The sequence below is a fragment of the Blastomonas natatoria genome (assembly GCF_003201955.1).
Classification (GTDB): domain Bacteria; phylum Pseudomonadota; class Alphaproteobacteria; order Sphingomonadales; family Sphingomonadaceae; genus Blastomonas; species Blastomonas natatoria.
On record NZ_QJJM01000002.1, the window covers coordinates 284,353 to 334,972 of the forward strand.

Annotated in this window: 43 protein-coding genes and 1 tRNA gene (1 of these 44 cut by a window edge); 13 read left to right on the top strand and 31 right to left on the bottom strand. The window is 62.8% G+C overall.

The window, feature by feature from the left end:
- The 4 genes in view from ruvA to ruvB are tightly spaced (at most 29 nt apart) and all read left to right on the top strand, a layout consistent with a single transcriptional unit that may run on beyond the window.
- On the top strand, nt 1-259 hold the final stretch of the coding sequence (ruvA, locus tag C7451_RS03980; protein WP_110297658.1) for a Holliday junction branch migration protein RuvA. Its footprint begins 341 nt before the window's first position; 259 of the gene's 600 nt are visible here — the last part of the coding sequence; its start codon lies beyond the left edge, outside the window; its stop codon occupies nt 257-259.
- Nucleotides 260-288: 29 nt separating this feature from the next.
- A complete protein-coding gene (locus tag C7451_RS03985) occupies nt 289-495 on the top strand; it encodes a type II toxin-antitoxin system HicB family antitoxin (RefSeq protein WP_110297659.1) in 207 nt (68 codons plus the stop codon).
- On the top strand, nt 488-706 hold the full coding sequence (locus C7451_RS03990; RefSeq protein WP_110297660.1) for a type II toxin-antitoxin system HicA family toxin: 219 nt from the start codon (nt 488-490) through the stop codon (nt 704-706). Before C7451_RS03985 ends, C7451_RS03990 begins: the two co-directional genes overlap by 8 nt.
- On the top strand, nt 703-1,725 hold the full coding sequence (gene ruvB, locus C7451_RS03995) for a Holliday junction branch migration DNA helicase RuvB (protein WP_110297661.1): 1,023 nt from the start codon (nt 703-705) through the stop codon (nt 1,723-1,725). The genes C7451_RS03990 and ruvB overlap by 4 nt, the downstream gene beginning before the upstream one ends.
- A gap of 3 nt (nt 1,726-1,728) precedes the next feature.
- On the opposite strand, the gene C7451_RS04000 is transcribed toward ruvB, so the two are convergent.
- The 6 genes from C7451_RS04000 to C7451_RS04025 form a co-directional block, all read right to left on the bottom strand.
- A complete protein-coding gene (locus C7451_RS04000; RefSeq protein WP_110297662.1) occupies nt 1,729-2,817 on the bottom strand; it encodes a PepSY-associated TM helix domain-containing protein in 1,089 nt (362 codons plus the stop codon).
- Nucleotides 2,817-4,997 carry a TonB-dependent receptor gene (locus C7451_RS04005; RefSeq protein ID WP_110297663.1) on the bottom strand — a complete coding sequence of 727 codons (2,181 nt, stop codon included), beginning with the start codon at nt 4,995-4,997 and terminating at the stop codon, nt 2,817-2,819. Before C7451_RS04005 ends, C7451_RS04000 begins: the two co-directional genes overlap by 1 nt.
- 86 nt (nt 4,998-5,083) lie before the next feature.
- Nucleotides 5,084-5,443: a hypothetical protein gene (locus tag C7451_RS04010; protein ID WP_146215278.1), complete on the bottom strand. Its 360-nt coding sequence runs from the start codon at nt 5,441-5,443 to the stop codon at nt 5,084-5,086.
- A 25-nt stretch (nt 5,444-5,468) separates the two neighbouring features.
- The gene (locus C7451_RS04015) at nt 5,469-6,749 is read right to left on the bottom strand and encodes an aspartyl/asparaginyl beta-hydroxylase domain-containing protein (RefSeq protein WP_110297665.1); all 1,281 of its coding nucleotides are present in this window, start codon (nt 6,747-6,749) and stop codon (nt 5,469-5,471) included.
- 114 nt (nt 6,750-6,863) lie between these two features.
- The gene (locus C7451_RS04020) at nt 6,864-8,429 is read right to left on the bottom strand and encodes a tetratricopeptide repeat-containing sulfotransferase family protein (RefSeq protein ID WP_110297666.1); all 1,566 of its coding nucleotides are present in this window, start codon (nt 8,427-8,429) and stop codon (nt 6,864-6,866) included.
- A 39-nt stretch (nt 8,430-8,468) separates the two neighbouring features.
- Entirely contained in the window at nt 8,469-11,450 is a 2,982-nt protein-coding gene (locus C7451_RS04025; RefSeq protein WP_110297667.1) for a TonB-dependent receptor domain-containing protein, read from the bottom strand.
- Between the two features lie 269 nt (nt 11,451-11,719).
- Between C7451_RS04025 and C7451_RS04030 the strand changes: the two genes are divergently transcribed.
- On the top strand, nt 11,720-12,301 hold the full coding sequence (locus tag C7451_RS04030; protein ID WP_110297668.1) for a hypothetical protein: 582 nt from the start codon (nt 11,720-11,722) through the stop codon (nt 12,299-12,301).
- A gap of 121 nt (nt 12,302-12,422) precedes the next feature.
- Here C7451_RS04030 and C7451_RS04035 read toward each other — a convergent pair whose 3' ends face one another.
- From C7451_RS04035 to xseA, 5 genes are all read right to left on the bottom strand, one after another.
- Nucleotides 12,423-13,367 carry a 2OG-Fe(II) oxygenase gene (locus C7451_RS04035; RefSeq protein WP_110297669.1) on the bottom strand — a complete coding sequence of 315 codons (945 nt, stop codon included), beginning with the start codon at nt 13,365-13,367 and terminating at the stop codon, nt 12,423-12,425.
- Nucleotides 13,368-13,447: 80 nt separating this feature from the next.
- Nucleotides 13,448-16,618, bottom strand: a complete 3,171-nt coding sequence (locus tag C7451_RS04040; RefSeq protein ID WP_244181564.1) for a TonB-dependent receptor domain-containing protein — start codon at nt 16,616-16,618, stop codon at nt 13,448-13,450.
- Between the two features lie 226 nt (nt 16,619-16,844).
- Nucleotides 16,845-17,759, bottom strand: a complete 915-nt coding sequence (locus tag C7451_RS04045; RefSeq protein ID WP_110297670.1) for a M23 family metallopeptidase — start codon at nt 17,757-17,759, stop codon at nt 16,845-16,847.
- 4 nt (nt 17,760-17,763) lie between these two features.
- Nucleotides 17,764-17,967, bottom strand: a complete 204-nt coding sequence (locus tag C7451_RS04050; protein WP_023837193.1) for a DUF2093 domain-containing protein — start codon at nt 17,965-17,967, stop codon at nt 17,764-17,766.
- Nucleotides 17,968-18,063: 96 nt separating this feature from the next.
- Nucleotides 18,064-19,536 (bottom strand): exodeoxyribonuclease VII large subunit, encoded by a 1,473-nt coding sequence (gene xseA, locus C7451_RS04055; RefSeq protein ID WP_110297671.1) that lies wholly within the window; start codon nt 19,534-19,536, stop codon nt 18,064-18,066.
- Here xseA and purD point away from each other — a divergent pair.
- Nucleotides 19,535-20,809 (top strand): phosphoribosylamine--glycine ligase, encoded by a 1,275-nt coding sequence (gene purD, locus C7451_RS04060; protein WP_110297672.1) that lies wholly within the window; start codon nt 19,535-19,537, stop codon nt 20,807-20,809. The two genes, xseA and purD, sit on opposite strands and share 2 nt — an antisense overlap.
- Here the strand turns inward: purD and leuB are convergent.
- The 13 genes from leuB to C7451_RS04125 all read right to left on the bottom strand — a co-directional run bounded on the left by leuB (nt 20,806) and on the right by C7451_RS04125 (nt 31,980).
- A complete protein-coding gene (gene leuB, locus C7451_RS04065; RefSeq protein WP_110297673.1) occupies nt 20,806-21,867 on the bottom strand; it encodes a 3-isopropylmalate dehydrogenase in 1,062 nt (353 codons plus the stop codon). The two genes, purD and leuB, sit on opposite strands and share 4 nt — an antisense overlap.
- Nucleotides 21,868-21,936: 69 nt before the next feature.
- Nucleotides 21,937-22,671, bottom strand: a complete 735-nt coding sequence (recO, locus tag C7451_RS04070) for a DNA repair protein RecO (protein WP_110297674.1) — start codon at nt 22,669-22,671, stop codon at nt 21,937-21,939.
- Nucleotides 22,672-22,691: 20 nt separating this feature from the next.
- Nucleotides 22,692-22,949, bottom strand: coding sequence for a type II toxin-antitoxin system BrnA family antitoxin (gene brnA, locus C7451_RS04075; RefSeq protein ID WP_208625133.1), 258 nt, complete (start codon nt 22,947-22,949; stop codon nt 22,692-22,694).
- Nucleotides 22,930-23,199, bottom strand: coding sequence for a BrnT family toxin (locus C7451_RS04080; protein WP_110297675.1), 270 nt, complete (start codon nt 23,197-23,199; stop codon nt 22,930-22,932). The genes brnA and C7451_RS04080 overlap by 20 nt, the downstream gene beginning before the upstream one ends.
- A gap of 36 nt (nt 23,200-23,235) precedes the next feature.
- The gene (uvrC, locus tag C7451_RS04085) at nt 23,236-25,179 is read right to left on the bottom strand and encodes an excinuclease ABC subunit UvrC (RefSeq protein WP_110297676.1); all 1,944 of its coding nucleotides are present in this window, start codon (nt 25,177-25,179) and stop codon (nt 23,236-23,238) included.
- 229 nt (nt 25,180-25,408) lie between these two features.
- Nucleotides 25,409-25,960 (bottom strand): F0F1 ATP synthase subunit B family protein, encoded by a 552-nt coding sequence (locus C7451_RS04090; protein WP_110297677.1) that lies wholly within the window; start codon nt 25,958-25,960, stop codon nt 25,409-25,411.
- Complete coding sequence (locus C7451_RS04095; RefSeq protein WP_110297678.1) at nt 25,953-26,447, bottom strand: F0F1 ATP synthase subunit B family protein; 495 nt, start codon at nt 26,445-26,447, stop codon at nt 25,953-25,955. The genes C7451_RS04090 and C7451_RS04095 overlap by 8 nt, the downstream gene beginning before the upstream one ends.
- A 75-nt stretch (nt 26,448-26,522) precedes the next feature.
- Nucleotides 26,523-26,750, bottom strand: a complete 228-nt coding sequence (locus C7451_RS04100) for a F0F1 ATP synthase subunit C (RefSeq protein WP_023839593.1) — start codon at nt 26,748-26,750, stop codon at nt 26,523-26,525.
- A 57-nt stretch (nt 26,751-26,807) separates the two neighbouring features.
- Nucleotides 26,808-27,593, bottom strand: coding sequence for a F0F1 ATP synthase subunit A (locus C7451_RS04105; RefSeq protein ID WP_110297679.1), 786 nt, complete (start codon nt 27,591-27,593; stop codon nt 26,808-26,810).
- Nucleotides 27,594-27,596: 3 nt separating this feature from the next.
- The gene (locus C7451_RS04110; protein ID WP_110297680.1) at nt 27,597-27,968 is read right to left on the bottom strand and encodes an AtpZ/AtpI family protein; all 372 of its coding nucleotides are present in this window, start codon (nt 27,966-27,968) and stop codon (nt 27,597-27,599) included.
- 204 nt (nt 27,969-28,172) lie between these two features.
- Nucleotides 28,173-28,553 carry a YdbL family probable chaperone protein gene (locus C7451_RS04115; RefSeq protein WP_110297681.1) on the bottom strand — a complete coding sequence of 127 codons (381 nt, stop codon included), beginning with the start codon at nt 28,551-28,553 and terminating at the stop codon, nt 28,173-28,175.
- Complete coding sequence (locus C7451_RS04120; protein ID WP_244181566.1) at nt 28,553-28,768, bottom strand: YnbE family lipoprotein; 216 nt, start codon at nt 28,766-28,768, stop codon at nt 28,553-28,555. The genes C7451_RS04115 and C7451_RS04120 overlap by 1 nt, the downstream gene beginning before the upstream one ends.
- On the bottom strand, nt 28,765-31,980 hold the full coding sequence (locus C7451_RS04125; RefSeq protein WP_110297682.1) for an intermembrane phospholipid transport protein YdbH family protein: 3,216 nt from the start codon (nt 31,978-31,980) through the stop codon (nt 28,765-28,767). The genes C7451_RS04120 and C7451_RS04125 overlap by 4 nt, the downstream gene beginning before the upstream one ends.
- Before the next feature lie 104 nt (nt 31,981-32,084).
- On the opposite strand from C7451_RS04125, the gene radC reads away from it, so the two are divergent.
- The 4 genes from radC (at nt 32,085) to C7451_RS04145 (ending at nt 36,210) form a co-directional block, all read left to right on the top strand.
- A complete protein-coding gene (gene radC, locus C7451_RS04130) occupies nt 32,085-32,813 on the top strand; it encodes a RadC family protein (RefSeq protein WP_110297683.1) in 729 nt (242 codons plus the stop codon).
- Between the two features lie 184 nt (nt 32,814-32,997).
- The gene (locus C7451_RS04135) at nt 32,998-34,179 is read left to right on the top strand and encodes a BaiN/RdsA family NAD(P)/FAD-dependent oxidoreductase (RefSeq protein ID WP_110297684.1); all 1,182 of its coding nucleotides are present in this window, start codon (nt 32,998-33,000) and stop codon (nt 34,177-34,179) included.
- Nucleotides 34,180-34,448: 269 nt separating this feature from the next.
- Nucleotides 34,449-34,670 (top strand): hypothetical protein, encoded by a 222-nt coding sequence (locus tag C7451_RS04140; RefSeq protein ID WP_146215279.1) that lies wholly within the window; start codon nt 34,449-34,451, stop codon nt 34,668-34,670.
- 7 nt (nt 34,671-34,677) lie between these two features.
- Nucleotides 34,678-36,210, top strand: a complete 1,533-nt coding sequence (locus tag C7451_RS04145; protein WP_110297686.1) for a methyl-accepting chemotaxis protein — start codon at nt 34,678-34,680, stop codon at nt 36,208-36,210.
- A 50-nt stretch (nt 36,211-36,260) separates the two neighbouring features.
- Here the strand turns inward: C7451_RS04145 and C7451_RS04150 are convergent, their stop codons facing one another.
- Complete coding sequence (locus tag C7451_RS04150) at nt 36,261-36,647, bottom strand: tudor domain-containing protein (RefSeq protein ID WP_146215280.1); 387 nt, start codon at nt 36,645-36,647, stop codon at nt 36,261-36,263.
- 249 nt (nt 36,648-36,896) lie between these two features.
- Here C7451_RS04150 and C7451_RS04155 point away from each other — a divergent pair, with 249 nt between their 5' ends.
- A complete protein-coding gene (locus C7451_RS04155) occupies nt 36,897-38,921 on the top strand; it encodes a DEAD/DEAH box helicase (RefSeq protein WP_110297688.1) in 2,025 nt (674 codons plus the stop codon).
- A gap of 104 nt (nt 38,922-39,025) precedes the next feature.
- Here C7451_RS04155 and C7451_RS04160 read toward each other — a convergent pair whose 3' ends face one another.
- The 4 genes from C7451_RS04160 to C7451_RS04175 form a co-directional block, all read right to left on the bottom strand.
- Nucleotides 39,026-40,471 (bottom strand): efflux transporter outer membrane subunit, encoded by a 1,446-nt coding sequence (locus C7451_RS04160; protein ID WP_110297689.1) that lies wholly within the window; start codon nt 40,469-40,471, stop codon nt 39,026-39,028.
- Complete coding sequence (locus C7451_RS04165) at nt 40,468-43,659, bottom strand: multidrug efflux RND transporter permease subunit (protein ID WP_110297690.1); 3,192 nt, start codon at nt 43,657-43,659, stop codon at nt 40,468-40,470. The genes C7451_RS04160 and C7451_RS04165 overlap by 4 nt, the downstream gene beginning before the upstream one ends.
- Before the next feature lie 9 nt (nt 43,660-43,668).
- On the bottom strand, nt 43,669-44,835 hold the full coding sequence (locus tag C7451_RS04170) for an efflux RND transporter periplasmic adaptor subunit (protein ID WP_482758280.1): 1,167 nt from the start codon (nt 44,833-44,835) through the stop codon (nt 43,669-43,671).
- A gap of 149 nt (nt 44,836-44,984) precedes the next feature.
- On the bottom strand, nt 44,985-46,220 hold the full coding sequence (locus C7451_RS04175; protein ID WP_110297732.1) for an NAD(P)/FAD-dependent oxidoreductase: 1,236 nt from the start codon (nt 46,218-46,220) through the stop codon (nt 44,985-44,987).
- A gap of 196 nt (nt 46,221-46,416) precedes the next feature.
- On the opposite strand from C7451_RS04175, the gene C7451_RS04180 reads away from it, so the two are divergent.
- Both C7451_RS04180 and C7451_RS04185 read left to right on the top strand, forming a co-directional pair.
- Nucleotides 46,417-46,493 (top strand) — tRNA-Met (locus tag C7451_RS04180).
- Between the two features lie 223 nt (nt 46,494-46,716).
- Nucleotides 46,717-47,160, top strand: coding sequence for a GNAT family N-acetyltransferase (locus tag C7451_RS04185; protein ID WP_208625134.1), 444 nt, complete (start codon nt 46,717-46,719; stop codon nt 47,158-47,160).
- A 323-nt stretch (nt 47,161-47,483) separates the two neighbouring features.
- On the opposite strand, the gene C7451_RS04190 is transcribed toward C7451_RS04185, so the two are convergent.
- Nucleotides 47,484-47,870, bottom strand: coding sequence for a hypothetical protein (locus tag C7451_RS04190; protein WP_110297692.1), 387 nt, complete (start codon nt 47,868-47,870; stop codon nt 47,484-47,486).
- 96 nt (nt 47,871-47,966) lie between these two features.
- A complete protein-coding gene (locus tag C7451_RS04195; RefSeq protein WP_208625135.1) occupies nt 47,967-50,480 on the bottom strand; it encodes a S8 family peptidase in 2,514 nt (837 codons plus the stop codon).
- Nucleotides 50,481-50,620 lie beyond the last annotated feature (140 nt).

Consider the following 50,620-nt stretch of genomic DNA (forward strand, 5'->3'; position numbering starts at 1 on the left):
GGGTGTGGGCCCCAAGCTGGCGGTGCGCATCTGCAACGAGCTCAAGGACAAGATGGGTGTGATCGCGCTCGGCCCTGGTGGGCTCGGCACGGTCACCCCGGTCGGCAACCACGCCGCCGATGCCGTCTCCGCGCTCCAGAATCTCGGCTTCAAACCCGCCGAAGCGGCCCGCGCCGTGGCCGAAGCGGAGGGCGAGATCGGCGATAGCGCGAGCCTCGACGCACTGGTGCGTATGGCGCTGAAGAAGGCGGCGCGCTAAGAGGACGGAAACGCCAAAAGGAAAACGCCATGCAGGTCACCGCTGTTCTCACCCGCGCCGAGGAAGGTGGGTTCGTCGCGCTGAACCCGGAAACGGGTACAACCAGCCAAGGAGACACGCTGGACGAGGCGATCGCGAACCTACGTGAAGCCGTCGAGCTATATCTGGAGGAATTCCCGATGAAGCTGAGCGGTGCCCCCATTGTCACGACGTTCGCCGTGCAGGAAAATGCCTAAACTTCCTGTCCTTTCAGGGCAGGAGGTTATCAAGGCCTTGGAGAGGCTCGGTTTCATGCAAGTACGACAGCGCGGGAGCCATGTGGTCATGCGGCGCGGATCGCAGGGAACCGTGGTTCCGTTGCACAAGCCGGTGAAAACCGGAACATTGGCCGGGATCATCCGTCAGGCTGAGGTCTCGCAGGACGAATTTTTCAAGGCAATTAAGTGACCACAGACCGCCTCCTCACCCCCGACCGCATCCCGGAAGACCAAGACGCGGCGCTGCGCCCGAAGACGCTGGCCGAGTTCATCGGCCAGGCGGCGGCGCGCGACAATCTGCGCGTGTTCATCGAGGCGGCGCGGGGGCGGTCCGAGGCGCTCGACCATGTGCTGCTGTTCGGCCCGCCGGGGCTGGGCAAGACCACGCTCGCGCAGATCATCGCGCGCGAAATGGGCGTCGGCTTTCGCGCGACCTCCGGCCCGGTCATCGCCAAGTCGGGCGATCTTGCCGCGTTGCTGACCAACCTCGAAGAAGGCGATGTGCTGTTCATCGACGAGATCCACCGGCTCAATCCGGTGGTCGAGGAGGTGCTCTACCCGGCGATGGAGGACCGCGCGCTCGATCTGATCATCGGCGAAGGTCCCTCCGCGCGCAGCGTGCGGATCGACCTGCCCGCCTTCACGCTGATCGGTGCGACAACGCGCCAGGGCCTACTCACCACCCCCCTGCGCGACCGCTTCGGCATTCCGGTGCGGCTGAATTTCTACACGGTGGAAGAGCTGGAACTTGTCGTCAGCCGCGCGGCACGGTTGCTGGGTCTTGCGATCGCGAAGGACGGCGCGACCGAGATCGCACGGCGCGCGCGCGGCACCCCGCGTGTCGCTGGAAGGCTGCTGCGCCGGGTGCGCGATTTTGCCAATGTCGCAGGGCACGCCACGGTCAACGCCGCCGCTGCCGATGCCGCGCTCACCCGGCTGGAGGTCGACAGCCTGGGCCTCGATGCGATGGACCGGCGCTATCTGATGATGATCGCGGACATATATCGCGGCGGCCCGGTTGGGGTAGAAACGCTGGCAGCGGGCCTTTCCGAACCGCGCGACACGATAGAGGACGTGATCGAACCCTATCTGATCCAGCTCGGCCTGATCGCGCGAACGGCACGCGGGCGCTGCCTCAATGCGCGCGGGTGGAAGCATCTGGGCCTCAACCCGCCCGAGGGTGCGCAGGAAGGCCTGTTCGAACTGTAGGGATTACTCGGCAGGGACCGTTACCTTGACCGGCACCGGACGCCGCGGGGGCTTGCGGCGGAACCAGAAGGTCCAGACCGTCAGCGATCCCAACAGGCTGAGCGCCAGCCCGACCAGGGTCATCACCAACCGATAGGGCAAGCCGCCCACCTTGGCGGCATGCAAGGGATAGAAGGTGTTGAACGCCTGCGCTGCGCCAGGCAGCTTAAGCGCATCGCGCGCTTCGATCAGTTGCCCCGTATCGGGCGCGAACCACAGGGTGGTGCGGCCATTGGGCAGCCATTCCTCAGGCTGCTTCATCCGCAGGGTGATGGGCTTGCCGGGCTCGCGTGGCAGGCTGAGGATGCGGATCTCGGCATCGGGAAAGCGTTGCCACGCCGTGCCGATCATGGCCGCCCAATCGGGATTTTTGGCGAGCGGGCCATAGGTCGCTTCAGGCGGCTTGAACGATGCCTCGATCGTTGCAGGGGCCGAAAGACCCAGCACCAGCGCCGTTACCGGGCGAAAGATCATCGTGGTTCCGGTGAACATCACGAGCAGAAGTAAAGGCGCAAACACGATGCCCAGATCACGGTGATGCCACAGGATCGCGGGACGACTGAACCGCGTCGGGAACAGCCGGAAGCGGAATGTCCGGCGTGTGCGCCACCACAATATCGAACCGCTGATCACGAAGAACAGGCCGCAAAGGCCCGCAATGCCGATCAAGGTCTCACCCGTCTCGCCGGAAAGAAGGTGGTGGTGCAGATCGAACAGGAATAGCTCAGGCCGCTGCCAGCCGTCACTCCATTGGGTGATGATGTTGCCCGTCTGGTCGGCATAGGCGCCCGCCTCCTTGCCTAAGGACAGCCGGTTAAGCCCCAGACTGTCACTGGCAAAGACAATGCTGCCCGGTCGGTTCGCGGGATCGGCCATCAACCGTTCGGTCGCGGCGATCAGGCGTGCCGTCTCCTGCACCTGCTCATCACTGGCATGCGGCAGCGAGATCCACGCATCGCGGTGCAGCAGCAGCGTTCCGCTCAACCCCAGCACCGCCAGCACCAGGCCGATCAGCCCTCCGGTCCAGCGATGCAGAAGATCGAGCGTCTTCATCAGAAACGCATGTCCCAGGCGAGCGTCATCGTGCGACCGCGTCCGGCGAAGAAAGACAGGTTGTCCGTCGGCAGCCGCACATCGCTGTTATAGTCGATATACTGGCGGTTGAAGATGTTCTGCGCGCTCAGGATCACCCGGCCCGGACCGACATCATAGCCGATATAGGCATCGGTCAGCGTGTAGCCGCCAAAATCGTTGCGCGGGTCGCGGACCAGACCGTTGAAGGTTCGAGAGAAATAGATCTGGGTCTGCACCCGTGCCGAAAGCTTGCCCCGGTCGAAACTGGCGGCGAGATTAAGACGGTCGGGCGAGATGTTGGTGCCGTCAAGATCGGTATCGACACGGTCGTCGCCATTGGTGTCGGTGCGCCCCAGGATATGGGCATAGCCGGCCGAAACGCGCAGTCCGTCGATCGGCAACTGCACGCCCAGATTGAGCTCGAGCCCCTCAATCTCGATCCGCTGTCGCTGGACGTCGAAAATGCCGTCGGGTCGCGCGACGAGCAGCTGGCCGCGCGTGCTCGACGACCAGAAATAAGTCACGCTGGCATCGATCGGTCCGCGTTTTACCTCGGCGCCGATTTCGCGGTTGTTCGATACGATCGGGCTGATGTCGAGGAAATTGTCCAAGTCGACCCCCCGAGTTCCGATAGCGCGCGTAATGCGCCCCACATCCGGGACCGTGAAGCCCTCAGCATAGCTGGCATATAGCCGGATGCCCTGCGCAGGTTCGATGATGACACCGCCGTTGAACAGCACATCGTCGAACTTGGGGCTACCACCGCTCACCAATACCCCACCGCGCGGCGTCGTGGTGGTGGCAATAGTCGTATAGTCGTCGATCTTGATCTCGACACTTTCCCAGCGCGCGCCACCGGCAAGGCGCACCACACCATCGAACAGCTTGAGGTTCGCCTGGGCAAAGGGTGCGAGGCTGCGGAAATCGGTCGGCGGTACCCAGATTCGGTCCGTTGCGATCAGCCGCTGCTCGGTCTTGTCGAACAGGGCGTCGAAACCGACAATGGCAGTGAGGTCCTCGAAGCCGGGCATCGCGCGTTCATAGCTGACCTTGCCACCGAGCTTGCGCGAGCGATTCTGCGACTGGTCGAACAATGCACCGACCGGAGCAATACGCTCGTCTTGAAAGGTCGCGATCGGACCTAGTTCGCCGCCGAACGTGTCCCGGGTGCGATTGAAGAAAATCTGGCTGACGAAATTACCCCCGGCAAGATCGGTATCGGTGATCGTCAGCGCAACACTTTCGGTCCGGTTCGCAGCGGGTTCGCCGGGAGGCGTGCCCCTGACAGCGCTGGTCGGCCGACCGGTCAGGCGATTGCCCGCCACCGCTACATATTCCCCGTCGCCCTTCAGCTCATAGCGGCTGGCCATCAGGTCGATCCGCGCGGTCGAAGACAAGGCATAGCCGAACCGCCCGAACAGCGAGAGCGTGTTTGACGTTTGCGTCTCGCCCTGGGTCAGGTTGATGCCAACGGCCCGGCCGTGCGCATCGTAGAACACGCCGCGCCGCTCATAGGAAGCCCCCACCGTCGCATCGAACCGGTCCGCCTTGTACTGGACGAGACCGGCGACCTTCGCGCCGAAACCGTCCGACCGGAAGTCATTGTCGGCGGTGCCCTGTAGCAGCACACGGCCCGACAGGCCTTCCTGCTTCGGCGCGCCGACGGTGACCTGATTGACGATGCCACCGGTACCGCCAATGCCCTGCAGCGCATTGGAGCCGTAAATCAGCTCGACATGCTCAACGAAGAAGCCGTCGATGGTGAAACCGTCGCGGCTGCCATCGCGCAGCGGCGTCGACTGGGGGATGCCGTTGATCGCATAAAGTGGCGACCGCCCACGCAGCGTCTCCCCCGCACCGGACAGCTTACCGCGTGTCGGCGAAAATGAGGGCGTCAATGTCGCAACGGCATCGGTGACCGAGCCGGACAGGATGATCTGCTGGTCGAGAGCCTGCTTGTTAATGATATCGATTGTCAAAGGCAGCGCATTGGGTGGCAGGATCGTACGTGCAGCGGTGACAACGATGTCGGCATCCTTACCAACCGTATCGGTTTCCTCCTGGCCCGGCTCTCTCGCGCCTGAGCCGGCGGTATGAGCAAGCGCGGGAGCAGCGGCGCTCGCCATCAGAACGGCCGACAAGATCATGATATGACGCATGGAGAATCCCTTTCGGGAAGGCCCCTAGCGCTCCATATCATCTATTGCAAGGCATTCGCATTATTAACCGCAAATGCGCCGCTTCCTCAGCTGCCTCCACACACCGTCTGGTCAGGGCAGATCTGGTTGTTTTCCAGGATCGCGCGCGCGGCACGATTTCCCTGCTCGTTGATCTGGCGCCACTCGGCAAGGGTCTTGCAAACCTTGGTGCTGCGGACGAGCGAGCCGGTCTGCTGGATTTCCCGACAGCGGATCTTGCTGTCATCCGCATTCGCCGTCTTGGCGGACTGCTTTTTTTCCGGGGTCTTGGCTTGCGCCATCACGGGCGCGCTGCCCAGCAGGATGGCAAGACTGGCAACAGCAAAGATTTGCTTCATTTCAAACCCCTTTTTCCCTAGGTCGCGGCCATCCTTATAGCCTGTTCTTACGATCGAAACCACCCGCACCGTTGCTGCTGACGTAGCTAACCGGTTACCGCGCATCGCTCATGCCGGGATTGAAGCCCGAACTGTCTGCGGCCTTGCACATCGCCTGAAGCAGCGAGCGCTCGTGCGCTTCGATATACGGGTTCCAGACGTCGAGAATCAGGACGGCACGGAGTTCATCACTGTCGTTCCACGCTTCATGCTCGATCGTGTCATCAAAGGCGAACGCCTCTCCTTCCACCCAGGCACGCGTTTCACCGCCCACGCGGAACCGGCAACCTTCAGGCACGATCAGTGGAAGGTGGACGATGGTCCGCGCATTGGTCACCCCGGTATGGGGTGGGATGTGCTTTTTCGGCTTGAGGATCGAGAAAAAGGCGGTCGGTGCCCTGCTGGGCAATTCGATGCGCGGCACTAGTTCCAGGGCCGCAGCAGTTGTCGGACATTTCTCGCAGGCCTGATCGATCCGCCTACCGTAATTCCATAGAAAATAGGCGCTCCAATCGAGCGAATGGTTGAGCGACGACCAGATGTTCTCCGGCGTGCCAGGCTCCTGCTGCACATAGGGCTCAAGCCCCTCTTCACCAGACTGAAGCAATGCCAACAGTTCCTGCCGAATGGCAGGCGAGTGCGCCTCAAATTCCGCCATCCAAGGAAACAGCGCGCGATCGAAGAACTCATAGGCAGGAAGAAACGGGTAGTGGATACCTTCGCACTGGTTAGTATAAATCTTGCGGCGGCCGAGCATGGTTTCGATACAGGCGTCAAAACGCGCGAGCTGCTGCTTGCCATAGTTCGCCCGCACGTCAACCAACGCGCTGTCCAGCGCTGCTGAAAAGCGCGACGTTTGCTCGGCGAGCCACGCCCCGCCCCTTGCCAACGTATCGGCCAAACCCGTCGGTAACGGTGTTATATGCTTGGATAGTGCCAAAGCCGCGCTCCAAGCCTTGACACCGTCCGCCACATTGTTTTGCCGAACATGCAATTCTGCCTTGCGCAACCAGGCGGTAAAGTTACGCTGATCGATCGCAATGGCGTTATCCAGCGCCGCCTGTTCACGCTCGTCATCGCCGGCCCGACGCGCAGCCGCCGCCAGATTGAGGCGCAATGCCGGCTCCGTTGGGTCGCCAGCAATCGCGCGTTCGAATGCAGCCACTGCACCCTTCGGATCATCTTCCGCCAACGCCATCATGCCCAGCATGTTATGCGCTCTCGGCTCGGCTGGCGCGACGCCATGCAGTTCCGCCAGAATCTGGCGCGCGCGAGCAAAGTTACCTTCGCGTTGCGCTGCCGTTGCCGCTGTCAGCAGCCTTTCCACCTGGTTCATTCTTCCCCCTTGAACCCACTACCAATCCTCACAAGTTTATGTGAACCGGTACCCGACACAGTGCAATAGCATGGAAAGACGCGACCTAGTTTACGCGTGTAAAGCAGGAGCACATTACAGGCCTTCGGCATCCAGCAGGCCAGCCTTCATGCAGAAGTCGATCTGAGGCCCGAGGTGGCGTGCATAATTCCGCCAACGGCCGACCGACCGCTGATAGACGGGCTTGCGAATATCGATCGAACTGGGCGTTCTGGTGGCGGGCAATGCTGTTGCCGGGTCGAGACATGCGGCCTCCCAAGGCAGGGACAAGCTGTTCAGAACCGGGGCCAGGCACGCTCTAGGTTCGGCCACCAGCGCCTCATACTGAACAGTGTAGACATCGTTCGGCCATCGCGCATGCCAAGTCTGTGCCAGTTCGCGAGATTTGACCATCCAATGGCAGATATGATCTAGATCGACAGCATAGGGCACTTGCACATCGAAATTGAGCAAGAAGCAGCTGATGAGATTGTCGAGTGGATGCCGTGCAGTTATCAATATCCGCGCCTGTCCGAACATGGCCTTGGCAACTGACAGGTGCTGAATATTGTCCGGGCGCTTATCGGTAAACCAAGGAGTCGCGATCGCCAGATGCTTAAGCGACTGGCGGTATTGGCGACGCATATTGACCAATGCGTCAAGCTTGGCCTGCGGTGCCGGGGGCGATGAGCGATAAGAGCCGATCAGGCGCGGCAAGGCCTCGCGTTCTCCACATGGGGTAATCGCGCTGTGGCGACCTAACAGCGATTCAACGAGGGTCGATCCGGAACGGAACATGCCGCAGATATAGATCGGCATAGGCCCTTCGCATTCAGGTTCGAGGTTGGGCACCTGTTCAATCTGCAGCGCGGCAACCAATCGATCCGTCTGGTCCGGGTCGTAACGATGAGGCGCCGGTATCAAGCTTGCAGCGAAGCGCTTCGCCTGCACTGCCGCCTGGAAGGCTTCATCATAATCGCCCGACTTATCGAGCAGATAAGCAAGGCTCGACCATAGATCGCCGGCAAGATCGACATCGAAATTGCGGCGTTGAAGCGCGGTGCGGACGAGATCTATTCCGGCATCAGGGTCAAGCAATCGAGCAAGCCGCGCAACCGCCATCGGATGATGCTGATGACAGTCCAGCAATGATCGATAGGCTTGTCGGGCCGCCGCGACATCGCCCGCATCCTCTGCCAGCAGGGCCAGGTTGAGCCAGGCCGCATCAAAGTCGGGAGCGATGGCCAAGGCGTGGCGCAGTTCGCAGTGCGCAGCTTCCGGATTATCGAGAAATTCCGAAAAGATGACCGAGCGGTTGAGATGGACATCCTGCGCTCCACGAATTCCCCGCCGGATCGCCTTGTCATAACTCTGCAGCGCAAGTTCGAACATGCCATGAATGCGCTGGACAAAGGCGAGATTGTACCAGTTATCTGCAACATGATCTTCGGCCGCCGCCAGCGCGGCCACCGCCTCGACTGCGACTGGCTGGTAGGGATTCCGCAAGGCAGAATGCGCCCTCTGCCTGAGCTGCGAGATGTTCCGGCTATCCATGCATCGCCTTTTCACTTCCGCCGTAAGGTCCTGCCATGCCTGTGCATGCTCCAGCCAGGCAGGCACCTGATTTATGCCAAGCCCCAGATATGAAAAAGGGGGCAGCATTGCTGCTGCCCCCCGTTTTCTTGAACCAGAGGTCTGAAATCAGAACTTCAGCTTGGCCGACACAGCAAAGGTACGACCCAGAGCGTCATAGGTCGACGGATAGGTGTTACCGCTGTTGAATGCGGTTGCACCAGCCGTGTTGCCGACGAGCGGTGCCTTCTGGTTGGTCAGGTTGAGCACCGTCATGGTCAGACCAAGATTGTCGGTGATCGAGAACCGCGTCGACAGATCGAAGTAATGATATGCGCGGATACGGTTGAAATCGACCTGGCGACCGACCATCGGACCTGCGCCGGTGACGGTGCCACGGAACAGGTTGCGGTTGGCATTGGTGAAGCCGCGACCGGTAAGCGCATCAGGAGCCTGGCCTTCATACTGCACCGAGTCGATATAGCGCCACAGCAGCGAGACATCGACATCGCCGAAGCCCAGCGTGGTACGCTGGCTGAACGAGAACTCCGGCTGGATCGACTGGCAGTTCACGCTGTAATAGCCAACGCAGTCACGGTTGAATGCAGTCGGCGAAGCACGGAACTTCGACGTGTTGGTCCAGTTACCGTTGAACGCCCAGCCCAGGGTGGCGAAGCCGAGATCTGTGCGATAGTTGATCGAAAGATCGATACCATCAGTGGACAGGCGGCCCAGGTTGGTCAGCGGTTGCGGCAGACCGAAGGTGTTGGCCGTGCTTCCGCTCAGCGCACCAGTGGTCGGGTTACGACGGATGCCGGTGCATGCCGGGCTGGTCGCGCTGGCCGCGGTCAGCGAACCGAAGCAACCCTGGATGATGTCACCCGGCGTCGCGTTCGTGATCGCGTTGTCCACGACGATGTTGTAATAGTCCATGGAGACAGTCAGACCGCTGAGGAACGTGGTCGGCTGGAACACGAAACCAAGCGCATACGTTTCGGCCTTTTCGGGACCGATCAGCGGGTTGCCGCCGCCGGTCACGTTGGCCTGGCCTGCTGCCGGCTGCGGAATGGTGCCAGCAGCCACACGGCCCGCCGGCGCACCCTGAGCGATACACACTGCAGAAAGCAGAGCGTTGCCGATGACGCCGGTGCCGGCGCAGGGGTCAACCGAAAGGTTGTCCAGACCGGTTACGACCGGAGCGAACAGTTCACCGATGTTCGGCGCACGAACCGCACGCTGGAAGCTGCCGCGGAAGCGGAGGGCCTCGACGGGCGCCCAGCTACCACCAATCTTGTAGGTGGTCGCGCTGAAGCTCGGCGAACCGGCGGTGTCGACTTCGTACTTGGAATAGCGAACACCCGCTTCGAGCGAGAGGTCGTGGAAGAACGGCTGATCCGATGCGATCGGAACGTTCAGTTCGCCGAACGCGTCATACACGTTGTAGCCACCGTCCAGCGGCAGGATCGCACCACCGGCCCCACCAAGTTCACCCGGCACGGCTGCCAGGTTATCCGGCTCGCGAGCGGCGGTGTATTCACGATACTCGCCACCGATTGCAAACGAGATCGGCTGCGATGCCGACGGAATGCTGAAACCGAAATCACCAGCCAGCAATGCGCGGGCCTGAGCGAGCGACGCCTTGTTGGTGACGGTGCTCGAACCGCGGATAAACGCCGCCTGTGCAGGCGTGATCGATCCGGCAGCACCGAACAGGTTGAGCGGAACGCATCCGCCTGCCGGGTTGGCGCAAGCGGTTCCCGCAGCATTCAGCGTGAGAGCCTGCTGCAGACGCGAACGAAGCACATAGTTCTGACGCGTTTCGCGGTTTTCGCTTTCACCGTAGGAACCCGACACGTCGAGCTTGATGGTGTCGGTAACACCAACCTTCACGCCAAGGCGATAATCGAACACCTGCGTGACATATTCGGAGATACGCGGACCGACTTCGACCGTACGACGATACACGCCGGGGATGGTCACGGTTGCGGTCGAGGTCGGGGTGCAGGCTGCCGCTGCGATGCCACCTTCGATGCAGAGCGTCGAACGAATCGACGGCGTCAGGAAGGGGTTGTTCAGACCGACGGTCAGAGTTTCACCGAACACGCCCGACGGCGCGATGATAGCGCTGACGGTGTTCTTCGAGAACAGGCCACGGGTATAGACTTCGACCGAGTCCGAAATCTCGTAATGCGCCTGACCGAACATGTTGAAACGTTCGAACGGGGTCTGGAAGATGTTGAACGGGTTGAAGTTGAAGCCCGCATAGAAAGGAACGATCGCATCGCCAGCGGGATTGGTCTGGGTCAGACCGAACACGGGGTCAACCGGGATGGCCGCGTTGTCGAACGCGAACGAGGTCGGAATAGACGTTGGCGAGTTACCCGAAGCCACACCGCTGGTCGAAGATACCTGGAACAGCGAAATCGGACGCGCACCCTGATAGACAGGATCAACTTCCTGATAGCCGATCGACAGCACGGCATTACCGCGACCATCGTCGAAGTTCGCACCAACGGTCAGGTCGGCGCGCAGAGCGTTGCCATCACCTTCTTCGGTGATGCGGTTCGAAGCCGACATCTCCACGCCGGCAAAGTCACGCTTGGTTACAAAGTTGACAACGCCCGAGATAGCGTCCGCGCCATAGGTGGTCGAAGCGCCACCGGTCAGCACGTCGACGCGCTCGATCAGCGCCAGCGGAATGTTGTTGAGGTCGACCGAACCGCCGAAGTTTGCAGGCACCAGACGGTTGCCGTCGAGCAGCACCAGGTTGCGGTTCGCACCGAGACCGCGCAGGTTGACGGTGTTGGTACCATTGGCACCGTTGTTCACGGCCGAACCCAGCGCCGGGACGACGCCCGGAATTTCGCGAAGAATTTCTTCAGCGACGTTGGCCTGCAACAGCTCGATTTCTTCCGCCGTGGTCACGTTGACCGGGCTGGAGGCCACGACATTGGGGTTCGAGATCAGCGAACCGGTGACTACGATGGTCGCATCGTTCGACGGCGCGCCGGTGTCCTGCTCCTGGTCCTGAGCAAAGGCAGGCGTTGCCAGCGATGCAGCACCAATAAGAAGCGTGGTGCCAAGCAGGCTCAGCTTAAATTGCGTTTTCATGTGGTATTTCCCCTTGATCGCCGCGCCGCGGAGGCATGGCTAAACCCAGTTCTGGAAGGTCTTTTTAGCCCACCATGCTGGCTGTGTAGGCCAAACTGCGAAACGCACGCAACGGGGAATGGCAGAAATTCAACGCTTTTCCCGATCGTGTCACAAATAGGCAACACACATCACCATCCGGCCTCACCACTGCCTCCAGGGCTGCCGGCTTGCAGCGGGACCGGGGGGTCACCGCCAAAAGCATTTCCGGTTTTTACGGCTGATGGTTTATGGAGACCGAATTCCAAGCCAACGAGAAGGTAGAACAGATGAAGAAGGGTATGAGGGCATGGGTCCATGGTGCAGCCTTGATCGCCTTTGCGACGACCCCGGCCATGGCGAAGGATCGCAAGAACCCAGCCCCGCCCGCAAGCCCGGAACTGTTCGAGGCTCTGCAAGGTTGCCGCGCCATCACCGACAATGGCCAGCGCCTGGCATGCTTTGATGCGGCTTCAGCCAAGCTTTACGCTGCAGTAGAAGCAAAGCAGATTGTCGTGATCGAGGACAAGGAGGTCAAAAAGGCCAAGCGGACGCTTTTCGGGTTCCGTCTTCCGGATCTTTCCATCTTTGGTGGCGACGGCAATGACACCGAAGAGGACAAGACGCTGACGACAACAGTCGCCACCGTCCGCCGCGCCGAAGGTGGACGCTGGAATATTGGCATCCCGGAAGGCGCCGTCTGGCAAACCACCGAACCGCTGCCGATCGACCCTTCTGTTGGCGATGACCTGGAGATCAAGGCCGGTATCATGGGCGGCTACTTCCTGAAAGTCCGGAACAAGCGTTCGGTGCGGGCCAAGCGCATCGAGTAAGGCAGCCGGAGACGAAGGACATGCTCGAGCTTGACGGCCGGTATACGCGCTTGTCAGCCATCGCTGCTCCTGCGATCGAGCGCTGCAGGCCTGGCGTCATCAGCGTTGCCTCCAAGGCAAGCTAAGCCTGTTCGGGACCGCTCCACATGTTGAATGGGCGCTGCCGGATCCAGATGCTGCCAAGCCATTTCTCGCCTGCTATGACCGGGTCGCCGCTATGCAGCGACATGGGATCGGGCAGGCCATCGATCTGCACGTTATCGAACACCAGCAAATCGCCCTGCTCGCCCTTGATCGAAATACCAAGCTTCGGAAACACCGTCTCGCCGCCGGTATATTGGGCGTTGAGATAGATCAGAGCCGTGGCACAGCGCTGATTGCGCGTATGCGGCAGCGTGTCGAGATGGCCCCTGAATTGCTGGCCGGGCTTGTAGTGCAATACAGTCATGCTCTCGGCTTGATCGAATTGAATGTCGATCAAGCCGAAAATCCGGTGGCACAAGGCATAGATCGGTAGCGTCGCTCGGGTCGGACCGATCACGGCAGCCGATGAAGTCCTGATCGGATGCGGCATGAGGCGGCCCGAAACCGGATCCTGCACCATCGCTGGCTCCAGATAGTGGCTCGATGCCGCAATAATGTGCGCGCACTCTTGAGGCCGCAATGCCCTTTTAAACAGCCGAATGCTCGGGCTTGAGCTCAGAATCTCTATATCGCAGACCTTCGGATCAAAGTTTGATACCGAGGCCAGCAAATTGTGCTGTTCCTGGAACTCGCCACCAAAGACCTCGCCAGCCTGCGCCAGCAGTTTCTCGGCCAAGTCCCAGTCCGCTGCTGCGCCAGTACCGTTTGCCGCCAGCGCAATCTCGATGGCTGCCGCACCGGCATGTCCGGCCTCGACCGCCATCCGCAGAATGTGGCGTGACTTTTCGAGGTTTCTGGGAACGACATCGCCCGCAAGATGCCAGAAAGCGACCACAAACAACGCTTCTGGATCTCCCCCTTGCGCTGCGTGCAAAACGCTCTGATGCGAACGAGCCAAAGCGATGTCCGGTCTATTCGACATTGACTGCCCCGCCCCGTTGCTGGCGCGAAAAAGGGCGGGGAACCTGAGCGCCCCACCCCTTCTCGACTTCAGTCCATGGATCAGAAGTTAGCCTGGAAGCCAGCGTAGAAGTAACGACCGCGAACATCATAGATGCCCGAACCGCCGCCTACACCCGTCAGGCCGAACGGCGGCTGGACGTTTGTGACGTTATCGACGCCGACATACATGTTGAACTTCTTATCCAGATCCACGTTCAAGCGCAGATCGTGATAGAACACGTCGGGGTACTTCTCGAACGGCCCGTAGTCCGCATTCTGCGGCGGCTGGCCGTTCAGCGGATTGAAATCCTCGAACGTGTTCACGAACATCTTATCGAGCCAGCGCATTTCATACCCGAGAGTCACGTTACCGAAGCGGATGTTCGCGTTGATATTGACCTGGTCACTCGGGTCGCCGAGTTCGTCGATCAGACGATTGGCAAAGTTCGGATCTGACGGGTTGGTGAAGCTGTCGATCTGGAAATAGTGAGTCCAAATGACGCCCAAACGCAAATCACCCCAATCGCCCAACTTACGGTTATAGTTGAACTGTGTGTCCAGACCACGAACCTTGTTGCGTGCGAAGTTGGCCGAGGACTGGAGCAGCGAGCCCTCCAGGATCTGGAAGGGAATCTCACCATTCGGACCGCCGGTTGCACCAGCACGGGTGAACAGTCCGCAGAACGCGTTGTTCGCCGACGGCAGGTCATAGCAAAGGTTGGCAATCTGCTGTGCCGAAACCGACGCGATCGCGTTCTTCACCGTAATGTCATAATAGTCAGCCGAGATCGACAGACCAGGGATGAAGCTCGGTTGGATGATACCGCCAACGGTGTAGGAATCTCCGGTTTCCGCACGCAGGTTAGGATTGCCCCCGCTGCGGATCTCGAGCGACTGCAGATACACGAAGTCGTATCCGGTCGGTGCGCCGGCCGCGCTGCAGTTGGCAGCACGGTTCGAAGAACCGGTTGCAAGGTTGCGAGCCGAGCAAGGGTCAGTGAAGCCGGGTGCAAAGTTCTGGCCTTGTGCCGAGAACAACTCGCCGAGATTTGGCGACCGAACCGAACGCGAATAGGTACCACGCAGGGTGATATCGCGGATCGGCGACCAGATCGCTTCGGCACCATAGGCATAAACGGTACCGGTGTTGCGCGCCGCGCCCATATATTTGGCAACACGACCGTTGCCGCGAACGGTCAGGTTGTGGAAGAACGGCGTGTCCTTGAGGATCGGAAACTCGATTTCACCGAACGCTTCTGCAACCTCCAGTGCCGGTGCCTGGAAGGACGGAATGGCATTGTAGAATGCATAACCTTCCTGGGTCAGGTCATCGAGGTCATAGAAGTTGGTTTCCCGACGATATTCACCACCAGCCGAGAATGCGACTGCACCACCCGGAAGGTTGAAGAACCCGCTGGTATCGCCCGAGACGAAGCCCAGAATGTCGAGCTGTGTGATCTTGCCGGTAGCCAGCGAATTCACGAGCAAGTAATCGCGAACGGCCTGTGTAACCGAGCCTTCGCCGAACGGATTGAGCGGAACGCACGCCGAAATGTCGCCCGCAAGACGCGGATCGCCATTGGGCGTCCCTGTGATGTACGACACGGTGCCGGTGGGGTTCAGCCTCGATGCGCAGACGATGTTGCCACTGGCGTCACGGGCGGTATCGACAGCCAGCAGATAGCGCTGGATATTGACGTTGCCGATGATTTCGTTCCGCTCCCGGTGTTCGCCATAGTTTACCGACAGTTCGTAGTTCCAGTCGTCGTTGAATTCGCCACGAGCGCCCACGACGATACGGTAGGTTTCACGCGTGATTTCCTCGTCGCGAATACCGAAATCCACCCAGTTGCGACGCAGGCTGAAGCGGAAAGAGCCGTTGTTGATCGCAGCGCGCTGCGCAGCAAGGCCAGCGGCCGACAGAGCGGCGCCGGTATTCACGTTTACTGTCGAGCCCAAGAACTCAGATGTCAGCAGCGCACGCGCTTGTGCGCTGAGATAGGGGTTATCGAGGCGAATGCGCTCGCGGTTACCAGGATCCCCCAAAGTGGCGCCCTGCGAGAAGAACGGGCCGCTCTGCGAACCGAAGGCTTCGGTGCGGACATATTTCGCTTCCATGAACACATCGAAAGCCGGGCTGAATTCATAGTGGGCCAGCAGGTTAGCGGAATAACGACGCAGATCCGGAGTCAGCGTCAACAGTTCCCCTTCGCGGTTAGAGTTACCGTTGCCGCCGAGGAAGCTGCCGTTCGGGCCGACGCCGACTCGCGTACCGGTCTGACGGACCAGCGAGCCATCACGCTGGAAGAGATAGGTGCAGGTGAAGGCCGCGACGTTAAAGCCGCACGGTGACGTTGCCGGATTCTGGAACGAGGCAACCAGACCGCCGAGCGAGATCGTGCCGGAGCGGATGTCGCGGAAGAAGCCGCGGTCGACGATGCCGTCCGAACCGTTCACTGCGGCGGCCGGATCGGTGTCGACGATGACAAGACCGTTATTCTGCCGCAGGTTGGGACGACCCGAACCGAAGGCACGCGAGGTGTGCGCATATTCCAGCGCCAAAGTCACATTGCCGCGACCATCGCCGAAATTCTTGCCCGCCAAAGCAGACACGAACTGGTTGCCGAAATCGCCATAGGTCGAGATACCGGCCTGACCGCGCATCTGCAGACCGTCGAAGCTGTCCTTGAGGATGAAGTTGACCACACCGGCGACGGCGTCCGAACCGTACACGGCCGATGCACCACCAGTCAGGACGTCAACGCGCTCGATCAGGTCGGTCGGAATGGTGTTGATGTCCGGCGAAACGCCCGACGACAGGATGTCACCGGCGACGTGACGACGGCCGTTGACGAGAACCAGGGTACGCTCCGAACCCAGACCACGCAGGTCGAGCAGGTTGAGACCGCGGGTACCAAGAAAGCGGGTCGAGTTCTGCTGACTGAAGGTGCTGCGCAGCTGCGGCAGATCGTTCAGCACGTCGCCGACAGAGGTGTTGCCGGTTTCGAAGAATTCTTCGCCGGTCACAACAGTAACGGGGTTTGCACCCTCCAGATTGGGCTGGCGAATACGCGAGCCGGTGACGACAATCGACGCCGGCGCATCTTCGGACGACGCTTCCTGCTCGTCGACGTTCGTGGTCTGCTCTTGCGCCATTGCTGGCATGGCAGCGAGCGCAATGCTCATCACGACGGGGGCAGCCCCGGTGAGGAAACGCGAATAAGTTTTCATGGACACAACCCCTGTTCTCAATAGCTTGGGCTCGAAACAACGAGCCTGGGGCCGCAAAGCGACATCGCTGAACTACGATGGTCTCCCCAGACCTTGAGGAGAGGTAAACGGGAGCGCGAAACGATGTAAAGGTTCGAGGGACATCAGCACGCCAGTTTTACGCCAACCTGTAACATGAACGCCACATTTACAGGTCACTCAGGAAAGGTCGTGAAACAATGTTATTTCATTGCCCCATCGGACCCACCAGAAGTTGCGGGTCGATCCGGGCGTCGTGCCACTTCATGCTCCAGTGAAGATGCGGTCCGGTGGCCCGGCCCGTTGCGCCGATTCGCCCGATTTGTTGTCCCTGGCGCACCGTGTCCCCAAGCTTCACATCGATCGCCGACAGGTGAAGAAATGCACTGTTGAGGCCCATGCCATGGTCGATCATCAGCAGATTGCCTTCGAGTGAAAAAGGCGTCGGCGCGGCGAGGATGACCACGCCATCTGCAGGGGCGACCACCGGCGTGCCGATCGCTCCGGCAACGTCGACACCGCTGTGAAAGCTTCCGGGTTCACCGGCATAGATGCGTTGCGATCCGAAAATGCCCGAGACGCGCCCCGTCGCGGGCCAGATGAACGATTGGCGCCAGCCCGCGCTGTCGGATTGCCGCGCGCGCGCTGCATCGATCATCTCGAGTTCGGGCTTGCGCCGTGCCAAAAAGGCTTCACTCGGCAGCCCGCCGCGCGCCGCCACCGCAACGAATTCGCGGCGCCAGGCACGCGGTTCGACCGTCAGGGGCTCGCTCATTACCTGCCCGTCGGCAAGGGTGACGGTCAATATGCCGAGCGCCGGGGCGTCGCGATGGAAACCGAGGAGAAATGCACCATCGGGTGCGACCGGTACGTTGACCCCATCCAGGTCGAGAGCGGTGACGCCCCTGGGCGCCGTGCCCCGCAGCAATGCACCCTGAACCGGCGCGCCGGAAAGCCGTATTCCGCTGGGCAACGGCCGCATCGTTCCGAAGGGCCGGGTCAGAAAATCCGGACCGCCGGGCGTCGGCGCTGCAGACTGAGCCGGTGCCGCACCTGACTGCGCAGCCAGTGGTGTGGACGTTGCAAGGGCGGCAAGACTGAGCAAGGTCAGCGCGCCCCGCATCGGCTCAGCCCTGCCCCAGGGCGGCGCGCACCGAAATCTCGCAACTGGCATAAGCCTCCTGCCGCTCGACGCTCCAGTAGCGCAGCTCTTCAAGATCGATCTTCTGCCCGGTCTCCGCACACAGCACATGGTCGCCGGCGCTGAGCAGGCGGAAGCCATTGGGCATATAGTGCACACGGGCAACACGATCGCGGTTGGACATCAACATGGGGTCTTCATGCTCCATAAAGGCTGTATGGCAGCTTTACCGATGGCTCGCTGCGCGTTTGGCCGAAGATAAGCGATCCGGCACGCCAGCGCAAATCTACAGGAAACTCGCCTGACGCGGCTCGGCGGGCCTGGGCTTCGCCTTGGCTGCAGGAGTGGGAGAAGCCGGCGGCGGAGGCGGACCATCCGCTGGTGCGACATCGAGCGCTCCGTCGCGGAAATGCAGCGTCAGCCGCGGCTCGCGCGCTGCCACGGCCTTGTCGATCAGCGTGCGACCGTCACCAGCAGTGACGCGGGCATAGCCGCGCTGCAGCGGCGCGTCGGGATCGAGCTGCGCCAGCACCCGCTCGAGCCCCGCGAGCCGTTCGCCTGCCCGCCGGATGATGCGATCGAGCACCGCCGGATCAAGCGTCAACCGCGCCAACCGGTCGCGCGCATGGGCGACACGGGTATCGAGCACGGCAGGGCGCAGTGCGCCGGACGTCCTCGCCAAAGTGCCGCGCGCATGCGCCAGCTGCAGGCCGAGCGCGGCGCGTAGCCGCTCGCCCAGATCATCGGCGCGCTGCTGTTGCGGGCTGAGCAGATCGGCGAGCCGCGGCAACCGCTGCGCACGCGCTTCGAGGCGCTCGCGTGCCAGGGAGTGGCTGCGATTCACCGCACGGCTGGCGCGCAGCCCAAGCTCCGCGACCCCGGCAAGCAGTTCCGACCGCACCGGCACCGCCATCTCTGCGGCCGCCGTTGGCGTCGGCGCGCGGCGATCGGCGGCGAAATCGGCCAGCGTGGTATCGGTCTCGTGCCCCACGGCGGAGATCACCGGGATCACGCTCTCGGCAATCGCGCGAACCACCGGCTCCTCATTGAACGCCCAGAGGTCCTCGATCGAACCGCCACCGCGCGCGACGATCAGCAGATCGGGCCGCTCGTCCTCGGGCATGGCGCCGAACCCGCGCACCGCCGCCGCGACCTGACCTGCTGCCCCCTCGCCCTGCACCAGCACCGGCCAGACCAGCACATGGCTGGGGAAGCGATCGGCGAGCCGATGCAATATGTCGCGGATCACGGAGCCCGTCGGCGAGGTCACCACGCCGATGGTGCGCGGCAGAAAGGGCAGCGCGCGCTTGCGTTCCGAATCGAACAGGCCTTCACTGGCCAGCCGCGCCTTCAGCTTCTCGAACAGCTGCATCAGCGCGCCCTCACCCGCCAGTTCGAGCGATTCTATCGTGATCTGGTATTTGGACCGACCCGGAAAGGTGGTGAGCTTGCCGGTGGCGATGACGTCAAGCCCGTCCTCGGGCCTGAACGGCAGCCGCTGCGCCGTGCCCTTCCAGATGATGCCGTCGATGACCGCCTTGTCGTCCTTCAGCGCCAGATAGCAATGGCCCGAAGCCGCGCGCTTGAAGCCCGAAATCTCGCCGCGAATCCGCACATGCGAAAACCGGTCCTCCACCATGCGCTTCAACTGCCCGGAGATTTCCGAAACCGACAGCGGCGGGGCGTTGTCGCCGGGGGGCATCTGGGCTAACAGCCCGCCCGAACGCATTGGTACATCATCTGAAAAGGGGTCGGGCATGAATATCCTGCTGGTGGGAAGCGGTGGACGCGAACATGCCCTGTGCTGGAAACTGGCGCAATCCCCGCAGGTCGAAAGCATCTTCGCCGCGCCCGGAAATCCGGGGATAGCCGAGCACGCAAGCTGCGTCTCGCTCGATGTGACGGATCATGCAGCGGTTGCGGCATTCTGTGCCGAACAGGCCATCGGCCTGGTGGTGATCGGGCCCGAAGCGCCGCTGGTCGATGGCCTGGCGGACAGCCTGCGCGCCGCCGATGTGCCGGTGTTCGGACCCTCGGCCAGGGCAGCGCAGCTTGAAGGCTCAAAAGGTTTCACCAAGGCCCTGTGCGACCGCGCCGGCATCCCCACCGCGCGCTATGTCCGCGCCAGCCATGCGGCTGAGGCGCGCGCGGCGCTGGCCGATTTCGACCTGCCAGTGGTGATCAAGGCCGATGGGCTGGCAGCCGGCAAGGGCGTGATCATCGCGGAGACCGCTGACGAGGCCGAGGACGCCATCGGCCATATGTTCGCCGGTGCCTTTGGCGAGGCCGGGGCAGAAGTGGTGATCGAGGAGTTCATGACGGGCGAAGAGGCGAGCTTCTTCGCGATCACCGATGGCAGCGCGATTGTCGCGTTCGGATCGGCGCAGGACCACAAGCGCGTTGGTGAGGGTGATATCGGGCCGAACACCGGTGGCATGGGCGCGTACAGCCCCGCACCGGTGCTGACCGCAGAGCTCGAAGCGCAGGTGATGGAGCGGATCATCGCGCCGACCGTCGCCACGCTCGCCACCGAGGGCATGCCCTATTCGGGCGTGCTGTTCGCGGGCCTCATGCTGACCGGCGAGGGGCCGAAGCTGATCGAATATAACTGCCGCTTCGGCGACCCTGAATGCCAGGTGCTGATGACCCGCCTGCAGAGCGATCTCGCCGAACTGCTGCTGGCAACGGCGAAGGGCGAACTGGCAAGCTGCCCCCCGCCCCGCTTGTCCGATGACTATGCCCTCACTGTGGTGATGGCCGCCAAGGGCTATCCCGGCACGCCCGAAAAGGGCGGCGCGATCGCGCTGGGCGACACCGGCGGCGCAAAGGTCTTCCACGCGGGCACAGCGCTCAAGGACGGTGCGCTGGTCGCCCATGGCGGCCGCGTACTCAACGTCACCGCGACCGGCAGCAGCGTGACCGAGGCGCAATCCGCCGCTTACAGCGCCGTCGATGGCATCACCTTCCCCACTGGCTTCTGCCGCCGCGACATCGGCTGGCGCGAAGTCGCGCGCGAACGGGGCGAGGCTTAGCCCAGCGCCGCCAGCACCGCGTCGCCAATTGCGACGGTGCCCATGTCACCGCCCAGGTCGGCCCCCAGCGCACCCGCGTTGAGCGCGCTCGCCACCGCGGCCTCAATCCGCGCGGCTTCGGCTTCGAGGCTAAAGCTGTGGCGCAGCATCATCGCGGCGGAGAGGATCATCGCGACCGGATTGGCCAGCCCCTTGCCAGCAATGTCGGGGGCGCTGCCATGGATCGGCTCGTACGCGCCCTTGGTGCCGAACGCGGTCTGCTCCGCGCCTAGCGAGGCCGAGGCGAGCAGGCCGATCGAGCCGACGCACATGCTCGCCTGGTCGGACAGGATATCGCCGAACAGGTTGCCGGTGACGATGGTGTCGAACTTGCCCGGCGCGCGGACGAGCTGCATCGCGGCATTGTCGACATACATATGCTCGAGCGTGACGTCGGGGTACTCCGCCCCCACCTCGATCATCACATCGCGCCAAAGCTGCGAGGTTTCGAGCACATTGGCCTTGTCGACCGAGCACAGCTTGCCTGACCGCCCCTGCGCGGTGCGGAAGGCGACATGCGCGATGCGGCGCACCTCGCTCCCGCTGTACGACATGATGTCATAGCCCTCGCGCTGACCTTCCGCCGTGGTGCGCATGCCCTTTTTGCCGAAATAGACATCGCCGTTCAGCTCACGCACGATCATCAGGTCGATCGCGCCCGCCACCTCAGGGCGCAGCGAGCTGTGCGCCTCAAGCCCCGGAAATACCTTGGCCGGGCGCAGATTGGCGAACAGCTCCAGCTCCTTGCGCATGCCCAGCACCGCCTGTTCGGGGCGCAGATGCCGCTCCAGCCCGTCGCACGCCGGATCGCCCACCGCGCCGAACAGGATCGCGTCGCATTCGCGCATCAGCGCTAGTGTCTCGGGCGGCAGCGGATGACCATGCGCGCGCCACGCGGCAGCACCCACCAGCCCGTCATGCAGCTCCACCCCCGGCAGATCGAGCGCGCGCAGCACGCGCACCGCCTCGGCCATGATTTCGGGGCCGATGCCGTCACCGGGAAGAATGGCAATTTTCATGGGGTCATCCTGTCTGTTGTGGAGGCGCGCATAGCGTCAGCACGCGCATTTCCGCAACATTGTTTTGCGTCAGCCCACCATGCGGCGCACGCGGTCGATCAGCATCGCTCTCGCCGCAAGGGCATCGGCTCTGCGATCGCTAAAGAACTGGCGCTCGATGAAATGGCCGGTCAGCGCAAAGCCCTGCATCAACTGCTCCCAATCCGGCTCTTCATCATCGGTCATGAACGCGGGCAGCACCAGCAGCTTTTCGGCATAGACCCCCGCCGCGTGCAACGACACCGCGCGTCCGGTGCGCGGGCTGACATAGGTCAGATCCTCGCGTCCGCCGGTCACCGCGCAGCGCTCCAGATCGAGCCCGAAGCCCAGTTCGGCCAGCAGCAGCGCCTCGTAGCGCACCATGGCGCGCAGCCACCAGCGCGCCGAGGGTGCTGCGCAGACCAGATCGAGCAGCGCCGCCAGCGCGGCATAGAGCCGCGAAAACGGCTGATCCTCGGGCGCGACGGTGGCCGTGAGCAGGGTCACCCATTCGAACGCCGCCGCCACGAGCGGCTCACTGTAGAACGGCGCGCGGCTCTCGGCGAGTTCGACGGTCAGCCCGGCCAACTGATCGTTTACCCGGCTGCGCAGCTCCGCCGTCACCAGGTTCGCCGGCATCAGCACCGGGCGTAGCGCGGTCGACCGCCCTCCCCGCACATAACCCGATTGCAGCCCATGATCGGGCGTAAGCAACCGCACCACCGCCCCATGCTCCCCATGCCGCCGCACGGTGCAGACGATTCCGGGGGTGCGGATGACGGGCATGGAGTTGCGTTCGCGCGCGGTCAGGCGGCGGTGCCTAGCTTTCCCTCATTATCGAGATGCTCGACAATCCACATCTTGATCAACGCCTGACGGGAAACCCCACGTCGCTTGGCTGCGCGATCGAGCTTCGTCACCACATCGCCAGGAAAATCGACATTCACCCGCTTCGCCTCCAAACCCGGCCTGCGAACGGTGGAGAAATCGAGATACTCCGAGATATCCTCACCGTCGTCGAACATCCGGTCGAACTCTTCGGCACTAATTGTCTTCGGCTTCATACAGCTTCACCTCAACGGCACGTGACCTCCGTGCCGATATGATCCGAACCACCTCACCCCGCATAGTGAATATGGCTGTCCACACCTTGCCAGCGTACTCCCCAATCAAACCTGATCTTTCTTCAGGCAGTTGGCGAGCATCGAACTCTGTCCGACGTGGATCGTTCCACAAAGCCTGTGCCTCGACGAAGTCGATGCCGTGCTTCTGCTTGTTCAGTGCGCTCTTTGCCGGATCGAACTCGAACTGCATGGATCGCCGATATACCAAAATGGTATAAAAATGCAATCATCCCCGGAAATAGTCATAGATGCTCTGCGCCATTGCCTTCGACACGCCGGGGGCCTTTTGCAGGTCCTCCAGGCTGGCGCTGCGCACCGCTTTTGCCGTGCCGAAGTGCATCAGCAGCGCGCGTTTGCGCGCCGGGCCGATGCCGGGGACCTCGTCGAGCGGGCTGGTGGTCATCGCCTTCTTGCGCTTGCCGCGATGTGCGCCGATGGCGAAGCGGTGCGCTTCGTCGCGCAGGCGTTGGAGGTAGAACAGCACCGGGCTGTTCACCGGCAGGGTAAATTCCTTGCCATCGGGCAGGAAGAAGGTCTCGCGCCCCGCATTGCGATCCGGGCCCTTGGCAACGCCGACCAGTGCGACATCGTCGATGCCCAGCCCCGCGAGCGCTTCCATAGCCGCCTTGAGCTGCCCCTTGCCGCCATCGACTAGCACCAGATCGGGCCAGTCGCCACTGCTGCGGTCGGGATCGTCGGTCTGCGCGCGGGCGAAGCGGCGTTCGAACACCTCGCGCATCATCGCATAATCGTCGCCCGGCACCGTCTCCGCACGCTTGATGTTGAACTTGCGATAGGCGGCCTTGCGAAACCCTTCCGGCCCGGCAACCACCATCGCGCCCAACGCATTGGTGCCCTGGATATGGCTGTTGTCATAGACCTCGATCCGGTCGGGCGGCCCTTCGAGCCCGAACAATTCGGCCATTTCGGTCAGGTGCTTCGCGGTGCTGGCGCTCTCGGCGACACGGCGCTGGAGCGCCTCGCTCGCGTTGCGCTGCGCCTGGTCGATCAGACGCTTGCGCTCGCCGCGCTGGGGCACGAGCAGTTCGAGCTTGCCCGTGCGGTTGGCGGACAAGGCTTCGAGCATCAGATCGCACTCGAACGGCTGCCGATCGGTCAGGATCAGCTTGGGCGCGGGCATGTCCTGATAGAATTGCATCAGGAAGCTGGTGAGGATTTCCGCATCATCCATGTCCTGGACATGCGCGGGGAAGAAGCTGCGATGGCCCCAGTTCTGCCCGGCGCGGATGAAGAACGCCTGGATACACACCGTGCCGCCCTGGCTCGCCATCGCGAACACATCGGCATCGGCAATGCCTTGCGCGTTCACCGCCTGGCTGCCCTGGATGAAGGTGAGCGCCTTCAGACGGTCGCGATAGGCCGCCGCGCTCTCGAAATCGAGCGCTTCGGCCGCAGCCTCCATCTTCTTGCCGAGCCTGGCCTGCACGTCGGTGGACTTGCCGGTGAGGAAGGCGCGCGCATCGCCGACCAGTGCGGCGTAATCCTCCTTGCTGATCCTGTCGACGCATGGCGCGGAGCAGCGCTTGATCTGATAGAGCAGGCACGGGCGCGAACGGTTGGCGAAGAAGCTGTCCGAGCACGAGCGCAGCAGGAACAGCTTCTGCAGCGAGTTGAGCGTGCTCGTCACCGATCCGGCGCTGGCGAACGGGCCGAAATACTGTCCCTTGTACTTCTGAGCGCCGCGATATTTGGACATGCGCGGAAAGTCATGATCCTCGCGCAGCAGGATATAGGGGAAGCTCTTGTCGTCGCGCAGCAGCACGTTGTACGCGGGGCGATAGCGCTTGATCAGCTGCGCCTCGAGCAGCAGCGCCTCGGCCTCGCTGTTGGTCGTGACGATCATCATCGACCGGGTGAGCGAGACCATGCGCTGCAACCGGCGCGGCAGCTTGTCGACTTGGGTGTAATTGGTGACGCGGTTCTTGAGCGCGCGCGCCTTTCCGACATAGAGCACATCGCCACGCGCATCGAGCATCCGATAGACGCCGGGCCGCGTCGGAAGCGTTTTCAGTGTGTTGCGTATCGCGGCGATGCCGGTGTCGAGATCGGGCGCATCGGCCCCGCGCACGCTATAGGTCGCCGCTTCCTCGAGAAAGCGATCGGGCGCGCGCGGGTTGCTGTCATTGGGATGAGCGGGACGGCCAGCCATGAGCGTGCATGTGGCGTGACGGAGTCGGGAGGTCAATGGGGGTTGCGATGCCACTCCCCCTTCGAGGGAGAGGGTTACGCGGACTTGGCAGCTTGCTGCCGAGCCGGAGCTGGGAGAAGGGAAAACGGCGCTACCGCTCCTCTGCCTCACCCCCATCCAACTGCGCCTGGTCGGCTTAGCCGACACGGCTGCGTATCCTTCTCCGCTCAAGGGAGAGGGATACGACGCATCAGTTCAGGCGCGTACCAAGCTCGGCCACAGTGCGGTCGACCAGCGCCTGATCAGCTTCCGCGCTGTGGTTCTCGGCGATCAGCTTTGCAGCAGCGCCGGTCGCCGCCTTGGCGACCTTCTCGCGGATCTCGGCAACGGCAGCACGTTCGGCCGCCGCAATCTTGTCAGTGGCCATCTTCTGACGGCGAGCGATCAGGTTTTCAGCGTCGATCCGCGCCTTGGCGAGCACGGCGTCGGCTTCGGCCTCGGCGCGGGCATTCATGTCTGCAGCCTCTTTCGAGGCCGCAGCCAGTTTCGCCTCATATTCGGCACGCAGCTTCTCGGCGTCGGCGCGCAGTGCCTGAGCCTCGTCGAGCTCGGCCTTGATGCCGGCGATCTTGGAATCGAGCGACGCAGCGACAGCGGCAGGCACTTTCTTCCACAGGATGATGCCGATCAGAACCAGCATCGCCGCCGAGACGAAGAAAGTCGCGTTCAGCAGATGCACGCCGCCCACCGACGGATCGGCATGTTCGCCCGCTTCCGAGGCAAGAATGATGAGATCAAGCATCGGCCAGCGCTCCCTTGACCGCACGGTTGACCTGCGGCTTGGTGATCTTTGCCGGCGTCAGCCGGGCGACGATATCCTGGGCAGCTTCGACAGCCACGGCCTCGATCTCGGCAAGAGCAGCGGTCTGCTGCGCCGCAATCGCCGCTTCGGCATCGGCCAGTTGCGTAGCGATGCCATTATCGGCAGCGCGCACCTTGGCTTCCGCTTCGCGCGCGCCCTTGGCCTTGGCTTCGGCGGTCACGGCGAGCGCCGCATCACGGGCCCGGGCATGGGCAACGCGATATTCTTCCTCGATCTCGTCAGCCCGCGCATGCGCAGCCTTGGCAGCGGCGATGTCTCCGGCGATCTTCGCCTTGCGCTGATCGACCGTGCCCTGGATCTTGGGAAACATCGAACGCCCGATCACGAAGTAAATCAGCCCGAACGTGATCACCAGCCAGAAAAGCTGGGACCCGTAAGTGGTCATGATCTGGTCTATCTGGGGCATATCGAAGCTATCCGTGGATCAGAATCTTGGGTGTGGACGGGGCCAGCGCGATGACCGGCCCCGGTCCGACACAAATCAGGCAACGAAGATCAGGATCATCGCCACGACGAACGCCAGCAGGCCGAGAAGTTCGGCAGCGGCGAAGCCGATGAACAGGCGGCCCTGCTGACCGTCGGCAGCTGCCGGGTTGCGCAGAGCGCTTTCCAGGAACGAACCGAACACGTTACCCACGCCGATGGCAGCCATGCCGGCACCGATTGCAGCCAGGCCAGCACCGACCAGTTTTGCAGCTTCTGCGTCCATTGTAATACTCCTTAAGAAACTCGATTGGATGGAAAATTCTAGCGAAAAGAGAGAGGCTCAGTGCAGGTTCACCGCGTCGTTGATGTACAGCGAGGTGAGCAGCGCGAACACATAGGCCTGGACGACGGCGACCAGGATTTCGAGCGCGCTGATGCCGACCATCAGCGTCAGGCTGGGCAGGCCGACCAGCAGGCCATAACCGATACCGGCATTGGTCGAATTGATGACGAAACCGGCCAGCACCTTGAGCAGAATATGGCCAGCGGTCATCGCCACGAACAGTCGCAGACCCAGGCTGAACGGGCGCACCAGGAACGACAGCAGCTCGACCACGAAGATGAACGGGATCATCGGGAGCGGCGTGCCGTGCGGAACGAACAGCGAGAAGAAATGAAGGCCATGACGGGCGAAGCCGACGATCAGCACGATCGAGAAGCTGACGATCGCGAGGACGCCGGTGATCGTCAGATGGCTGGTCACGGTGAAAGGATGTCCGCCAACCACGCCGATCGGGATCAGGCCGAGAATGTTGGCGAACAGGATGAACATGAAGAGCGAGAAGACATAGGGCGCGTACTTGCGGCCCTCTGCGCCGATATTGGCAGTCATCATGTCGTCGATAAAGCCGGTAAAGCCTTCGACCATCAGCTGCCAGCGACCGGGCACGAGCTCTCGCTTCATGCCGCCCTGCATGAACACCCAGACCGCAACCAGCGTCAACAGCATCCACAGGGCGCTGTTGGTGAAGGTGATGGCCTGGCCAGCGATCTCAAACCCGCCATTGGAAATGGGGGCGATTTCGAACTGGTGCATCGGGTCGATTTTGCCTGACTCGGCTGCCACAACCTACCTCTTCGTTTTATCTTCAGGCTTATCCTGCGGAGACTGCTGATTTTTCAGCCCCGCCGAATATGCGTTGGAAACCCGGATGATGTTCCTGAATGCCACGATGATCCCCAGAGCGAGGAACGTGATCAGGAGCCAGGGCGATGTGCCCAGCCAGCGATCGAAGAGCCAGCCGAACAGCAAACCACCTGCAATCCCCCCCAGCAGATCGGCGAGCACCCGGTTGCCAAGTCGATAATTCGCATCGACCCCGCTCCCCTTGCTGCTCGCTTCGGCCTGCTCCCGCTGCGTGATATCGCGAAGCCGGTCACCAATGTGATCGATCCGCGCGTCGCCGCCGACAGGGTCTTGCCCGGGTTCGTTCTCTGCCATGTGCTTTACTCCCTGTTATCGGGCCTGAGGCTACGATGTTCAAAAAGCACGCACCCGACAGCGAGCGGACCCGCCAAGGCGCGGCCCGTTTAGAAAGGGCTGGGGTGCAAGTCAATGGTCATGCTGCGCTGCGAGAACGCGCGCAAAAAAGCCCGGATTTCCGACGAAATCCGGGCTTGATCTGGGTTAATCCTGCGGTCTGCATCAAGGGCAGCGCGCATCTCGCACCGGCGGACTGCTGTCCCGAGTCTTCCAGCTGCCATCCGGAGCCTGGTATTTTTCGCCCGGCTTCGTGCGCGCAATCGTGTTGCAACCGGCGGTAAAGGCGAACTGCTCGACAGTCGATCCCTCGGCCGATGCACGTTCGGTATAGACCTGCTTGCGCTTGAGATTGATGTCACTGACCAGCTTCTGCAGCTGCGCGTCGCCGCCACTGACAATGCCCAGATACCCGTCCGGCTTTTCGCCTATGCTGCCGTTCTCGCGTGCGGCCTCATAAGCCGGGTCGCGCTGCGCCATCGCGGGCATGGCCAGCCCCAGCGCAACCGCGCCCAGCAAACCAGCCTTGAAAATCGCCCTGTTCATCAGAAAATCTCCGCATTCTCGTCGATCACCTCTTTGGCCTTGCCATCGAGCCGGTAGACGACTTCCTGTTTGATGTTGATGTTGAGGTTGATGACGATCGGCTTGTCAGGCGCCGTCACCGTCACACATCCGCCCAGCAATGCGGTGGCCAAGCCAAGTACCGCCATCTGCCCCCACGGGTTTCTCAAAATCGCCATCCTGTTGGTGTCCTTCATGGACGGTCCTCGCTTTCTGGGGGCTGAATGCCCGGTTTTGCTGGCGTTGTCGAACTCGCCGGAAGATTGCCGATGCCGGGATTGTTCACCTGGCCCGGCAGCAGGCCGAGCACGCCGGGGTCGGTGATGTATTGCGTGTCATAGAGCGACCGCGCCGAAGTGATCAGTTGCAGGAAGGGCGCGGCGATGGTGACGTTGAACTGCAGCGGCAGCTTCTCGACCTGGCGGGTCAGGAAATTGCGCGACGCCCCCTCGCCCTGGCTCAGTCCGTCAAACCGGATCCGGGTGATGACCTCGCCCGCAAGATCGCCGTCCATCTCGACCACGAGATAGCGATAGCGTAATGATCTCAGAGCGTTGAAAGCGAAATTCGCCATCGTTCCGAGGTTTTCATACGTCAGGTCGCCGACATAGGACAGGGTGCCGCCGTCCTCGATCACTTCAAGTCGCCCACCGCGGACATGTCCCCCGTCCTTGTCGAACACGATCGGAATCACGCCTGCGAAATGCCCCGTGGCATTGATGTTCTCGAAATCGAAACCGGCAAGGAACTGCGCCGCATCGACCCGATCGACGCGGAATACCAGACGGCGAGGTTCCTCGGTGACAAGATCGACCAGACCGGGATCCAGGAGGAGCCTTCCGCCGGCAAAAGGCCATTCCCCACCCTCGACCTGCATCCGGAAGCCCGGAAGGATCCTGTAGCGAATCGTTCCATCGTAGACGGCAAAGCCCGGATTGACCTGCGCAAGCCTGACCACCTGGCCGGGCGCGGTCTCGAATCCGAGGAGATCGGTGAAGACAATCTCGCCGGACAGTCCGGTGACCGGGCCGAATGCAGCGGCAAAATCGAGCGAATCGGTACGAAACCGCCCGGTGCTTGCGGTGACGCCGCTAGCGGACCAGTCGATCCGGCCCTGTCCGGTCACAAGCCCCCGCGTATTGGCAATGATGCCGAGCGCAATGTTGCTGACCATTTCGGGCTGGAGCCGGTCGTCAAAGGTCAGCGCATCGACGGCCAGATCAGCATGGCCCGTCATGGTCGAAAGGTCATGCGCAATTGCGACGCGCGCCACGGGGCGCAGTGTCTGCGGTTCATCGAGAATGCCCGTCACCGCGATCCGCCCGTCTGCGAGCGTCAGCCGCATGTCGTCGGTGATCAGCGGCTGGAACCGCGCCGGGGCCTGCCGGTCGCGCAGCATCCATTCGTCGCCCTGCACATCAAGCACCGAATCGGCAAAAGACCATATGCCCGATCCATGGGTCAGCATCAGCGGCACTGCACCGATCGTCGCCTCGGCATCGGCATAGGCGCCGCCCAGCGCTCCGCCGAGATCGACGCTGAAATCACCAGAGGTGATATGCGTGCCGGATGCCTGGGGACCGATCAGCAGATCGACTTCGCTCAGCTTTATCGCGCCCGGAAAATCGATCCGCGCCGAGGCCGCTGCCAGTTTCAGATCGGATGACCCGAGCCTGCCCTGCAACCGCATCGGTCCAGCCATCCGCGCGGCCATCTGCACACCGCCGGGTCCAGAGCGAAAGATCGGCCGCCCGCGATCGGGGCAAAGCGCCAGCGTCTGCCGTCCGCTGATGAAATTCGACACGCGAAGCTGCTCGACCCGCACGGTCTGGCAGCCGTCATACATGGCAAATCCAGCACCCTCGCTCCAGCGCCCCTGCAGCGGCAGCGCCAACCCTTCGACCCGTCCGCCCGGCAACGGCCCGGAGAGCCGCGCTGCCCCGGCAAAGCTGAGGCCACCGCGCCCGTTCCAGAGTGCCTCGAACTGCGGCAGCGCCAGCGAGGCATCACCGGCGGCATAGGTTTCCATCGCGAGCTTCAGCGCATAAGCCCCCTGCCCGCGCGGAACGATACGAAACTGCGCTACCGGAAGCCCAGCCCCGCCCGTCGCCAGATTGCCCGCCATCTGCAACTCTTCACCCACACGCCGAATGGTCAGGCTGTTGCCGCCGATCAGCCGCTCTCCCCGCCCGCCGGTCAACGCCAGGCGCGGAATCGCCAGCGAGAAGGCTTCGCCCCGCATGCGCGCATCTACCATCATCGCCAGGTCCGAACCCGGCATCGCGCGACGCGCCGCGGTGGCCATCCGCTGCACCAGGGGTGCAATCGGCAGACTGGCGCTCGCCTTTACCGCCTGTTCCAGCCCGGCAAGGCGTTCGCGCCCAATTGTCAGGCTCTCCCCGCGCATATCGCCCTCGAATCGGGCGTCGTTCGATGCTCCATCCCATCGCAGAACCGCCCTGCCCTTGGCATCGAGCCGCCGAAATCCGAGGTCCGCGCCCGCAGGTTGGTCCAGCGCCAGATCGATATCGCCATCAAGCTGCTGGCCAGACATGGCAAAGCCAAGCCTGCCGCCCAGCCCGTTTGCGGCAAAGCCAGAAGCCCTTATCCCGCCGACCGCCGGGATCAGCGCGCCCTCGATCCGGTCGAGCGCTGCATTGGCCTCGGCCCGCAGCGAAACCGACGACTGTCCGACCGCAAGAGCTCCGGTGTCGCAGGCCAGACCCGCAAAACGCACCGGGCCGCGAAACTGCGGGCGCTCGTTTGCGATACCGATCGCGCCGAATAGGCTAGGCCGATCGAGCGCGCAGCCCTGATACGCGAGACGCGCACCGATAGCCGCAACCTTTCCCTTGAATCCGTCTCGCAGGTTGCCCTGTCCGTCCGCTTTCACCCCAACCGTGCCATAGGGGCTTTCGATCCGTACCCGCGCATCGCGCAGCGTCAGATCAAGGCGCGGTAGGCGGAATGGCTCCTTGCTTTCGGTGTAGAGCAGCTTGTCGAGACTGCCGAAGCTGACGCGCCCCCTGTCGAGCCGTCCGTAGCCGCGCAGCCCGTCGACGCTCACCTTGTCGATGCGCAATCCGAAAAGCCCACCGCTCACATCCACGCTCAGCCGCGCGATCGTTGCATCGGGTCGCGTCGGATCGCCGAGCACCAGATTGCGCACCGTCTGGCGGCCGACTCCGATCGATTCGATATCGTAACGCGCCTCGATCCCGCGCGCCTCCAGCTCGTTGCCGATCAGGTTGCGCGCGATATCCTCGCGCTGCGTCCAGGCGACAAGTCCTGCAAATCCCAACAGCGCGACGCCATAAAGCGCCATGCGCAGCGGCCAGGCCATGCGCCGCCACGCGCGGACCTGCCGCTCGGGCGGGATCGCCTGGGCCTCGGTATCGGGATCAGTCATCGGCACCTGAATGGCTTGCAAAGCATCGCGTTGCAACGACGCAGGGACAAACCAGTTCCGACAAAGCGTTTGCCGATGGGGGAGTGAAAGATTAACCTCAAACGATGCCCTCTTCGCTGCCCCTGCTGGCCGATGCCGAACTGCCGGACCTCCCGGCGGGCGGACATCATGGCGCAGGCCATCGCGCCCGGCTTAGAGAGCGCTTGCTGAACACTGACGGAACCGGCCTGCATGATCATGAAATCGTCGAATATCTTCTGACCCTTGCCATTCCGCGCCGCGATACCAAGCCGCTTGCCAAGCAGCTGATAGACCATTTCGGTTCGCTCGCGGGCGTGCTTACCGCCGATGGCGACTCGCTGCGCGCGGTGCCGGGCATGGGCGAGACCAGCGCTGCGGCGCTCAAGATCGTGCAGGTTGCGGCGCGGCGGCTGGTCAGCGAGCCCGTCCGTCGCCAGCCGATCCTGTCCAGCTGGCAGGCGCTGCTCGATTATCTCAGGCTCGACATGGCGCATCTCACCCGCGAACGCGTGCGGGTGCTGTTCCTCAATGCCAAGAACATGCTCATCAGCGATGACGTGATGTCCGAAGGCTCGGTCGATCAGGCAGCGATCTACACCCGCCAGGTCATCAAGCGCGCGCTGGACCTTGGCGCGGTGTCGCTGATCCTGGTGCACAACCATCCCAGCGGCAATCCGCAGCCCAGCAAGCAGGACATCCAGATAACCCGCGAGATCATCGAAGCGGGCAAGCGCCTGGGCATCGGCGTGCACGACCATGTCATCATCGGGCTGGACGGGCATTCGAGCATGCGATCGATGGGGCTGATCTGATTGCTCGCTAGCGCACATTAGCCATCATCCTGAACCAGTTTCAGGATCCTTCGTGCCCCAGCACCCTAAGGCGCGTTGGGCAGAAATGGGCCCTGAAACCCGTTCAGGGTTGCGATCTGGCCGGGCAAAGGTGCTGCAACACGCCCCTTCCCCTCACTCGCCGCTTCCGTCATAGACCCGCGTCATGCACGCCTACTCTTCCTACGATGCCATCATCCTTGGCGCAGGTGCAGCCGGGCTGTTCTGCGCGGCGATCGCCGGGCAGCGCGGACGCAGGGTCCTGGTGATCGACCATGCCGATGCGGCGGGAAAGAAGATCCTGATATCTGGCGGCGGGCGCTGCAACTTCACCAATATCCACACCCAGGCTGATCGCTATCTCAGCGCCAACCCGCATTTCGCCAAATCGGCGCTGGGCCGCTACAGCCCGCAGGACTTCATCGATCTGGTCGATGCGCACGGAATTGCCTGGCACGAAAAGACGCTGGGCCAGCTGTTCTGCGACGGATCGGCCAAGCAGATCGTGGCGATGCTGCTCGATGAATGCGACAAGGGCGGCGTCACCATCGCGCTCGGCCATGCCATCCGCGCTGTCGACCATTCCGATGGGCGCTATCGTGTCACCTGGGGCGATCGGAGCGCCGAGGCTCCTGCGCTGGTCATCGCCACGGGCGGGCCTTCGATTCCGAAAATGGGCGCGACGGGCTTTGCCTATGATCTCGCGCGCCAATTCAGCCTCAAGGTCGTCGAGCCGCGCCCGGCGCTGGTTCCGCTGACGCTGGGCGGTGACGAAACTCTGTTCCGGTCGCTGTCCGGCGTTGCGACCCAGGTGGTGGCGCGGGCAGGCAAGACCCTCTTCAGGGAAGCCGCGCTGTTTACGCACAAGGGACTGTCGGGACCGGCGATCCTGCAGGTCTCGAGCTATTGGCGGCATGGCGAACCGGTCGGGATCGACTTTCTGCCGGATGCAGCGCCCGGCTGGCTGACCGAAGCCAAGCGCCGTCAGCCGCGTGCGACCGTGCGCAGCATGCTGGGCGCACTGCTGCCCGATCGGCTGGCTTCAACCCTGGCCGACAGGATCGGGCGTGATGCAAGGCTCGCCGATACGCCCGACCGGGTTCTTGCGGATACCGAGAGGCGCCTGGCCGACTGGACCTTTCACCCGAATGGCACCGAAGGTTATGCCAAGGCCGAAGTCACCGCAGGCGGTATCAGTACCGACGGCCTGTCTTCGCAGACCATGGAAGCCCGCAAGGTGCCCGGCCTTTACGTCATCGGAGAGGCGGTCGACGTGACCGGCTGGCTGGGCGGCTATAATTTCCAATGGGCCTGGGCCAGTGCCCATGCCGCAGGCAGTGCCATCTAGGTTCGAATTGATGTGATTATCGCGATCTGGCTTGAAAACCAAACGTTTGCAGATTGATCCGAAATGGATTTTTCTATCCTGCCCACCGCTGCATAATCGAAAATTTACCAGTCGGGCAGATAGATGCCCTGATGTCTGCGTCGAAACGAAATCCCGATGTGTCTGCACGACCTGCTGGTAGCGGGACCGGTCTGGTTGTGCTGATTCAGGGACTCGTCGTGACGCTTGCGCTGCTGGGAGCCATGCTGGCTCCCCCGAGGGAGGGGCCGATGATGGTCATTCCGCTCGGGGGAGAGCCGATGGCAGGGACGATGGACTGGGCATTGGGAGACGGGGCTGCCTTCATGGGCGCGGGTCCGCTTCCCGGTTCAATCCTTGTCTATGGCAAGCGCGAGCCGCTCACGAACAACGCATGGCGTCACAACAGCCTTGTCATAAAGGCGCCCGCAATCTTCTGCGGCACGTTGTCCTATCCCTCAAGGAACAGTTGAACGTCGCATGGAACTGACAGGAATTCGCAGGAACGGTGCCCTCGCGCTGATCATCATCGCATGGCTGTGTGTCATCGTCATCGGAGGCATCGGCTTCTATGACCATGGCAGCTGGCACCCGACAGCCATTGCCGCCGCCGCTACGCTGATCCCGAGCTATCTGGTGTACAGCGGGCGCATCGACGCCACCACCCGGATGCTGCTTGGCGGCACACTGCCCGTTTATCCGGCCATCATGCTCTTCCAGGCAGCGGGCAGCAGCCTGCAGATGGATATCCATATGCTGTTCTTCGCGCTGCTCGCCGCGATTGTGGTGATGTGCGACTGGCGCGCGATCGTCACTGGAACGGCGATCATCGCCCTGCATCATCTGGGCACCAACTTCTTGATGCCGGCCTGGGTCTTTCCTGATGGAGCGGATCTGCCGCGTGTGATCCTGCATGCCGTGATCGTTCTGATCGAAGCCGCCGTGCTGATCCAGGTATCCCTGCAACTCGAGCGCATGATCGAGCGCCAGGCGGCGGCACGCCGCGAGGCGGAGCGGCTGGAGCAGGACGCGGCCATCACGCGCGAGGCGATTGCCGCCAAGCAGACGCTGGTCATCGGGGCATTGGGCGAAGGCCTCAAAGCCATGGCGCGCAACGACCTTACGGCCCGGATCGACCAGCCCTTCCCGCCCGAATACGAACAACTGCGCGCAGACTATCATGGGGCGCTGGAAGGCATGCGCAGTTCGCTGGACAAGATCTCCGGTGTCGCCACGCGCATCGACGAAAGCGCGGGCGATGTCAGCCATGCCTCGAACGACATGGCGGATCGGACCGAGCGGCAAAGCGCAACGCTGCACGATACGGTTTCGACCATCCGGTCGGTATCCGATTCGATCTCCGAAACCGCCAATCGCGCGGTCGAGGCGCGGCACGTGCTCGATGCCGCGCAGGGCGAGGCCGAAAAGTCATCCGGCATTGTCGAGCGTGCACGCGAGGCGATGACCAATATCGAAAGCTCTGCTCGCGAAATCGACCAGATCATCGCCGTGATCGACGCACTGTCGTTCCAGACAAACCTGCTGGCGCTCAACGCCGGGGTCGAGGCGGCGCGCGTGGGAGAAGCCGGCAAGGGCTTTGCAGTGGTCGCGTCCGAAGTGCGGGCGCTGGCCCAGCGGTCGGCCGAAGCGGCTCAGGACATCAAGACCAAGATCGGCACATCGAACGAACAGATTTCACTGGGTGTGAGCGTGGTCAGCGAAACCAGCGAGACGCTGGAGCGGATCACCGCACGCATCCTGCAGATCAGTGAATTTGTCGCCACCATTGCCGGGTCGGTCGAAAGCCAGGCGACCAAGTTGCGCGAGGTCAACAGCACGGTGGGTGCGCTCGACGGCATCACCCAGCAAAATGCTGCGATGGTCGAGGAAACCAGCGCAGCAGCCCGCTCGCTGGCTGAACAGTCGCGCACGCTGGCGCAAGAGATCAGCTTGTTCCGGCTGGGACAGGCGGGATCCGTCAAGGCTGCACCAAAGCTCGCACGTGCAGCCTGATATCCGGCCCGGGGTTTCGCGCGAGCGACCCCGGGCGCGTGTTCTGCCGGTCAGCGGGTGCGGCAGCGCCCGGTGTTGGTATTCTCGATCGTGCCGTCGTCATCATAGCGGATCTGCATCGTGAAACCGTCCGAAGCGATCGAGCGGATGACGGCGTTATACCATTTGTTGTCGCTCCACAGGCATGCCACCCGGCTGCCGGCCTGCCAATCGAAGGGGAGCACGGTATTGGCCTGACGCGTTTCGACATCGCCATCATCGAAGCGGACCGTTACCAGCGCGCCGGAACGGGATTCCACGACGCCAGGATAATAGACGGAGCTGCCACGCCAGGGCGAGAGCACCCAATCACCTACCTCTTGGGCCATGGCCTGAGCCGGAAGTGCCAGCCCAGCAAACGCCGCAGCGACAGCAATGCATGCCTTCATTGTCTTCATGATCATCCCCTTCTGATCGGCAGTTATGAATTGGCGACACGACCGCCGCAGGCATCACGCTATACCCAAATCAATTTCGGCTCAATCTGATGGTATTGGCTCGGCCCACCATGCCCGGGCGAATATGATTGTGCATTGGCGGCAAAAGCGCTAGGGGCGCAGGCTTGCAGCGACGCCGAATTTTGGGCGTCGCGCGCGGTTTCGCCGATGATGCGAAACCTACGCATCATCGATACGAATTGAAATCCCATGCCTTTTGATACCGTTCCCGCCGTTCTGTCGGACGCGCTTGATGCGCACGGCTATGACACCCTGACCCCCGTCCAGCAGGCTGTGCTGGAACCCGAGGCGCATGGCCGCGACCTGATCGTTTCCGCCCAGACCGGGTCGGGCAAGACGGTGGCCTTTGGCCTGGCCATGGCGGCCGAGCTGATCGGCGACGATGGCCGCGTCGGCCAGGCGGCTGCCCCGCAGACGCTGATCATCGCGCCGACGCGTGAACTCGCGCTGCAGGTCAGCCGGGAGTTCATGTGGCTCTACGGCCCGGCGGGAGCCCGCATCGCCACCTGTGTCGGCGGGATGGACGCGTCGCGCGAACGGCGCAACCTCGGCTATGGCGCACAGATCGTCGTCGGCACGCCGGGGCGCCTGCGCGACCATCTTGAACGCGGCGCGCTCGATCTCTCGGCGCTCAAGGTCGCAGTGCTCGACGAGGCCGATGAAATGCTCGACATGGGCTTTCGCGAGGACCTTGAGGAAATTCTGGATGCCACGCCCGAGGGGCGTCGCACGCTGCTGTTTTCGGCTACCATGCCGCAGCCGATTGTCGCGCTCGCCAAGCGGTATCAGCGCGATGCGCACCGCATCTCGACCGTCAGCCAGCAGCGCGGCCATGGCGATATCGATTACATCGCCTGCACCGTTGCCCCATCCGACATCGAAAATGCAGTGGTCAACCTTCTTCGCCTGTACGAGGCCGAGACCGCGATCCTGTTCTGTGCGACGCGCGACAATGTGCGCCACCTGCACTCCAGCCTGATCGAGCGTGGCTTTTCCGCCGTTGCGCTGTCGGGCGAGCACAGCCAGAACGAGCGCAACCAGGCGCTGCAGGCGCTGCGCGACCGCCGCGCGCGCGTGTGTGTCGCGACTGACGTGGCCGCGCGCGGCATCGACCTGCCCGGCCTTTCGCTGGTGATCCATGTCGAGCTGCCTCGCGATGCCGATACGCTCAAGCACCGTTCCGGCCGCACCGGCCGCGCGGGCAAGAAGGGCACGGCGCTGATGATCGTGCCCTATCCGCGCCGCCGCCGTCTGGAACAGATGCTGCGCGGCGCGAATATCCCTGCGCAATGGATCACCCCGCCTTCTGCCGATGACATCCGCCGGGCCGATCGCGAGCGCCTGCTCGAGCGGTTGCGCGCGCCCGTCGAGGCAGATGACGCCGATCGCGAGCTGGCCCAGGCGCTGCTCGCCGAACGCAGCGCCGAAGATCTTGCGGTGATGCTGGTGCAGGCGCACCGTGCCCAGATGCCGGTACCTGAGGAATTGCTCGATGCCTCGGCCCCGCCGCCGCCGCGCGATTTCGGTCCGCGCCCCGGTTTCGAGGACACCGTCTGGTTCGAGATGAACATCGGCCGTCGTCAGAATGCGGATCCGCGCTGGCTGCTGCCATTGCTCTGCCGCCGGGGACATATCACCCGCGGCGAGATCGGCGCGATCCGGCTGGGCGACGACAGCACCCATTTCGAAATTCCCCGCGCCGTGGCCGATCGGTTTGCCGAAGCCGTAAAGCGCACTTCGGGCGGTGAGGATGGCGATGAAGGCAGTGTCACCATCACGGCTGCCGATGGCCCGCCCGCCTATCGCCCACGCTCCGGACCGCCGCCGCGCCGCGACGGATCGGGATCGGGCAAGAAGGGTCGCGGCAACGCCCCGCTGAAGCCGCGTTACGAGCCACGTCCCGATGGCGAGCGTCGTCCTCCGCGCGAAGATGGGGAGCGAAAGTCCTTTGGCGACCGCAAGCCTGCGGGAGACCGCAAGCCCTATGGCGAGAAGAAGGCGTTCGGAGAGAAGAAATCGTTCGGTGACCGCAAGGCATTCGGAGACAAGAAGACCCAGGCCGACCGCGCCTCCTATGCCGACAAGCCCTCGCGCGGACCGCGCAGCGATGCGCCGCGCGCGGGTGGCCCTGGTGGGAAGCCGCGCTTCGATGGCAAACCGCGTCCTGCGGGCAAGCCCGGCGGCAAGCCGTTCGCCAAGCGGCCCAAGGGCTGAGGAATTCTGCCTGACCGCAGCCCGTTCTCCGGCGAAAGCCGGAGTCCGTGGGCTCCAATGCACTGACGACACTCTGAATTCCGGCTCTCGCCGAAAAACGGCGACTATTGCGATGTCGGAGCCACGGTCTCGCCACCGAGCGCCCGATACAGCGTCACGCGGTTGCTCGCTTCGATCAGTTGCGTCGCGAGCAGCGTGCGCTGCGCCTGGTACAGCGAGCGCTGGGCATCAAGGCTGGTCAGAAAGGCATCAAGCCCGCCGCGATAACGCATGTCGGTAAGGCGATAGCTGTCTTCGGCCGCATCGACGAAAGACTGGTTGGCGCGCAGCTGTTCGGCAATCGTGCCCCGCCGCGCCAGCGCATCGGCGACATCGCGAAACGCTGCCTGAATCGCACCCTCATATGATGCGAGAGCAGCATCGCGCTGCGCCCTGGTCTGCGCGACACCGGCCTGGGCCGCGCCGCCGGCGAAGATCGAATAACGCACCGTCTCGCCGACCGAATAGTTGAACGCCGCCCCGGTAAACAGCGTCGACAGCGCGTTGCTCGCAAGGCCCGCAAGGCCGGTCAGCGTGATGCGCGGGAACAGGGCCGCGCGCGCCGCGCCGATCTCGGCATTGGCAGCGCGCAGCTGATATTCGGCCTGGATGACATCAGGACGCCGCAGCAGGATCGTCGAATCAAGCCCGGCAGGCAGAACGCGCACGGCATCACCGGCGTCAGCGATCGATTGCGGCAGCAACGCCTCGTCGATCGGCGCGCCGACCAGCAATTGCAGGGCGTTGATGTCCTGTGCCAGCGCGGTAGTCTGCTGCGCGATGTCCGCTTCGGCAGTCGCGAGAATCTGCTCGGCCTGGCGCAGGTCGGTGCGCGGTGCGATGCCGCCCTCGAGCCGCAGTCGTGTCAGCTTGACCCGCTCGCGCGCGTTGGTGGCGGTGTCTTCCGCAAGCTTGAGGAGAGCACGGTCAGCGGCATAAGTGAGCCAAGCATCGGCGACATCGCCAACCAAGGTCAGCCGGGTCGCGCGGGCCGCAGCCTCGGTGCCGAAATAGCGGTTGAGCGCAGCATCGGAAAGCGACTGCAACCGCCCGAACAGATCGAGCTCGAACGCAGTAGTGCTGAGATCGGCAGTGTAGCGCGTGCCTGCAGTCGATCGGCTCGCCGACGGGTTGTTGCCGATATCGATATCCTGGTTGCGGTTCTGGTTGGCGGTACCGTTGTCGAACTGCGTGCGATTGGCCTGCGCATTGATCTGCGGAAGCTGCGCGGCACGCTGGATGCGGAACTGGGCGCGTGCCGCCTCGATATTCGCCGCCGCCACGCGCAGGTTGCGGTTATTCGCCAGCGCCTGCTCGATGATCTGGACAAGACGTGGATCGGCGAACACGTCGCGATAGCCCATCGCCGGAAGCGCAGCTTCGCTCTGCGCGAGATAAGCGTCACCGACGGGCCATGAGGCAGGCACGGGCAGATCGGGCTGGACATATTTGGGGGCCATCGAACAGCCCGCCAGCAAGAGGACCGTCATCAGCGAGGCAGCGCGCTTCATGCTGCGCCCTCGCCCGGCTTCGGCTCGCCGATATGCAGCTTTTTCAGCGTGTCGCGGGTCGTGCGCCGCACAAGCACGAAGAACAGCGGAATGAAGAAGATTGCGAGCACGGTGGCCGTCAGCATGCCGCCGATTACAGAGGTGCCGATCGCGATGCGACTGTTCGCCCCGGCCCCACTGGACAACGCGAGCGGAAGCACGCCGAAAATGAACGCAAGGCTGGTCATCAGGATCGGGCGCAGGCGCAGTCTGGCCGCTTCGAGTGCCGCATCGATCACGCGCGCTCCACGCTTTTCCGCCTGTTCGGCAAATTCGATCACCAGGATCGCGTTCTTCGCCGCCAGCCCCATGGTGGTGAGCAGGCCGATCTGGAGATACACGTCATTTTCCAGCCCGCGCAGCGTCACGGCGAATACCGCGCCGACCAGGCCGAGCGGGATGACCAGCATGACCGCGACGGGAATCGTCCAGCTTTCGTAAAGCGCAGCAAGGCACAGGAACACGACGAGCAGAGACAAAGTATAGAGCAACGGTGCCTGTCCCGAAGACAGACGCTCCTGGAATGAAAGTCCCGACCAGGCGACGCTGACGCCGGGGATCTGCTTGGCCAGCTCCTCGATCCGGTCCATCGCTTCGCCCGAGCTCTGCCCAGGCGCCGCCTGCCCTTCATACTGGAAGCTGGGATAGCCCTGGAAGCGCGACAGCGTTGTCGGCGTGGTCGACCAGCGGGTGCGGGCAAAGGCGCTGAACGGCGCCATCTGCCCGTCATTGCCGCGCACGAACCAGCGGCCGATATCGTCGGGGGTTGCGCGATAGGGCGCGTCGGCCTGAACGAAGACGCGCTTCACCCTGCCCCTGTCGATGAAATCATTCACATATTGCCCGCCCCAGGCGGCCGACAGGGTGGTGTTCACGTCATTCTGGTTGAGGCCAAGCGATGCCAGCTTGGGCTGATCGATATCGACCTGCAGCGTCTGCACATCGGGCAGCTCGCCAAGCCGCACGCCCGCGAGCAGGGGATCATTCTCGGCCAGTTCCAGCAGCTTGTCGCGGGCTTCTGCAAACTCCTCGCGGCTCATGCCGCTGGTGTTCTGCAATTGCAGGCTGAAGCCGTTGGTCTGGCCCAGACCCCGGATGGCGGCAGGAACCAGCACGTTGACCTGTGCATCGCGGAAAGCCGAAAAGGCCTTGGTCGCGCGCTCGCTGATCGCGTCGGCGGAATCCTCGGCGCTCGTGCGCTCGGACCAGTCGACAAAGTTGACGAAGCCCTGGCCGGTATTCTGCCCCGCCGCGCCCTGCCCGCCGCCCGCGACGCTGAACATCACCGCAATGTTCCTGCGCTCGTCATTGAGCATGTATTTCTCGATTGCCAGCTGCACCTCTCGGGTGCGGCCCTGGGTCGCACCAGCGGGCAGGCGGAACTGCAATCGCGCCGCCCCCTGATCCTCGGTCGGAAGGAAGCCCGTGGGCAACCGCACGAACAGCGCAACCAGAAGCACCAGCACGATCGCGTAGATCGCCATGAACAGCCATTTGCGATCGACCACCCTCTCGACCGCCGCGACATAGCGGTCGGTGCCGCGCGCAAAGCCATGGTTGAACCAGTGCTGCGCCCGCTCCAGCTTTTCGGCGCCCCATGGCCAGCGGCGGTGCAGGCCGCTCTCGGCATCGGTGCCGTCATGCTTTTTCTGCTTGAGCAGCGTCGCCGTCAGCGCCGGGCTGAGGATGAGCGCGACCAGCGCGGACAGAACCATGGCCGAAACGATGGTGATCGAGAATTGCCGATAAATGACGCCGGTCGATCCGCCGAAAAACGCCATCGGCAGAAAGACGGCAGAAAGCACCACCGCAATGGCGACCAGCGCGACCTGGATCTCGCCCATCGACTTGATCGTGGCCTCTTTGGGCGTCATGTCCGGATTTTCTTCCAGCAGGCGCTCGACATTCTCTACCACCACGATCGCATCGTCGACCAGAAGACCAATGGCGAGCACCAGCCCGAACAGGGTCAGGGTGTTGATGGAAAAGTCGGCGAGATAGAAGATGGCGAACGTGCCCAGCAGCACGACCGGCACAGCGATGGTTGGGATCAGCGTCGCGCGCCAGCTTTGCAGGAACACGAACATGACGATGACGACCAGGATGACCGCCTCGATCAGCGTCTGGACCACCTCGTCAATCGACAGACGGATGAACGCCGTCGAGTCATTGGCATAGGCGACATTATAACCGGGCGGAAAGCTTGATTTGGCGTCGGCAACCGCCTTCTTGACGAGATCGGCCGTGGCAAGAGCATCTGCTCCCGGTGCGAGCGAGATGGCCAGGCCCGCACCGGGATGGCCATTGATGCGGCTGGAGGCCGAATAGTTTTCCGCACCCAGTTCGACCCGGGCGACATCGCCGAGCGTGACGATGGCCCCGCTCTGTTCGGATTTGAGGATGATTGCCTTGAACTCGTCAACCGTGCGCAGGCGCGACTGGGACGTGACCGTGGCATTCAGCCGATTGCTTTCCGGTTGCGGCAGCCCGCCAACCTCGCCCGCCGCCACTTCGGTATTCTGATTGCGGATCGCGGTGACGATATCGCCGGGCATCAGCCCGACAGAAGCCAGCCGATCCGGATCGAGCCATATGCGCATCGCATATTGCGATCCGAACACGTTGGTCTCGCCCACGCCCTCGATCCGCGCAAGCGTATCCTGCAGGTTGGATACGAGGAAATCCGACACGTCGATATTGGTGCTGCGGTCGGTCTCGTCATAGACGCCGACGATGAACAGGAAGTCGGGGTTGGACTTGGTGACCCGAAGCCCCTGCTGCTGGACCTGTTGCGGCAAGCGGGCGAGCGCCTGCTGCACCTGATTCTGCACCTGAACCTGGGCGATATCGGGATCGGTACCCTTTTCGAACGTCGCGCTGATCGTCACCTGCCCGCGCGAGGTCGAACTCGAATTGAAATAGAGCAGCCCGTCGATCCCGGTAAGCTGCTGCTCGATGATCTGGGTAACGCTGTTTTCCAGCGTTTCGGCCGAGGCACCGGGAAAGGTCGCGCGGATGTTGACCTGCGGCGGGGCGACGTCGGGATATTGCTCGACTGGCAGCAGATAGATCGCACCGATCCCGGCAAGCATCGTGATGATGGCCAGCACCCAGGCAAAGATCGGACGTTCGATGAAGATGCGCGACATCGCCGCGCCTCAGCTCTTCTTGTCGGGCTTGGGCGCCGCGATCACTTGCGGCTTGCTTGCGGGGACAGGACGGATCGGTGCGCCGGGCCTGATCTTGGCAAGACCCTGGACGATCACCTTGTCGCCCGGCTTCAATCCGTTCGTCACGACCCAGTCGTTGCCGACGGCGCGATCGGCCTTGACCTTGCGCTCGGCCGCCTTGTTGCCGGTATCGACCACGAAAACGCTGGCCTCGCCCCGCGCATTGTGGGTGACGGCCGCCTGCGGCACGAGGATGGCATTGGTATTGATCGCCTGATCGAAGCGAGCGCGCACGAACATGCCGGGCAGCAGCAGTCCCTGCGGATTGGGAAAGCGCGCCCGCAGCGTCACGGTCCCGGTGGCGGCGTTGACCATCACCTCCGAGAATTGCACGACCCCGCGAGGCCCGTATTCGCTGCCATCTTCAAGCACCAGCGATACCGAGGCGCTGGCAGGCACTGCACCACCCTGGGCAAGCGAACGACGCAGCGCGAGCAGGTCTGCGCTCGATTGCTGGATATCGACAAACACCGGATCGACGCCCTGAATCACCGCCAGCGGTTCTGCCTGATTGCCGGTAACCAGCGCTCCCACCGTGAACAACGACCTGCCGATACGCCCACTGATCGGCGCGGGCACGCGCGTGAACTGCAGGTTGACATTGGCGGTTTGAACCTGAGCGCGGCCCTGCTGCACGGCTGCGGCCGCCTGCCTCGCAGCTGCGACCGCGTCGACATAGTCCTGCATGGCCACGGCCTGCGCCTCGGCCAGCGGCTTGAGCCTTTCGGCGCGGATGCGCGTCGCCTCGGCATTGGCAAGCGCACTGTTGAGATTGGCGCTGGCCTGATCGGTGGCCGCACGGAACAGACGCGGGTCTATCTCGTAGAGTGTCTGGCCTGCTCGGACATAGGCGCCTTCGGTAAACAATCGCCGCTTGATCAGTCCGGTGACCTGCGGGCGAACCTCCGACATCTCGAACGCTGCAATGCGCCCGGCCAGCTCGACGGCCACAGGAACGGCGCTTGCGCTTGTGACTACATATCCCACTTCGGGAACCGGACGCTGCCGCCCCTTGCCATCATCCTTGCCCGAACAGCTGGCAAGCGCCAGCGCTGCCAGGCCGATCAGGGCAAAGCGCTTGGGGAACGTCCGTATTGGTCGAACGGAAGGGTGAATGGCGAACTCGCAGAAACAGGGGGACACCGTATACGATCGGTTATCGTATTTAGCTGCTTAACCCATGATAGGGCAAGATTGTTTCCTGAGCCGCGCGCTTTTTGTCGGATTTCAGTAAAAATCCGGCGTCAGGCGTGCTCAACCTCCTTGATCGGCACGCTGGCATCGGCAAGCTGTTCAAGATCGAGCGGAATGCCGTCGACGATTGCCTTGCGTCCCTGCACGTAATCCTTGGTGGCATTGACACAATCCAGCGCGATGACCTTGCCTCCACGCAGGTATATGACCGAGAAGCTTCGAGAGGCGGGATCGCCGCGTACCAGCTCCTGATCGTAATCGACCGACAGACCGACGGTCTGCAGACGAAGATCATATTGATTGGACCAGAACCATGGAATGGCATGATAGGCCTGCGCCTCGCCCATGATGTGCGCTGCAGCCACCTTCGCCTGATCATTGGCATTCTGAACCGATTCCAGCCGGATGACACGATCATTGGCAAAGGGGTTGGCATGCGCCGCACAATCCCCGATCGCATAGATATCCGGCAGGCTCGTCCGGCAGAATTCGTCGACATCCACGCCATTGCCACCAGCTGCGCCCGCCGTCATCAGCGGTCCGGTCTGCGCAATGATGCCGATGCCGACGATGATCATGTCAGCTGCAACCCGCTCGCCATTGCCGCATTGCACCGCCACGGCATGACCGGATTCGTCGGTTTCGATATGATCGACGGTGTAACCAGTGCGCAGGTCGACACCGTGCGCGCGATGCTCCCCTTCGAAAAACGCGGACAAGGCCGGCCCCGCCACCCGCGAGAGCACCCTGTCCAGCGCCTCGATCAGCGTTACCTGCTTGCCGAGCTTGCGCATCACCGCAGCGGCCTCGAGCCCGATATAACCGCCCCCGATGATCGCAACGCTGGTCGTCGCTTCCATCCGCGCCATGATCTTGTCGACATCGGCGAGGGTCCGCACGGCGAACACGTTGCGCGCATTGCTGCCCTGGCAATCGAGCATGCGCGGCGTGCCGCCCGTGGCCCAGACCAGCTTGCCATAGCTAACGGCAGCACCGCCGCTGAGCGTGAGGCTGTGTGCGTCGGGATCGACAGCGGTCACGCGCTTGCCTAGCTGCAGGTCGATACCCCGCTCGGTCCAGAAAGCTTCGGGACGCAGCAGGATCCGTTCGAACGGCTTGTCGCCCGCCAGATATTCCTTGGACAGAGGCGGCCGCTCGTAAGGCGCAAAGGATTCGTCGCCGATCAGACCGATCGTCCCTTCAAATCCCATCTGACGCAGGCAGATCGCAGCCTGGGCACCGGCATGGCCTGCTCCGACAATCGCGATATCATAGCTGTCCTGCACGGCGTCCTCTCCTTCGAAATGGCCCCTGCCCTTGCAGGCATCGCCTGCCATCTGCCGTTTGGCGCCACGGAAAACAAGCCCGCTACCGCCGCAATCCATTCTTCGCACAATTCAGGCACAATTTGGTTTGACCGAAGCCGATCGTGCAATTATAGCGCGCGGCCTGCACCGGCCTCTGGCCCGTGCCTGTCCGGATGGCGGAGTAGCTCAGCTGGTTAGAGCGGCGGAATCATAATCCGTAGGTCGGGGGTTCAAGTCCCTCCTCCGCTACCATCCTTTTTTCGATTAAATCAGCGACTTAATCCTACCCAGCGGGGAAAGATCGGCGGAGTTTCACTCCGAGGGTATCAGGCCAGCTTCGGTGCATCTGATCTTGGATTTACCTAGCTGACTGGCGGCTATCCTGTTCAAATGGAAAAAAGCAGACGTTCTTTGATCGACCCCATTCCGGTCATTCTCTGATATCGCGTATGGGCGGAAGCCTGAGGAGCTTACAGTGCAAATACGTCAAGGAACCATTGCCGATCTAGACGATCTCGTGCTCTTGTTCGACCGCTACCGGACTTTCTACGGACAACAGCCCGATGAAGACTTGGCCCGGTCTTTCCTCCTCGACCGGCTCCGGCACCTCCAGTCCATCATCTTCATTGCCTTCTTCGAAGGTCAAGCCATCGGGTTTACGCAGCTATTTCCAAGCTTTTCATCCGGCAGAGCTGCTCGGACCTTTATCTTGAACGATTTGTACGTGGCTCCAGAAGCGCGCGGCAAAGGCGTTGGAAAGGCATTATTGGCTGCGGCAGCCGACTACGGCAAGGCTGTCGGAGCGGTACGGCTCACGCTTTCCACTGCCCATGACAACGGCGCGGCGCAATCGCTCTATGAGGGTACGGGTTGGATCCGTGAGACCACTTTCATCTCCTACAATCTGCCATTGGCTTAGGTCCGCAAACCACCCATATTCCGCCATACGCGAATCAATTAAAGCCCTCCAAAAGCCGACATTCCAAGGTTATATCAGCTCCCGACCGGCGTGGAAATCAGCGCATTAGAGACGCACCCAGCGCAAGCTACGTTTGCGGCCAAGTCCCTCCTCCGCTACCATCCCGAACATGATCGCTTCCCTTCTCGCCCCCTTTGGTTGGCGGCGATGAAATACTGCAGCCATGTCCACATGAAATTTGGCAGGATAGGCGGATCGGCAATCGGCTGCCGTTGGGGCAGTTCGCCGTCGTTGCGCCGCTGTTCGGCTTCGACTCTGGCCTCTCAGTCAGCACGGTCCGGCAAAAGGGTCATTGTCTCGCCACCGCGGGTCAGCATGAGCGCGCGGCCTGCCAGCCACAGATCGGCAAAGCCTTCGCGGGAATCAACCAGCCGGTAGCGCGCGCCCTTCCCGCCTCTCCCGGACAAGAGGCTGCCACGGACGAAATCGCCAGCATGGACATGCTGCCACGCACCTGCACGCAGCACATAAATGGCTGATTGCGGCAATGAACCGGCGATACATTCGAACACCAACGCAATCTTTGGCGACTGCGCGCCGAGCCTGGGATATTCGACATGACGGCGATCCTCGGCGCACATCGCGACCGGGGCTTCCTCAGCATTGGTGACCGGAGCTTGCCCCCATAGCATCAGGGCGGCAGCCAGCATCGGCACGAAGTCCCTGGGTACAAGCGAGTCCAGCGCACATCTCCTCTGGCACCGCGAGGCCACAGGGCGACGGGATTGCCGCCCTGTGGCCTCTGGTTACATGCGGATGCTGAGCGTCATCATCCCGCCAAAGGCCGTCGGGGCATCGGCGACATGGCCCGGATCGCGGCTCACCACGCCCGCCATTCCGGCCCTGACATTGGGCAGAATCTGCTGCGACCATTCGATCGCAAAGTCCATCTGCCGCCCGGTGGGTCCGCCAAGCTGCGGATTGCCGCTATAGCCGAAGCTGTAGTCACTCGGTCCATTAACGATCAGCTGATCGGGCAGCGCAAGCCGGATGCCACCAGACGCCACCCGCAAGGGTTGCGATACGCCAAGGGTGACAGCGCTGCCCGGCAGCACAAGGTCCCTGAAGCCAAGATTGACCGCGAAACTATCGGCCGCGACATCGCTCGCCTGCAGCAGCGACGCAGGATCATCGGGGCGGACCCGCGATTGCAGGCGCTGATAGGTGCCCGTCAGCGTCACCTTGTCGGTTACCCGCGCCTGACCGCTGATCCCGATGAACCGGCTCGCCGCTGCACCCACGAAATCGCCTCGCGGCGCAAAGGAGCCCAGGAACCCGCCGCGTTCCTGCAGCATGCCGAGTGTCAGCATGACATCGAGCCCGGGCGAGATCGCGTAGCGCGCCTCGGTGACGATCGCAGCGTTGGACTTGCGGTCCTCCCGATCGACGAGTTGCACACCCGCCAGTTGCTGACGCTCGCGCGAAGCCACGACCATGCCGGTAATCTGCAGTCGTCCGGTCTGATACCGCCCGGAAAGCCAGCTCTGGTCTTCGCCCATCAGCGCCAGCGGCGCCAGACCGACATTGCGATCGGTGATGGATGCCGCCCTGAGATCGGCATGGCTGGGCGCGAAGCCCAGTCGCTGATCAGCAGAGACGCCCGAGCCGAGCGCCATTTCCAGTTCCGGCGTGACCGACTGGCTGAGCATCAGCATGCGTTCGGGGCGATAGCCCCCTGCCGTGCTGTCCGGAACGATCGTCTGCGCTGCCTGCAGCGTCAGCCCGGTCTGCGTGCTCGCCGTGACCAACGCATTGCTGAGCATGGATCGCCCGAAAGTCTGCTCGAACGAGCGGTCCGGCGTTGCTGTCGCGAACGTCGAAGCATCGCCGACAAAGACGCCATTGAGCATGTCGGTGAAGACATAGCGGCTGTTTGCCGACGACAATGTTCCGCGGCCGAACATGGCACCGGTGGTGATCGCTCCCTGAATGGATCCGGTGTTGATCCTGCGTCCGTCCGCCGTGACGGTTGAAGTCGCCCCGACCGGATTGAGCGCGCGCTCGAGATCAGCAAACCCGTGCCCCCAGATGCTGCTGACGGTCTTGGTGATAGACCCATTGGCATTCGTGTAGGTCGCCGTGGTTTCGGTCTCGCCCGCGGGGGTATTGGCATCGTTCACGAAAAAGCGATTGTCCGCCGTGAACAGAAGCCGCGCTGCAAGGTCGGCAGCGCTGACCGTCGGGAACGCTTCGCGCAGCAACGCCAGCATGCCCGATACTTGCGGCGTTGCCTGCGACGTGCCCGACTGACTTTCGTAGCTGGTGTTGCCGGTATTGGACCCGGACCACAGCCCGACCCCGTCCTGCGAAAGACAGAAGGCTGCAGCGATGCCGCATTGCGCAGAGAAGAGGTAGATCCCTCCCTCCTTCTTGGTCGCGGCAGCGACAGCGCTCGCGCCCAGCACCTGGGTAGCCAGGCCCAGCGATGTGGCATTGGTGACCGTGATCCAGCCTCCGGCCAGTTCGGGGGCAAGCAGTGGCAACGCAGCAAACGCGTCGACATTGTCCAGCCCGTTCTGAGGCTCGTTCGCCCCATAGTTGGAATTGGCCCAGACAACCACGCCACCACTGTTCTGGAAATTGCGGAATGCGGTGATGGCGGTTGTCCATTCGGCAGAGGTCCCACCAAAGACATTGGCCATGGCGTCTGTCGTCGTCAGGTTCTGGGCGTTGCGATAGGCCAGGAAGTTCGTGGCAGTCACTTCGAACCCGTCATTGGAGGTACGCACCGGGCGCCACGGAGAATTCGCATCTCCCAGAACGTTCACGCCATAGGAGTTGCTGGAAATGCTCACGCCCGACGTGCGGAACTCGTTGAAGATAGAGGTGAATTCCACAGGCGTTGTCGGGCTCATCCCGAGATAGAGCTGCGCGTTATAGGCAACCCCGTGCATCACCGTGCCGTTGCGGTCACCCACCGCCAGCGCGGACACGTGAGTGCCGTGGGAATCGCTGACGATCGGCGCCGAATTCGACAGCACCACGATCTTGTTGGCGGCTGAAAATTCACCGTGTCCGGGCGTAGAACCGTTCAGATTGAACCCGCTGTCGACGATGCCGACGCGGACGCCCGCGCCGGTCAACCCGTAGCCATAGGCAATGTGCACCTTGTTGCGCTCATACGGATTCATGGCGCCGGTAGCATCGCCGGTGTTTCCGGCAATGGCCTGGCGGTCCGGGCTCTGCGTCACCCCGCGGAACTCGGCCTCGGTGCGGCGCTGCTCGGCAAGGCTCGGATCGAACACGCGCTGCGTCGGCACGAACACCGCAGGCGGCGGCGGTGGCGGCGGCGGTGGCGGTGGCGGTGGCGGCGGTGGCGGTGGCGGTGGCGCAGGCGGAGGCGGCGCCGGAGGTGGCGGCGGCGGCGGCGGCGGTGGCGGAGGCGGCGGCGGCGGTGGAG

Bases quoted from the DNA above. Each gene is read 5' to 3' on its own strand.
- C7451_RS04165 (WP_110297690.1), bottom strand. From the start codon at position 43,659: ATGTCGCGCATCTTCATCGAACGTCCGATCTTTGCCTGGGTGCTGGCC.
- C7451_RS04125 (WP_110297682.1), bottom strand. From the start codon at position 31,980: ATGACTGATCCCGATACCGAGGCCCAGGCGATCCCGCCCGAGCGGCAG.
- C7451_RS04005 (WP_110297663.1), bottom strand. From the start codon at position 4,997: ATGCGTCATATCATGATCTTGTCGGCCGTTCTGATGGCGAGCGCCGCT.
- C7451_RS04045 (WP_110297670.1), bottom strand. From the start codon at position 17,759: ATGCGGGGCGCGCTGACCTTGCTCAGTCTTGCCGCCCTTGCAACGTCC.
- C7451_RS04115 (WP_110297681.1), bottom strand. From the start codon at position 28,553: ATGAACAGGGCGATTTTCAAGGCTGGTTTGCTGGGCGCGGTTGCGCTG.
- C7451_RS04160 (WP_110297689.1), bottom strand. From the start codon at position 40,471: ATGAAGCGCGCTGCCTCGCTGATGACGGTCCTCTTGCTGGCGGGCTGT.
- C7451_RS04150 (WP_146215280.1), bottom strand. From the start codon at position 36,647: ATGAAGACAATGAAGGCATGCATTGCTGTCGCTGCGGCGTTTGCTGGG.
- purD (WP_110297672.1), top strand. From the start codon at position 19,535: ATGAATATCCTGCTGGTGGGAAGCGGTGGACGCGAACATGCCCTGTGC.
- leuB (WP_110297673.1), bottom strand. From the start codon at position 21,867: ATGAAAATTGCCATTCTTCCCGGTGACGGCATCGGCCCCGAAATCATG.
- C7451_RS04140 (WP_146215279.1), top strand. From the start codon at position 34,449: ATGATGGTCATTCCGCTCGGGGGAGAGCCGATGGCAGGGACGATGGAC.
- C7451_RS04020 (WP_110297666.1), bottom strand. From the start codon at position 8,429: ATGCTGCCCCCTTTTTCATATCTGGGGCTTGGCATAAATCAGGTGCCT.
- C7451_RS04015 (WP_110297665.1), bottom strand. From the start codon at position 6,749: ATGAACCAGGTGGAAAGGCTGCTGACAGCGGCAACGGCAGCGCAACGC.
- C7451_RS03990 (WP_110297660.1), top strand. From the start codon at position 488: ATGCCTAAACTTCCTGTCCTTTCAGGGCAGGAGGTTATCAAGGCCTTG.
- C7451_RS04090 (WP_110297677.1), bottom strand. From the start codon at position 25,960: ATGCTTGATCTCATCATTCTTGCCTCGGAAGCGGGCGAACATGCCGAT.
- C7451_RS04025 (WP_110297667.1), bottom strand. From the start codon at position 11,450: ATGAAAACGCAATTTAAGCTGAGCCTGCTTGGCACCACGCTTCTTATT.
- C7451_RS04000 (WP_110297662.1), bottom strand. From the start codon at position 2,817: ATGAAGACGCTCGATCTTCTGCATCGCTGGACCGGAGGGCTGATCGGC.
- xseA (WP_110297671.1), bottom strand. From the start codon at position 19,536: ATGCCCGACCCCTTTTCAGATGATGTACCAATGCGTTCGGGCGGGCTG.
- C7451_RS03985 (WP_110297659.1), top strand. From the start codon at position 289: ATGCAGGTCACCGCTGTTCTCACCCGCGCCGAGGAAGGTGGGTTCGTC.
- C7451_RS04040 (WP_244181564.1), bottom strand. From the start codon at position 16,618: ATGAAAACTTATTCGCGTTTCCTCACCGGGGCTGCCCCCGTCGTGATG.
- C7451_RS04155 (WP_110297688.1), top strand. From the start codon at position 36,897: ATGCCTTTTGATACCGTTCCCGCCGTTCTGTCGGACGCGCTTGATGCG.
- C7451_RS04110 (WP_110297680.1), bottom strand. From the start codon at position 27,968: ATGGCAGAGAACGAACCCGGGCAAGACCCTGTCGGCGGCGACGCGCGG.
- brnA (WP_208625133.1), bottom strand. From the start codon at position 22,949: ATGAAGCCGAAGACAATTAGTGCCGAAGAGTTCGACCGGATGTTCGAC.
- C7451_RS04120 (WP_244181566.1), bottom strand. From the start codon at position 28,768: ATGAAGGACACCAACAGGATGGCGATTTTGAGAAACCCGTGGGGGCAG.
- uvrC (WP_110297676.1), bottom strand. From the start codon at position 25,179: ATGGCTGGCCGTCCCGCTCATCCCAATGACAGCAACCCGCGCGCGCCC.
- recO (WP_110297674.1), bottom strand. From the start codon at position 22,671: ATGCCCGTCATCCGCACCCCCGGAATCGTCTGCACCGTGCGGCGGCAT.
- C7451_RS04030 (WP_110297668.1), top strand. From the start codon at position 11,720: ATGGAGACCGAATTCCAAGCCAACGAGAAGGTAGAACAGATGAAGAAG.
- C7451_RS04145 (WP_110297686.1), top strand. From the start codon at position 34,678: ATGGAACTGACAGGAATTCGCAGGAACGGTGCCCTCGCGCTGATCATC.
- C7451_RS04095 (WP_110297678.1), bottom strand. From the start codon at position 26,447: ATGCCCCAGATAGACCAGATCATGACCACTTACGGGTCCCAGCTTTTC.
- C7451_RS04050 (WP_023837193.1), bottom strand. From the start codon at position 17,967: ATGTTGATGTCCAACCGCGATCGTGTTGCCCGTGTGCACTATATGCCC.
- C7451_RS04190 (WP_110297692.1), bottom strand. From the start codon at position 47,870: ATGCTGGCTGCCGCCCTGATGCTATGGGGGCAAGCTCCGGTCACCAAT.
- C7451_RS04035 (WP_110297669.1), bottom strand. From the start codon at position 13,367: ATGTCGAATAGACCGGACATCGCTTTGGCTCGTTCGCATCAGAGCGTT.
- C7451_RS04080 (WP_110297675.1), bottom strand. From the start codon at position 23,199: ATGCAGTTCGAGTTCGATCCGGCAAAGAGCGCACTGAACAAGCAGAAG.
- radC (WP_110297683.1), top strand. From the start codon at position 32,085: ATGCCCTCTTCGCTGCCCCTGCTGGCCGATGCCGAACTGCCGGACCTC.
- C7451_RS04135 (WP_110297684.1), top strand. From the start codon at position 32,998: ATGCACGCCTACTCTTCCTACGATGCCATCATCCTTGGCGCAGGTGCA.
- C7451_RS04100 (WP_023839593.1), bottom strand. From the start codon at position 26,750: ATGGACGCAGAAGCTGCAAAACTGGTCGGTGCTGGCCTGGCTGCAATC.